This is a genomic window from Pseudomonas sp. SA233, assembly GCF_054792385.1.
The window spans coordinates 628,756-686,426 of sequence record NZ_CP096449.1 but is presented as its reverse complement, the minus strand read 5'-3'; the positions used below and the strand labels follow the sequence as shown (position 1 = coordinate 686,426).

Sequence of the window (57,671 nt, the reverse complement as noted above, 5' to 3'; positions counted from 1 at the left end):
GCCGGGAACAGGCAGAACTGCTTGATCAGTTCGCGCGCCAACGGGGTCACTTCCAGTACCCGGCATTGCTCCGGGGCCCACGGGCAGGCATCCCGGCGCACGTAAAGGCTGCGCATTTCGGCCTGCATCGAGGTGACCACTTCGTGTTCGGCATCGGCTGGTATCCACACGCCCCACTGGGGCGGGGCGAAGTAGCTGCCTTCCTGGGTATACACCCCGAGGACGCCGCTGATGGCATAGGAAAACTGCACCCAGTCGTGCTGGTGGCGGGTGGTCCAGGAGCCGGCGCCAAGACTTTCGGCTCGTGCATAGAGCGGCCTGGGCAGGTGGTCCAGCGCCGGAATGGGGCGGGGGTGTCCGATGATGGGCATGGTGGTTTCTTTTAGTTCTGACCAGACAAGCCTAACAGCTCAGCGCTCGACGATGACGGTCACCCCCTGCCCACCCGCAGCGCAGATCGATATCAACCCCCGCCCCTTCCCCGACCTCGCCAGCAGCTTGGCCAGGTTGGCCAATATCCGCCCCCCGGTCGCGGCAAACGGGTGCCCGGCCGCCAGCGAACTGCCCTTGACGTTGAGCTTGCTGCGGTCAATCGTCCCGAGCGGCGCATCCAGCCCCAGCCGTTCGCGGCAATAATCGGCATCTTCCCAGGCCTTGAGCGTGCACAGCACCTGGGCAGCAAAGGCTTCGTGAATCTCGTAATAGTCAAAGTCCTGCAGCGTCAGGCCATTGCGCGCCAGCAGCCGCGGCACCGCATACACCGGCGCCATCAACAGCCCTTCGCGACCAGTAACGAAATCCACCGCAGCGGTTTCACCATCGACCAGATAGGCCAGCACCGACAGCCCCTGCTGCTCGGCCCATTCCTCGCTGCCCAGCAACACCAGCGAAGCACCATCGGTCAGCGGTGTGGAGTTGCCCGCCGTCAGCGTGCCCTGCCCGCTGCGGTCGAAGGCTGGCTTGAGCTTGGCCAATTGTTCCAGGGTCAGGTCGGGGCGCAGGTTGTTATCACGGGTCAACGACAGAAACGGCGTCAGCAGGTCATCCTGCCACCCTTCGGCGTACGCGGCAGCCAGCGCCTGGTGGCTCAGCAGCGCCAGCTCGTCCTGCTCGGCACGGCCAATGCGCCAGGCCTGGGCCATGCGTTCGCAATGCTCGCCCATAGACAAACCGGTACGCGGCTCACCGTTGCGCGGTAATTCGGGTTTCAGGTGGTGAGGACGCAGCTTGAGAAATGGCTTGAGCCGTTCGCCCAGGCTCTTGCCACGGTTGGCCTGCAACAGGACGTGTCGCAGGCCTTCGTTGACCGCAATCGGCGCATCGGAGGTGGTGTCCACGCCGCCGGCTATGCCGCAGTCGATCTGCCCCAGGGCAATCTTGTTGGCCACCAGCAGTGCCGCCTCTAGCCCCGTCCCGCAGGCTTGCTGGATGTCATAGGCTGGCGTCAGCGGCGACAGGCGCGAACCCAGCACGCACTCACGTGTCAGGTTCATGTCTCGCGAGTGCTTGAGCACAGCGCCAGCCACCACCTCCCCCATGCGCAACCCGTGCAGGCGGTAGCGTTCGATCAGCCCTTCGAGGGCGACGGTTAGCATCGCCTGGTTGCTGGCCGTGGCGTAGGCGCCATTGGAACGGGCGAAGGGAATTCGGTTGCCGCCCAGGATCGCGACCCGGCGAAGTGAACGCATGCGCTTGTTCCTCCTGAAACAATTTGATCCGTACAGCCTAGGTGTTTTTACCGCATTCGAACGACCTTGCCACAAAGTTGGTCCACACTTTCAAGCTTGCCTTCCGGGAGACCCACTCATGAGCGATCGCTACCTCGGCTTTGCCAACTCCAACCTCGGCCGCCGCCTGGTGGATGCCCTTGGCCTGCCACGTCCAGCGCCGCTGGAGCGTTGGCAGGCAGGCCGCCTGCGCCCGGTCGAAGGTGCCCTAGTACTGGGTGGCGGGCCACTGGCGAGCCAGGTCGAAGCCATTGCCCCGCGCCTGACCGACACGCTTTACAGCTTCAATACCGACAACCTCCAGGCCGAGGCATGGGTGGCTGGTCTGGGGCCGAAGATCAAGGCCGTGGTATTCGATGCCAGTCACCTGTCCGACAGCGACGCGTTGAAGCAGTTGCGCGAATTTTTCCAGCCACTGCTGCGCAGCCTGGCATCGTGCGCCCATGTGGTGCTGCTGGGCCGCGCGCCAGAAAGCCTCGACGACCCGTTGGCCAGCATTGCCCAACGAGCCCTGGAAGGCTTCAGCCGCTCGCTGGCCAAGGAACTGCGCAACGGTGCGACCGCGCAGTTGCTGTATGTCAGCCCCGGCGCGGAGGACCAGCTGGAAGGCGCCCTGCGCTTCTTCCTCTCGCCCAAGAGCGCCTTCATTTCCGGCCAGGTGCTGCGCCTGCATGCCTGCGCCAGCCAGGTCGAGGACTGGACATGGCCGCTGGCTGGGCGCCGCGCCCTGGTGACCGGTGCCGCGCGCGGCATCGGTGCCGCCATTGCCGAAACCCTGGCCCGGGACGGTGCCGACGTACTGCTGCTGGACGTGCCCCAAGCCAGCCAGGACCTAGACGCCCTGGCCGCGCGCCTGGGCGGCAAAGCGCTGCCCTTGGACATCTGCGCCGGCGACGCGGCAACGCAACTGCTTGCGGCCCTGCCCGACGGCGTCGACATCGTGGTGCACAATGCCGGTATCACCCGCGACAAGACCCTGGCCAACATGACCCCGGAATACTGGGACGCGGTGCTGGCGGTAAACCTCAAGGCACCGCAGGTGCTGACAAAGGCGCTGTACGACAACGGCGCCCTGGGTGAGAACGCGCGCATCACCCTGCTGGCCTCGGTCAGCGGTATCGCCGGCAACCGCGGGCAGGCCAACTATGCCGCGAGCAAGGCCGGGCTGATCGGCCTGGCCCAGGCGTGGGCCCCCCGGCTCGCCGAGCGCGGCGGCAGCATCAATGCCGTGGCCCCCGGTTTCATCGAAACACACATGACCGCCGCCATGCCCATGGGCCTGCGCGAGGCCGGGCGACGCTTGAGTTCGCTTGGCCAGGGCGGCCGCCCGCAGGATGTCGCCGAAGCCATCGCCTGGCTCAGCCAGCCAGGCTCCGGTGCAGTCAACGGCCAGGTGCTGCGGGTATGCGGCCAGGCCTTGATGGGGGCCTGAACATGAGCCGACACTGGCACGACCTGCACAGCCCGGCTTCGCGCGCCAGCCTGTACCTGCGCGCGGCCAGCAAGCGCACCATCAGCGGCGACAAGCTGCCGGACGACGGCCTACGCTGTTTCATTTGCGTCCAGTCGGGCAACCTGGCCGCCTATCGTCGGCTGTGCCACTTCACCGACGATGGCCGCCTGCCGGGTACTTATCCACATGTCATGGCGTTCAGGCTGCAGCTGCAGTTGATGACCGCGCCCAACTTCCCCTTCCCGCTGCTTGGCCTGGTGCACCTGCACAACCGCATCGAAGTGATGCGCCCGCTGGGCGGTATCGAAGGGCTGCGCTTTGCGGTGCATGCAGGCAATCTGCAAGCGCATGCCAAGGGCGGCACCTTCGACCTGGTCACCGAAGCCGAAGACGGCATCGGCCTGCTCTGGCGCGAGACCAGTCGCATGCTGGTGCGCGGGTTGAAGCTGGAAAGCCAGGCAGGTGAGCCTGCCGAGGACGAACCGCAAGCGTTGCCAGAGGCGACCCGCTGGTACGCCGACAGCGATATCGGCCGGCGTTATGCCAAGGTCTGCGGGGACTACAACCCGATCCACCTCAGCGCGGCCAGTGCCCGGCTGTTCGGCTTCCCCACGGCCATTGCCCATGGCATGTGGAGCAAGGCCATGGCCCTGGCGGCACTGCGCGGGCACCTGCCGCACAGTGGCTTTGCCTTCGAGGTGGATTTCCGCAAGCCGGTGCGGTTGCCATCGGAGGTGGTGCTCGGTGCCAGTGAGGCGGGGGCTACGGGAGAGCTGCGGCTGGATGGCCATGGAGGGGTACTGCATATGGTCGGGCGCTGGGCACCTTTGTAGGAGCGGCCTTGTGTCGCGATGGGCCGCAAAGCGGCCCCGGCGATGTCAGCGGCGAAGCTGATAATTTGGGGCCGCTTCGCGCCCCATCGCGACACAAGGCCGCTCCTACAGGGACCATGCCTGTCTTGGCGGTATACGCTTGCTTTGCATCGGGCCTGCGCAGAAGCTATGCAGCATTAGGAGACCCCCGATGAACCTGCAAGAACTCACCCAACGCCTGCACCAGATCCGCGACAACAACGACTGGCGCGGCTTTCACAGCCCGAAGAACCTCGCCATGGCCGCCAGTGTCGAAATGGCCGAGCTGGTGGAAATCTTCCAGTGGCTGAGCGAAGACCAATCGCGCCAGCTGCCAGCCGATAAGCTGGCCCATGCCGGCCAGGAAATCGGCGATGTGGTGCTCTACCTGTTGCTGCTGTGCAGCGAACTTGGCCTGGACATGGACCAGGTAGTGCGAGCCAAGCTGGCCGACAGCGAGAGGCGCTTCGCCCGATGAACGACCGTCACTTCGATGAGCTGGCTACCCGCTTTGCCGAAAAGATCTACGGCGGCGCCAAGGGCGCGATCCGCCTGGCCGTGCTGCAGGCCGACCTGGCCGAAGCCCTGCCTGACCGCCCGCTGCGCATCCTCGACATCGGTGCCGGGTTGGGTCACATGGCTTTGTGGCTGGCCCAGCGCGGCCACCAGCTGACCCTGGCCGAACCCGCCGCGCCGATGCTCGACGGCGCACGGGCGCGCTTTGCCGAAGCCGGCCAACCGGCCACCTTCATACAGGCCCCCTGGCAAGACCTGCTTGGCCAGCTGACCGAACCCTACGATCTGGTGCTATGCCACGCAGTACTCGAGTGGCTGGCCGAGCCCGAAAGCATCCTGCCGGTGCTGCACCAGCTCACGGCCCCTTCCGGGTGGCTGTCGCTGGCCTTCTACAACCGAGACGCCCTGGTCTATCGCAACCTGCTCAAGGGCCATTTCCGCAAGTTGCGCAGCAACCGGCTGGAAGGTGAAAAGCAGAGCCTGACCCCGCAAAAACCGCTTGATCCACGGGAACTCAGGGCGCAACTTGATCCTATGTGGCAGGTTGAAAGCGAAAGTGGCGTGCGGGTGTTCCACGACTACATGCCCAAGGAATTCCAAGGCAAGGCCGAGCTGCTCGACCTGCTGGAAATGGAACTGGCCTACCGTCGCCACCCCAGCTTCGCCGGGCTCGGCCGCTACCTGCACTGGGTCTGCCGCCCCCGTTGACCTGCCCGCCGGGAGGAATACATGCCGTACCGTCTGTTGTGCCTGGCCGTGCTGCTGCTTGCCCTGGCTGGCTGTCAGGGCAGCAACCCCTACGTGGCCAGCAGCCGCCCGTTACCACCGGCACCGGCTCAGGCGGCCAGCACCTTCGATGCCAGTGCCTACCCGACACCGGCCCGTGATTACGGGCACTACCGTAGCTGGAGCTGGCTCAACGGCCAGTTGCCCAGTGGCTCGGTCGATACCGACCCGGCGCAACTGGCCGATGCCGTCAGCGGCGCACTGGACCAGCATGGCCTGCGTCCCGCCCGGGGCGGCCCCGGCGACTTGCTGGTCAGCGCCGACATACGCCTGGAAAAGCGCTTGCGCCAGGTACGTGACTACGATGCCTACGACCCTTACTACGGCCCGTATCCCTATGGCGGTGTCGGCTATGGCGGCTACCGCCATGGCTATGGGGGCTATGCCAGCGTGCCCATCGTGCGCACCTACGAAGTGCAGGTGATGGTGGTGCGTATCGACCTGTACGACGCCCGCAGCGGCCAGCCGGTATGGAGTGCCAGTGCCGAAAGCGGCAGCGACAAGGACTCGCCGCGTGAACGCGAAAGCGCCCTGCGCGATTCTGTGCACAAGGCGCTCAACGGCTATCCTCCCAGTTGATATCCAACGGAGAACCATCATGTTGCGCCGTCTCGTTCTACTGTCATTCGCGTTATTGCTCGCCGCCTGCTCCAGCAATAACGTCCAGCAGGATTTCGATGCCAGCCGTGACTTTGCCGCCTACCGCAGCTGGGCATGGCAGGAACCGGGCCTGCAGTACCGCCCGGATGACCCACGAATCAAGAGCGACCTGACCGAGCAGCGCATTCGCCAGGCAGTTGCAAGCCAACTCGACCAGCGTGGCCTGCGCCCGGTACAAGGCGGCGCCCGGCCGGACGTGACAGTGCGCGCATACCTGATCGTCGAGCAGCGCCAGCAACAGATCACCACCAACTACGGCGGTGGCTGGGGAGGCTACTGGGGCGGCTACTGGGGTGGCCCGATGTACAACGAAACTCGCAGCGTCGACTACAAGGTCGCCACTATCCAGATCGACCTGTTCGATGGGCGTGACGGCAAGCTGGTGTGGCGCGGCAGTGCCGAGCAGATCATGAACAACTACCCGCCAAGCCCCGAGGAACGCAACAGCGCGATCCAGAACACCGTGACCAAGGTGTTGGCCAACTACCCGCCGGGGAGCAAGAAGTAACACCGAACGCGGTTATGCAGGCGCCGCAGCCCCTGTGGGAGCGGGTTTACCCGCGAAGAAAACAACGCGGTGCATGGCACCGGCTTTGCCGGTGTTCGCGGGTGAACCCGCTCCCACAAGGGTCGCCTGCGAGGCCTGTTTCAACAGCGACGAAATCCATCCCGACCACGCCTTTTTGCCTTTCCCGCCCCACTCGCCCGCAGGTTCCCGTCTATCTTCAGTTAAGGAAACCTGACTGACCGGGTAGATGTGTTCAACATTTGGGAAGGGCGACCTGCCAATGCAAAGCATTGTTCTCCTGCTGTGGCTTGCCTTGTGCTCCGAACAGGACGTGCGTCAACGCCAGATATCCAACATGCTCACCCTGGGTGTGGCTGCCTGTGCCCTGGCCTGGCTTTTCGCCACTGGCCGCAGCTGGATCGGCGCCGATGCCAGCGATGCAGGCTGGGCGCTGGCCATCGTCATGCTGCTGACCCTGCCCGGCTACATGCTCGGCCGTTTCGGTGCCGATGACGTCAAGCTGATGGGCGCCCTGGCCCTGGCCACCAGCCCGCAATACGTACTTGGCACCTTCATCGGCGCCGGTGTCAGCGTGCTGCTGTGGCTGCTCACCCGCCGGCGCCTGTGGACGTTGCTCAACCCCAAGGTAAAAAAGCGCTTGCAGGCCTTGACCGAGGAGATGGGTGACAAGCAGGCGTTCGTCCCCTATGTGCTCACCGGTTTTCTTTTGACTGCTGTATGGATCCAGTGAGCAATCTCGTGGTCCGATGGCTGTACAGAATTTGTAATTTGTACAAATCCACTACCCCCGACTATTTTTAGTTTGCAGAGCGCTTGGCCCGGGAGCAGGACCGCGTAACGACAGGGAGTTGATCGTGTCCAGAGCATTCAGTGATGTGAAGATATTGGTGGTCGATGACCAACCAGTGATAGTCGAACAATTGTGTGAGTTTCTCGAAACCAAGGGTTACCGCTGCCTGCCGGCCCACTCCACTGACGAAGCCCTGGAACGTTACCTGGCAGACGAGGCCATTGGCGTGGTCATCTGTGACCTGCACATGCCTGGTCGTGATGGTATTGAACTGGTCCGCGAACTGAAGATACAAGGCGGGCAGCGCGCGTTCGAGGCCATCATGGTGACCGGTCGAGCGGAGAAGCAGGATGTGATCCGAGCGTTGCGCGAGGGCTTTGCCGATTACTACCAGAAACCCATGGACCTCGATGAACTGCTGGAGGGCGTACGCCGCCAGGAACAGGCCGTGCAGGAGCGCCAGCGCAGCTTCCGCGAGCTGGGCGGGTTGAGCCAGCGTCTGCAAGACCTGGCAGAGTCGATGGACGAGCTTTACCAGGACCTGCAAAAAGCCCGGGGCCAGGGCATGCACCGGCGTGCCAGCGATGTGGACGAGAGTGAAAGCGAACTGCCAGCGGCGTTCGAGAAGCTGTCGCCACGCCAGCTGGAAGTAGCCCGCCTGGTGGGCAAGGGCCAGACCAACTACCAGATCGCCTGTGAGCTGGGAATTACCGAGAATACCGTGAAGCTGTATGTGTCGCAGGTGCTGCGCCTGACCCACATGCACAACCGCACCCAGCTGGCACTGGCACTGACACCCAGTTCGTCGCCGGTGCATCAGCGGTTTACTACCCATTGAGTGACCGGTAGGCACACCGCTTTTTTGTAGGAGCAGCCTTGCGCTGCGAAAGGGCCCTCATGGCATACAAAAGATTGCGCCTGAAATGGCCTCTTTGCAGCACAAGGCTGCTCCTACAGATCCTCGGTTCACCTGTTACAACTGGATAGCCAGTTTTAACGTCACGCGCGGCGCGCGGTCCAGGCTGTCCAATGCCACATCGGCCAAAGGCTTGGCCACCTCCAGCGCCACATTGAACAAGCGCCCATCGCCCAATCGCACCCCAAGCGCCGCCGAAGCCAGGTGGGCATCCTCCACAGGCCCCCGGTTATGCCATGCCTGCGCCGTGTCCACCACCACATAGGGCTGCACCAACGCCAGCCAGCTGCCGTGCATGCTGTAGTTCACCTCGTAAGCCAAACCCCAGCCCTTGTCGCCGTCCGCCTGGTCGCGCGGGTAGCCACGGCCGAAATTTTGCCCGCCAAATCCCGCACGCTCGCTGTCAGGCAGCTGGTCATCGCTCCAGTACAACGCCCCGGACACCACCCCCTGCCAGTTACCTAGCAACGTGTTGCTCTGCAAGCCGGAAAGCCGCAACCGCAGAAAATCCAGATCGTAGTCGGCATCGCTACGCGCCCCCAGGTAATCCAGGCCCTGATAGACCCCGGCGCTGACGATGCGCAAACGGCCCTCTTCCACCTTGCGCCAGTCGCCCTCGAATGACAGCGCACGCACGTAGGTGTCGTAGTCCCGTGCCGATGGCAACCCATCTACCCGGTCCTCGAAGTGCTCACTGACCGAATATACCTGCCCCTGCACCACCATCCATTCATCCGGCCTGACGATCACCGGCTGGCGCAGGCCGATCGCATAGCGATCGCTGTCGCGCTTGCGGGTGATATCACGGCCATCATCCAGCCGAATCCGCGTGCCCGGTTCGCTGCGATAACGCGAGGCCGACACCAGCAGCTGGCTGCCGCCCGCATCCAGGTATTGGCTGTAAGCCAGGCGCTGATAATGCACCTGGTCATCCCCCGGCGGCAGCAACAGGCTGGCCTGGATCTGTTCGGCAAAGCGGGTCTGGGCGTGGCTGGTTGCCGTCAGCAGCGCCTGCGCATCGTCGCGGTTACCATCAGCAACGATAACAGCAGCGCTGAATGGCTTGCGCTGCGCATGCACGGTCAACCGCGCAGCACCATCAGCGGTTTGCGCCACGGCCAGCTGCGGTTCTATCGTTACCCCCGGCAGGCGCTCGGCCAGGCCCAGGTAGCGCTCCAGCGTTTCCCGGGTCAGCGGGCGCTCGGTTGCAAGCCGCTCCAGCAGCTGGTGCAGATAGGCGCTTGCCGGGCCGATATCGCCGACCACGCGGTAATCCCGAATATAGCCTTCGACCAGCACCACATTGACCAGGCCATCAGCCACCTCCTGCGGCGGCAGGTAGGCGTAAGACAACAGGTAGCCTTCCTGTCGATAGCGCTGGGTCAGGCGCGCGGTGTACTGCTGCAGCTCGCCCAAGGTAGTCTGGCGCCCGATCAGCGGTTGGTAGTGTTCGCGCAGGTCGCTCAGGGGGAACACCGTGCCACCTTCGAAGCGCACTTTATGCAGCACCAGCCGGGTATTCGCAGGCGCCCACGCGGGGCTGTCGCCATCCTCCCCGGCCAGCTGCAGGTGAGCACTGACCGGGTGGTAGGCGTCTATCGGCAGGTTGGCGCCGGGCAGGCGACGTTCGTACTCATGGCTGTCGAGAAAACCTGGCAAAGGCTCGGCATGGGCCGCAAGTGCCCAAGGCAGCAACAACAGGGGCACGGCCAGAGGACGCATAGGGCGCTCCATGTTCCCTGGGGCTGCGTTGCAGCCCTTCGCGGGCGTGCCCGCGAAGGGCCGCAAAGCGGCCCCAAATTGCTTGACTGACAGGCATCAGGGGCGCCAGCCGGTCACACCCGTTACCTGCAAGCGTAGGTGCTGCCTCGGCCCTCGTCGAACGGCTACTCGCTGACTTGGAACGCCACGCGCGCCGTCTCGCCGCTTTCATCCAGCGCGCTGATTTCGGCCTGGCCTACCTGTTGGAAGCGCACCAGCAGGCTGTCCTGGCCCTGGGTTTCGCCCAATGGCTGGCCGTTGAGGAACCACCAGCGCCGACCGCCGCCGCCCAGTGCCGACACATGCAGTTGCAACGGCTCGCTGCTGGTGGCCGGGCGGCGCAGGTTGTCGCCCGGGCGCACGCCCACAATCGAAAGCGGTGGCGCGCTGGCCGGCACCTGCGGCGGGCAGACCGGGTCGATGGCCGGCAGGCGCGTCGCACGCCGCTCCACACGTGGCAGCCAAGGCTCCAGCGGGGCGGGCCATAGGGCGATATCGCGGGCCTTGGCGCCCGGGCAACTGCCATCGACGCGCAGCCCCTGGTCGTTGACCCATACGCTTTCACGCAAGCCCAGGCCGAGTGGCTGGTCGGCGGCCTGCAGGGTTGGCGGCGTAGTGCCGTCCAAAGTCCAGGCGAAACGCTGACGCCGGCAGTTGGGGTCCTTTTTGCTCATCGGCTGGCCCAGTGGCCAACAGATCGCAGCCACGCCGACGTTCGCCGGCACCCGCTCCACCGGCACGCTGATGCCACGCTGGCTGTCACGGTTGCTCAGCAGGTCGTGCACCTGCAGCATCAGCGGCGCTGCCGAAGCCAGCCCGAACTGGCCGGGGACCGGTGTGCCATCGGGGCGGCCAATCCATACGCCGATCAGGTAGCGCGGGCCCACGCCGATCGACCAGGCATCGCGAAAGCCGTAGCTTGTGCCCGTCTTCCACGCCAGTTGCGGGCGTTGCACCAGCTCGGCATGCGGGTCGCGGTCGGGGCGCGCCTGGCCGCTGAGGATGCGCCGGATGATCCACGCCGCCCCTGGCGACAGCAGGCGCCGTTCCAGCAACGGATCCTGTGGTTGCAGGCGCACCCTCGCACTGTTGCCACCCCGCGCCAAAGCCGCGTAGCCACCCACCAGGTCCTCCAGGCGGCTGCCCGCTCCACCCAGGATCAACGACAGGTTGGGCTCGGCCAAGGGCGGCAGTATCAGCGGCATGCCCGCCATGCGCAGTTGCGCGGCAAAGCGTTTCGGGCCATAGGCCTCCAGCAGCTGCACCGCCGGCAGGTTGAGCGACAGCGCCAGCGCCGAACTGGCCGACACCGGCCCGCTGAAACCCATGGAGAAGTTGCCGGGGCGATAGTCGCCATAGCGTCGCGGCACATCCTGCAGCAAAGACTCGGAATGGATCAGGCCGTCATCCAGCGCCATGCCGTAGAGGAACGGCTTGAGGGTGGAGCCCGGCGAGCGCAACGAACGCACCATGTCGACATGCCCGAAGCGGCGCTCGTCGGCCAGGTCGATCGAGCCCAGGTAGGCACGCACCGCCATGGTTTGCGCATCGACCACCAGGATGGCAGCGGAGGTGCGCTCTGGAAGCCGTGCGCGCCAGCCCAGCAGCAGGTCTTCGAGGCGCCGCTGCAGTGCGGCGTCGAGCGTGGTGCGGATCAGCGGCGGGCTGTCGGCGCTGTTCAGGCGCCGGGCCAGCAGCGGCGCCAGGGCCGGTTCCTGACGTGGCGCCAGCACCAGCGGTTCTTCGGCAGCCTCACGGATTTGCTGGGCCGGCCACACCTGGTATTCGGCCAGGCGTTGCAGCACCTTGTCCCGGGCGCGCTGGGCACGCTCGGGGTGGCGGTCCGGGCGCAGGCGGCTGGGCGCCTGGGGCAGCACGGCCAGCAGCGCCGCTTCGGCCGGGGTCAGGTGCATGGGTGACTTGCCCAGGTAGGCCCAACTGGCGGCCGCCACGCCCTGCAGGGTGCCGCCGAAAGGTGCGCGGTCCAGGTAGATCTGCAGGATTTCGCGCTTGGACAAGTGCCATTCCAGCTGCGCCGTGCGCCATAGTTGGCGCAGCTTGCCGGCCAGGGTGCGTTCATGCGGGTCGAGCAGGCGTGCGACCTGCATCGACAGCGTGCTGCCGCCCGACACCACACGCCCGCCACGCAGGTTCAGCCAGGCAGCGCGAGCCAGGGCCAGCGGGTTTATCCCGGGGTGGCTGTAGAACCAGCGGTCTTCGTAGGTGAGCAGCGCCTGCAGATACAGCGGCGAGACCTCGTCGGAGCTGACCGGGTAGCGCCATACACCATCGGCATCGGCAAAGCGCCACAACGGCGTGCCGTCCTCGGCCAGCACCACGCGGGCCAAGTCGTCTCCGGGCATGGGCAGCGGCCATAGGCGGTCGGCCAGCCACAACAGGCCGAACAGTACCAGCATGCCGATCGCCGTGGCGCGCAACAGCCTGCCCGCACGGGTATGCGGCCGCGTTAAGCTTGGCATCGGGAACCGACCTGGCCAGGTGATGGCCAAAGGCTTGGGAACGGCAACATCGCCGATTCGTTCATCAGGAAGCAACTATGCATGTAGAAGGTTTTTTCGAGTGGCTGGGCCAGGCGCTGGGGTCGTTGATCCGCTTCATCGTCGACGCATTGAGCGGGCTGTTCAACCTGCTGGCCAATGCCGGTGGCAATTTCATCGATGGCCTGGCGCGCACCTTGGGCATGGAGACCTCGCTGCTCAGCATCCTCGCCCTGATCATCGGGCTGGTGCTGCTGTACTCGGCAATCCGCGCGTTCATGCGCGCCTCGATCATCCTCGGGATCATCTGGCTGCTGTTGGGGTTGTGGGTGATGAGCTGGGTGATTCACTGACATCGAACTGCCCGGCGCAGACCTGTGGGAGCGGCCTTGTGTCGCGAAAGGGCTGCGCAGCAGCCCCAGGATCTCAGCTCCGCCGCTTGAAATGCCGGGGCCGCTTTGCGGCCCTTTCGCGACACAAGGCCGCTCCCACATAGTACGCGCAAGGCAGGTGCTTAGCGGGCTTTTACGGTCATCTCCCCTTGCCCATCCCCCACGGCCTGCAGGTTTGGCCGGTACATCGATTCAACCTGCGGCGGCGGCACGCGGTAGGTGCCCGGGGTCACCGCCCGAGCCAGATACAGCAGGTGGGTGGTGCCGTAGCTGTCCAGCTTGAGCGCGGCGACGTAACGATCATCGCGATACTCCTGGTGCACCACGCTGGCGTTCTGCATCGATTCGCGCCATTCCTTCACCGCACTGCTGGCGTTTTCCAGGCTGGCGGCACTTTGCGCCAGGTTCTGGTTTTCCAGCTCCAGGCCCGCCGGTAACAAGTCCACCACCAGCGCATCCGGCACCCGGTCTTCAGCCTTGAGCGCCAGGTGCACCAGCACCAGGTCTCCACTGCGCAGGTTATGCAGGTCCAACGGCTGACCATTCATGCCCAGGTACTCACGGCGGATCTGCATGCCGTTGCCACCGGCCGCAGGCGCCTGGCGTGGGTAACCCGACAAGGTCAGTTGCTGGTACAGCGTCTCGCTGCCTTGGTTCTGCACACTAAGCGGCGAAGCCAGCAACGGGCCTTCGAGCTTCATGCCAGACTCGGCATTGTTGAACTCGCGCACTTCACCCGCGCTGTCCAGGCGCGCCTGCCACTGGCCTTCCGGTTTGCCCAGCAGGCCACGGCCGGCCAGGAACAGTGCATTGCGCTCCTGGGTCGACAGCCAGCGGTTGGCCGCCAGTTCATCCGACAGGGCGAACAGGCGCTGGTCGACCTGGCGGCTGGCCAGGTTGCTTTCCTGCAGCAGCGCCAGGATCAGTGCCTGGTCGCGCAGGGCGCTACCATAGTCGGCCATCCAGCCTTTACCGCGGCTGATGCCCAGGCCTGCCTGCAGGGCCTGCTCGGCACGCGGCTTGTCGCCCATCTTGTCCAGCGCCACCGCCAGTTGCACCAGTGGCAGGCCAGAGCGGGCGTCGGCGCGGCGTTCGAACAAGCCGCGCAGTGCCCCCAGAGGCGCCTGCTGGCTGCGCGACAGCACCAATGCCGCATAGGCCTGCACGGCGAAGCGGGTGTGTTCGGCGTTCTCGCTGTAGTCGACTTCGATCAGGTTGCGCTCCTGCAGGTAGCGCAGCAGGCGCTCGCTGGCCTTCTTCAGCGCTTCGGCCGGCACACCATAGCCTTGGTCACGGGCGCGCAGCAGGAAGTCGGTGACATAGGCGGTCAGCCAGTATTCTTCTTCGCTGTCCGAGCTCCACAGGCCGAAGCTGCCGTTGTAGCGCTGCATGCCCAGCAGATGCTCGATACCCATCTCGATCTTGCGCTTGCGCACATCGGCTGGCTCGCCCTTGATGCCCAGGCGCTTGAGGCTGTCGGCATCGGCGTACAGCGACGGGTACAGGCCGCTGGTGGTCTGCTCCAGGCAACCGTAGGGGTAGGCTTCGAGGGCACGGATCTGCTCGGCCAGGTTCAGCGGTGGCCGGCTCGACAAGGCCAGGCTGGCTTCAAGCCCGGCGGGTTCGAAGGCGGCCAGGTCTGCTTCAGGCAGGGTCCATGGCTGATCCTTCAAGGCCACGCGGTAGTGCTTGAGCATCGCCGGGTAGGCCGGGCGCACGCCCAGCGTCCACTCGCGTTCGAACGCGCCGGTCGGCTCGTTCGGCAGTTGCAGGCCAGTGACCCGCACATGCACCTTGCCCTGGCCCAGGCCACCCTGGGCCTGTACCGGGATCATCAGCGTCGAGCGCTGGCCTTCAGCCAGGGCAACGTTCTGCACGGCGTTGGCCGCCAGGCTCAGCTGCCCTTCGGTGCTGATTTCAACATTCAGCTGCTGGGCACGGCCCGACAGGTTGGCCAGGTCCAGCGCCAGGCTGGTGCGGTCGCCACCGGCCAGGAAACGCGGCGCCGAGAGCTCGGCGATCAGCGGCGCGGCGACCACGGTCTTGCCTTCGGCCATGCCGAACTGTTCCTCGGTCCAGGCCTGGGCCATCAGCCGCAGTTCGCCATTGAAGTCGGGGATATCGACCGTGGCCTGGCCCTCGCCCTTGTCGTCCAGGGTCACCGGCAGGCTCTGCTGGGCGACGATGGTCACCGTGGTGTTGGGGCGCTTGCCACCCTTGGCCATCGCTGCGTCACCACCAAATGCCAGGCTGGCCAGGCGACCCTGTCCGGCTTCGATCAACTGGCCGTAGATATCCAGCTGGTCAGCACCGTAAGCCTTGCGCCCGAACAGGCTGGCGAACGGGTCGGGGGTCTTGAAGTCGGTGATGTTGAGGATGCCCACGTCCACCGCCGACAACAGCACATGCACCTGTTTCGGCACGCTGCCATCGGCATTTGCAGCCTTGACCTTCACGGTCAGCGGCTGTTTCGGGCGCATTTTCTCCGGCGCCTGCAGGCTCACCGCCAGCTTGCGTTCGGCGCGGTTCAGCGGCAGGTGCAGCACGCCCACCGCGCGTTTCGGCGTGGCGTTGGCCTTGCGCTCACCCGGGCGGATCACCAGCGCGCTGATGTACAGATCGTGGCGGGCCCACTGCTTGTCCAGCTGCACGTCGAACGTCTTGCCCTCGGCGGGCACGTCGATCTCCTGCCACCACAGCGGGCCATCGCTGGACTCGATCATCAGGTAGCCACTGCCGGCTGCGGGCGGGGTGACGGTGACCTTGGCGGTAGCGCCGTCGGCGTAGGCCGGTTTGTCCAGCGCCAGCTTGACCTGGTCCGGCCGCACCGCGCCGCCTTCGGCGTTGTCCTGGGCGCGGTAGCCAGCCCAGAAGCGCGCGCTGGACACAAGGCCCGTCTCCGGATCCTCCACCTCGACACGGTACGGGCCCCATTCCACCTGGAAGCTCAGCTTGGCGGTGGAGCCGGCCTTGACGCTGACGGTCTCTTCGCTCTGGGTAAGGAATTTCTCGTTGTAGGCGTAGCTCCAGCCATCGCTCTGCGAGTAGTTCCAGTAGTAGTCGCGGCGCTCGCGTACCAGCCGCACCTTGAGGTCGTTGGCCGCCAGCTTCTTGCCGTTGCGGTCGGCCACCAGGAACTCGAACTCCACCGGCCCGTCACTGTCGGTTTCCTCGCCGTCGAACAGGCCACGCAGGCCTGGCAGGCGCTCGGCCGGCCAGATGGGTTGCTCCAGGCGGCGGGTAATCGGCCGGCCACCGGACTCCTGCAGGCTGGCCTGCACGGTCAGTTGCAGCGGCGAGCGGGCTTCGGCCCAGCGGCTTTCGATATCGACCACGGCCTTGCCGGCCTGGTCGAGGGTGACTTCGTCCAGCTCCAGGTCCTGGTTCAGCTCGGTTTCGGTGACCGAGCCGAACTGGTAGCCAGGCAGCGCCGGTACCGCCTCGCGCAGCGGGCGAACATAGGCCTGGCCGCTCAGGCGGTTGCCGGCAGCCGGGGCGCCGTATAGGTAACGGCCATTGACCTGGATGCGCGCATCCTGATCCGGAGACAACGGTTTGCTGCTGCCCTTAAGTTCCAGCGCCAGGCGCTCGGGCAAGAAGTCTTCGACGAGAAATTCATACACCTGCTTGCGCCCGCCGCCCAGGTCGAGCAGCAGTTGCCAGCGGCCGGTCGGGGCCTCGCTGGCCAGCTGCAGCTGGTACTGGTACAGGCCGTTGCCGTCGGCTTCCCAGACGAACTTGCGGCTGACCTGCTCATCCGGGCGACGCACTTCCACGCTCACTGGCTGCGCCTTGACCGGCTTGCCGTCCTGGTCGCGCAGCAGGCCGTTGAGCAACACCGTTTCACCGGGGCGATACAGGTCACGCGGGCCGAAGATGAAGAACTGCAGCGGGTTGGCCTGCGGGCCGGTGATGTCGAACTCGGCCAGGTCCAGCGCCGCGCTGCTCAGGCGCAGCAGGGTGGTGTGCACGCCCTGGGTGGCGATCAGGGTGTCGGCCTTGGGCGTGATCGGCAGCTGGGCGTGGCCATCGCTATCGGTGCTGGCCTGGGCCAGCAGCTTGCCCTTGTCGTCATGGATTTCCAGGTTCACGCCGTTCATCGCCTTGCCACCTTCCAGGGCCTGGGCGAACACATCGAGGCGGTCACGGTAGCGATGCGCGGACACACCGATGTCGCTGAGAGTGAACAGGGTCGCTGGTTGCGAGTAGTCGTAAGTGCCCGAGGCTCGCATCACCGCCAGGTACACGCCTGGCTCCTGCAGCGGCTTGATGCCGGCGATCGGCAGCAGCACGGTCTCGCGGGTGTTGCGTGCGGGGTTGAGGTCGAAGCGGCCGCTGTAGACCAGATCGGCCATGTCCAGGGTTTCCTTGGACTGGTAGTAGTACAGGCTGCTGTTGCGCCCCCAGTTGACCAGGAAGGTCGAGAGCATGTCCGGCTTCACGCGGAAGAACTCGACATCGACCTTGTCGACGTTGAGCGCGATCACCGGCAGCCCCTCGGCCAGGCGCGTGGGCAGCAGCGAACCGCGGCTGGCGAAGCCGATGGTCGGCTGCATGTCGCGGGTTTCCAGGCGGCTGATCGACTCGCTGTCCAGTTGCTTGCCATTGACCGCCAGCAGGCCCTTGTCGACGGTCAGCACCAGTTTGCGCTGCGGCTCCAGATGGCGCAGGCGCAGCTCCATCTGGTTGTCGGAGAGCTCCCAGGCGCCGTCGAGCTTGCCTTTGACGGTGTCGACCAGGTGCACTTTGCTGGCGAAGTCCTGTTTGGCATCCAGCGGCGCGGAGAAGCTGATCGACAGCGTCGCGGCGCCATCGAGCTGCACTTCGGAAACATCCAGCACCGTCAGCTCGCGGCCCTCGTAGCGTTTTCCGAGTTCGGCCTGGTCTTCGCGTTGGGGTGCCGGGGTGGCGACGGGCGCTGTGGCCGCCGGCTTTTCGGATGGCGCCGGCTTGTCCGGCGTCGAAGAGTCACAGGCACTGAGCAAAGCCAGCGCGCAGGCCAGCAACAATCCTTTGTTGAACATGGAGTAGAACTCTTTGGCAGCGTGTACGTGAGGGCAGCAACTATAGCGCAATGGCGGGTGCAGTACCTGGCGTTGCGCGCATTGGTTGCCAGGCCGTTACACTGTGCCATTCGTTAAAAGGAGGGCCGCTTCGCGCCCCTTCGCGGGCTTGCCCGCTCCCACAGGTTCGGCGCCGGCCGCAAGATCAACACTATCCTGTGGGAGCGGGCGTGCCCGCGAAGGGGCGCGCTGCGGCCCCAGGGTCCCATGGAATGCTAATGTCCCAACTCTCCACCGACTGGCAGCACCGCCCCACCCACTACAAGGTCTGGGCCCTGGCCGCGCCGATGATCCTGTCCAACATCTCCGTGCCGCTGGTAGCCCTGGTCGACAGCACGGTCATCGGCCACCTCCCCCACGCCCACCAGTTGGGTGCCGTAGCCGTGGGCGCCACGCTGTTCACCTTCATGGTCGGCCTGATGGGTTTCCTGCGCATGGGCTCTACCGGCTTCGCCGCCCAGGCCGCCGGCCGAGGCGACGGTGCAGCGTTGCGCCAGGTACTGGTACAAGGGCTGCTGCTGGCGGTGGGCTTCGCTCTGCTGATCGGCCTGCTGGCCCTGCCCTTCAGTCAGCTGGCGCTGCACGCGATGGAACCCAGCGCGGCCCTGCAGCAAGCCACCGAAGACTTCTTCCATACCCGCTTGCTTGGCCTGCCCGCGGCACTGGCCAGCTACGCCCTGGTCGGCTGGTTCCTAGGCACCCAGAACGCCAGGGCGCCACTGGCCATCCTGCTGACCACCAACCTGCTGAACATCGCCTTGAACCTGTGGTTCGTGCTTGGCCTGGACTGGGGCGTGCTGGGTTCGGCGCGGGCGTCGGTGATCGCCGAATGGAGCGCCGCCCTGCTCGGCCTGGCCCTGACCCGCCCGGCCCTGCGCGCCTACCCGGGGCAGATCGTGTGGGCGGCGCTCAAGCGCTGGCAGGCCTGGCGGCCGCTGCTGGCGGTGAACCGCGACATCTTCCTGCGCAGCCTGGCGCTGCAACTGGTGTTCCTGCTGATCACCGTGCAAGGCGCTCGTCTGGGCGAAGCCACCGTGGCGGCCAATGCCCTGCTGCTCAACGGCCTGCTGCTGACTGCCTATGCGCTTGACGGGTTGGCGCACGCGGTAGAGGCCCTGTGCGGCCATGCCATTGGCGCCCGCGACCGCGACACATTGCGCCGCTCGCTGGTGGTGGCCTGTGGCTGGTCGCTGATCACCAGCCTGGGGTTTGCCGGGTTGTTCCTGCTGGGCGGGCACCTGTTCATCGATTTGCAGACCGACATCGAGAGTGTGCGGGCAGCGGCTTATCCGTACCTGCCGTACCTGGCATTGCTGCCATTGATTGCGGTGTGGAGCTATTTGCTGGATGGCTTGTTCATAGGCGCGACCCGGGCGCGGGAGATGCGTAATGCGATGTTGGTGTCGGTGGTGATTGCGCTGCCCTTGGGAGTGCTCATGAGTGGGTTTGGCAACCATGGGTTGTGGTTGGCGTTTCTCGGGTTCATGGGGTTGCGGGCGGTGACATTGGGGTGGGTGGGGTGGCGGTTGCAGGAAAAAGGTGAGTGGATTCAGTAATGCCGGGGCCGCTTTGCGGCCCATCGCGACGCAAGGCCGCTCCTACATGGAGACGGCCTGGTATCGCGATCACCTGCGGATTCACAGCCACACACAATCCCAATGTGGATAATCACCAGCCCGCCGCACCAGCCCAGCCCGAATGGGATTGGCGATGATGTAGCGGGCAGCGGCCTTTACATCCTCCTCCTTGCGCAGCGCCCGGTCGTAAAAGCCGGGTTGCCAGATGTGCTGTCGCTCGGCACCTGTACGGTAGAGCGCGCAACTGCTTCGCGACTTGAAGGCACACATGAGTTTGCCCAGGCTGGTCGGGCCGAGCTCGATCAGCCAATGCAAATGGTCCGGCATCAAGACCCAGGCCAGCGAACGGCAACTCCCCTCTCGATCACTCAGCCGCAATTGCTGAATGGCCGAACGCGCAAACCAGAGGTTCTCGAATAACGGGAGGCGATGGCGTGTGATGGTGGTTAGCAGGTAGAGCCGTCCTGGCTCTGAAAAGCGCCCTTGGCGCAAGCGATGGTTGCCGTGACGATCCATGTCGACTTCCTTTGAACATTGCATTCACAGGATAGGCGTGGCGATGAAATGCACCGCCGGTGGATCATTACCGAGTATGACGCGGTGAGGGCTGCGCCCTCAGATCGCGACACAAGGCCGCTCCTACAACAGCTCGCGCCGCGATTTCCCGCGAAACCGCAATTCCATGTGGTTTCGCGGCCCCCTGTAGGAGCGGCCTTGTGTCGCGATGGGCCGCAAAGCGGCCCCCGAGGATCACGACGACAAGTACGAAGACCGCGTCAACCCAAGGCGCAACGCATCCAGGTACTGGGTCCGCTCCCGCGCAGTGATCTTGGCGCTGGCCACCTTGTCACGGTAATGCGTCATCAACTCCTCCGGCGACAGGTGCACATAGCGCAGCATGTCTTCGATGGTGTCGTGGGTCTCGATACCGGCGTGGTACACGCTACCGTCGGCGTTCTGGTAGATGTTCACCGAGTCGGTGTCACCGAACAGGTTGTGCATGTCACCGAGGATTTCCTGGTAGGCACCAACCAGGAACACACCCAGCAAGTAGTCCTCGCCCTCCTTCACCGCATGCACCGGCATGCTGGTCTCGATGCTCTGCTCGTCGACGTACTGGTTGATCTTGCCGTCGGAGTCGCAGGTCAGGTCCTGCAGCACGGCACGACGCATCGGCTCTTCGTCCAGGCGGTGCAGCGGGATGATCGGCAGTACCTGGCCGATGGCCCAGGTGTCCGGCAGGCTCTGGAACACCGAGAAGTTGCAGATGTACTTGTCGGCCAGCTTGTCGTTCAGCTCGTCCAGCACTTGGCGGTGCGAGCGCTGGCGGGCTTTCAGCGAGTTGTGCAGGCGGCGGCACACAGCAAAGTAGCACTGCTCGGCCAGGGCCTTCTCGGCCAGGCTGATCTTGCCATCGGCATACTGCGCAGCCACGTCACCCATGTAGTGGGTGGCGCGCCAGTAGGTCTCGGTCACCATCTCGATGTCGGTCGGGCCGAGCAGGTCGACCAGCCACTGCACGGTCTCGGGCAGGGCTTCCTTGTTCTCGATGGTCGGCACGTCGTCGTTGTGCTTCTCGACGTCGGTCACCTGGATCACCAGCATGGCGTGGTGGGCGGTCAGCGAACGGCCGCTCTCGGAGAAGATGTGCGGGTGCGGCAGGCCCTGCGCGTCGCAAAATTCCTTGAGCATGCCCACAACAACGCCCGCGTAGTCGTCCATGTCGTAGTTGATCGAGCTGGCATTGCGCGAATGGGTACCGTCGTAGTCCACGCCCAGACCACCGCCAACGTCGATATGGTCGACCGGCAGGCCCAGCGCACGCAGCTCACCGTAGTAACGGATGGCTTCCTTGAAGCCGTGTTGGTAGTCCGCCAGGTTGGCGATCTGCGAGCCCATGTGGAAGTGCAGCAGGCGGATACCTTGGTCCAGGCCGGCATCGCGGAAGCGCTGTACCACCGAAATCAGCTGGGCGGCGGACAAGCCGAACTTGGACTTCTCGCCACCGGTGTCGGCCCACTTGCTCGAGGCCAGCGACGACAGGCGCACGCGCAGGCCGACTTGCGGCTTGACCTTGAGCTCGGCGGCCTCGTCGATCACCAGGGCCACTTCCGACTCTTTCTCGATGACGATGAACACGTTGTGGCCGAGCTTCTGGCCCATCAGCGCCAGGCGGATGAACTCGCGGTCCTTGTAGCCGTTGCAGACGATGGTGCCACCCTTCGGCGCCAGCGCCAGCACTGCCAGCAGCTCAGGCTTGGAGCCGGCTTCCAGGCCAATGGAGACGTTCTGCGTGGCGATGATGTTTTCCACCACCGCTTCCTGCTGGTTGACCTTGATCGGGTACAGCGCGGTGTACTTGCTCTGGTATTCCAGGCGCGCGATGTTGGCATCGAAGGCGCCGGTCAGCTGGCGCACGCGGTCTTGCAGAATGTCGGGGAAGCGCACCAGCAATGGCAGCGACAGGCCGCTCTGGCGCAATTCGTCGACCTGTTCGAACAGGTCGATCGGTGCGCTTTTCGGGCCGTTGGGGCGTACTTCGACGCGCCCGGCTTCATTGATGGCGAAATAACCAGCGCCCCAATGGCGGATGCCATAAACACTGCGGCTGTCGGCCACGGTCCATTGGCTACCATCGTCTTTGCGTGTGCGTCGTACGGACATTCAAGTCCCCTATAGATAAGTCGAAGACACTGCCCCGCAAGGAGGCGGGCGCAGTGTAAAAGCCAAAAATGACGATTCGTCCGTGCCCTGGATAGACCCTGGTCACGGCAACGAGTTTAGAAAGCACTGGGCAAAAAATCGCGTGGCCGCATCAGCCGCCGGATTTTTTCGCCTTGAAGCCCTGCTTGGTCAGCTCACCGATCAGCAGTTCGACATGGTCGCCCTGGATTTCGATGACCCCATCCTTCAGGGCGCCACCGGTACCGCAGCGGCGCTTGAGGGTAGAGGCCAGCTCCTTGAGCTGATCGAGCGGCAGCGGCACGCCGGTGACGGTGGTCACGGTCTTGCCGCCGCGGCCCTTGCTTTCGCGGCGCACACGGGCAATGCCATCGCCTTCGGGGATGACCTGCTGCTTGCAGGTACAGGCATCCACCGGCTGGCTACAGTCGGGGCAGTGCCGACCGGTGTCGGTGGAGTAAACGAGACCGCCAAGGGCGGCGAAGGAAGAAGCTTTCTTGGCCACTTTTGTTCCTCTGTGCTGAGGACAAAAACTGGTCGGCCCCAGGGGGTTGAGCCCGACCGCGAAGCCCCACTCTGGCAGGGGCGGCGCTACCACCGCAAGACCTGCGGCAGCCCGAAAAGGGCGCGCAGTGTAACGATAAATCCCGCTGTTGCTAAGTACCGGAATGCGGCATTTTGCGAATGTTTTGCGACCCCTTCGCGGGTAAACCCGCTCCCACAGGTACTGCGCAGGTTTCACGACCTGTGAAATCCCTGTGGGAGCGGGTTTACCCGCGAAGGGGTCGGCATGGGCCACGCATCTATTTGAGGCTGGTTTTATAGCGCTGCAACGCCGCCAACGAGTCCGGGCAATACGGCTTCGTCAGGCTTTCTTGCTCAGCCTGCTCCAGGCCAATGAACCGCGCCTCGATCACCTCTTCCGGCTGTAACCGCAATGGCGCATCCGACACCGCCGAATACACCGCACACCACAAGTGGTTATCCGGCTGGTCAAAGTAGAACCGCTCATGAAAACGCAGCTCCACACCGTCGATCCCCAGCTCCTCGGCCAGCTCCCGCGCCGCCGAATCGGCATACGACTCCCCGGCCGTCACCATGCCGCCTGCCGCCACATCCCAGTAACCCGGGTACAGCGCCTTGCTCAGGGTACGCCGGTGCACGCACAGCTCACCGGCACTGTTGAACAGCAGAATGAACGTGCAACGCCCTATCAGGCCGCGCTCACGCAGTTCGGCCCGGGGCAAGGCACCCAGCACCCGGTCGGCTTCGTCCACCCAGGTGACCAGTTCTCGGTCGGAAGCCGCCCGGTGGGCGGCCTCGTTCGGGCTGATCGCCATCTTCAACCCTGCGACAGCAGCTGACGCAGGTCGATGACCGCCGCGTTGGCCCGGGAAATGTAGTTGGCCATGACCAGTGAGTGGTTGGCCCACATGCCGAAGCCGCTGCCGTTGAGCACCATCGGGCTCCACAGGGCCTCCTGCGAGGCTTCCAGCTCACGGATGATCTGGCGCACGCTGACCGTGGCGTTCTTCTTCGCCAGCACGTCGGCAAAGTCCACCTCGATGGCGCGCAGCAGGTGCGACAGCGCCCAGGCCTGGCCACGGGCTTCGTAGAACACGTTGTCGATCTGCAGCCATGGGGTTTCCACCAGTTCCTCGTCCACCTGCGGCGCCTGGCCGGCGACCAGCGACTCAGTCTTCAGCGTGGTGTTGAGCTTGACCCGGCCAACGCTGGCCGACAGGCGCTGCGACAGCGAGCCCAGGCGGGTGGCCACGTCACCCAGCCAGTTGTTCAGGTTGTCGGCACGGGTATAGAAGATTGCGCCCTTGTCGCCGGCAGCCAGACGGGTCTGGTAGCGGGTCAGCGACTTGATGCCCTCTTCGAACTCCGACTCGCTCGACGGCAGGATCCAACTCTTGTTGTCGAAGTTGAAACGCGGCTCGGCCTTGGCCAGGTCGGCGTCTTCGGTCGACTGCGACTGCGAACGGGCGAAGTCCTTGCGCAAGGCACGGGACAGGTCGCGCACCTGGACCAGCACGCCATATTCCCAGCTCGGCATGTTGTCCATCCACAGCCCTGGCGGGAAGCGGTCGTTGGAAATGTAGCCACCCGGCTTGTTCAGCAAGGTGCCGGCCACGGTCTTGAGGGTTTCGATAGTGGTGTAGCCCACCACCATCTGCTGGCCGGTACGCTCGGCTGCGGCCTGGGCGTTCTGCTGCACCGGGAACAGCTCCGGCTCCTGGCTCCAGTACCAGCCCAGGCCGATGCACACCAGCAGGTACAACCCGATCAGGGTCCCCAGGGCACGGCTCCAGAGGCCGCCAAGATAGCTACGGGCGGCGGCGCCACGGCCGTCGACACGCTCGCGGGGCTCGGCTTTGGCCTCGCGGTTTTTCCAGTCCAGCATGGCTTTGTCCTTAATCAGTCACGACGGTTCAGGGGCTTGGACCACAGGCCTGCGCCAGGGTGCCACGGCAAGCCCGCGTGGCAGCACTATAAAGCAGACACCGCCTTACGCATAAGCGACCAATCGGTCAGCAACTGAATATTCGTTCTGGCCGCTTTGTTGACGCAGGGCACTCACGCACCTGAAAAGAACTGCTAGCATAGAGCCATCATTGCCCCTGCATACCCCAACCTACAAGTAGCCAGGACATGAGCCAAGCAGCCGAGCCGAGCCCGCTGTGCCCCGCCCAACAGCTGACGCGTAGCGGCCTGCGCAAGGACGACCCGCTCGATCAGGTGCTGCTGCCGTCCCTGCGCAAGCCGGTGTACATCCTGCTGCAGGACCACGAGCGCGCCCAGCGCCTGGCCCAGCAACTGGAATTCTTTGGCCTGGTGGTGCAGGCGCTTGCCAGCGCTGCGGCGTTTCAGGCCTCGATCAGCGAATACCCGCCCTCGGCCATCATCATGGATGTCGACTTCAACGGTGCCGGCCAAGGCCTGCTGTTGGCTGCCCAGATGCAGCAGGGGCTGGCCCGACATATACCACTGCTGTTCTTCAGCCATCACGAAACCGACACCCCGACCCGCCTGGCCGCCGTGCGCGCCGGTGGCCAGGACTTCCTCACCGGCACCCTGGAAGCCTCCAGCCTGTTGGAAAAGGTCGAACTGCTGACCAATGCAACCCAGCACGACCCGTTGCGCGTACTGGTCATCGACGACTCACGCACCCAGGCGCTGTACACCGAGCGCGTGCTGGCCAGCGCCGGCATGATCACCCGCAGTCTGACCGACCCGATCCGCACCATGGCCGAGCTGGCTGACTTCCAGCCCGACCTGATCATCCTCGACCTGTACATGCCGGCCTGCACCGGCCCCGAACTGGCCAAGGTGATCCGCCACAGCGACCGTTATGTGAGCGTGCCGATCATCTATCTGTCTGCCGAAGACGACCTGGACAAGCAGCTGGATGCCATGAGCGAAGGCGGTGATGACTTCCTGACCAAACCGTTTCGCTCTCGCCACCTGATCACCACCGTGCGCAACCGCGCCGCCCGCGCCCGGCACCTGAAGGCGCGCATGGTGCGCGACAGCCTGACCGGGTTGTACAACCACACCCACATCCTGCAATTGCTGGAAGACTGCAGCTTCCGCGCCCGTCGCGAGCAGCTGCCGTTGTGCTTTGCCATGCTCGACATCGACCATTTCAAGAAGATCAACGACCGCCACGGTCACCCCATGGGCGACCGGGTGATCAAGAGCCTGGCGCTGTTTCTCAAGCAGCGCTTGCGCAAGACCGATTTCATTGGCCGTTACGGCGGTGAAGAGTTCGCCATTGTGATGCCCAATACCGCGCTGGACGCGGCGCACAAGGTGCTGGACGAAATCCGCAGGCGCTTTGCCGAGATTCTCTACCCGGCGCAGCCGCGGGACTTGCAGTGCACCTTCAGTGCAGGGGTGGTGCAGTTGGATGAGGGGCTGGATGCGCTGACCATGGCCAGTGCGGCGGACGAGGCGCTGTATCGGGCCAAGCATGCCGGGCGTAATTGTGTGGTGCGTGTAGAGCCCTGAATCAGGCTTTGCCTGTGCCGGCCTCTTCGCGGCTAAAGCCGCTCCCACAGGTACTCCACCGGACTGAAGGATTGCGCAGTCCCTGTGGGAGCGGCTTTAGCCGCGAAGAGGCCGGCACAGATTAAAATAGAGGCACTGTGCCACTTTTTTATGGCGCCACCCCCCTGTCGTCATCACCCCGTCACAAAATCGCAATAACTTCAGCCACCGACCTCCCCCTCCCCCGCAGGAAGCTCGCGGCTATGCGCCTGAAGTGGCTGACCAATTTCAACACCCTGTTGCTGGTAACCGTGTGTATCGCTCTGGGCGCCACCCTTTGGTGGTCGCAGCGGGCCCTTGAGCGCCCCTACCAGTTGATGGAGCGCTACCTGGGCCTGTCCCAGCAGTTCCAGAACCAGGCGGCCCGCAACATCCAGGCGTACCTGGGCAGCGGCGATGCCCTGCGCCATGCCGCGGCGATGGAGGCCAACCAGCAGTTGCAGGCCGCGCTGGCCGAGTGGCCCAGCGAACTGGCCGACAAACTGCGCCCCAGCCTGGACAGCCTGCAGGCCTTTACCGCCGAGGAGCTACTGGCCGCCGGCAAGCTGGCCGGCGACCCGCAAGCCCTGCTGCTGCAAGCCGAGCGGGAACTGGGTGCCAACTTCGAACAGCTGGCCGGCTACGCCCGCGACAGCGGCAGCGCCGACGCAAACCGCTACCTGGTGCCACTGCTCGACGCCACCGTGCACCTCGGTCGCCTGTCGCTGGCCCGGGACAAGCTGGTCAGCAGCGGCCGCCCGGAGCTGGCCGACGAAGTGGAGCGTGAGCTGCAGCTGATCCGTGCCCAGGCCCAGGCGATCGATGCCTTGCCCTTGCTCGGCGTAACCCGTAGCGCCGAATCCGGTGCCGACGACTTCGCCGCGATGATGGGCCTGGAAACCCAGGCCAGCGCCCAGCAGGAAGACATTGCCGTCGGCCTCAAGCGCGAACTGCAGAGCCTGCTCGGCCGCTACCCGGCCGAGCTGCAGCGCACCCGCGAACAGATCGAGCGCCGCGTCGCCCTGGCTGCCAGCACCGGCCAACGCCTGGAGGCCGTGCAACAGGCCATTGCGGCACTGGAGCCCGAGGTACGCGGCCAGCATGCGAAAATTGCCGGCGAAGTGCGCATCATCCAGGGTCTGATGATCGGCCTGATCCTGCTTATCGCCCTGCTGATCGACACCTTGCAACGCCGCCTGGCGCGCACCCTGACCGACCTGGCCCCGGCCCTGTCGCGCTGGGCCGAGGGTGACTTCGCCGAGGCCATCGCCCTGGGCAGGACCAACCGCGAACTGCGCGACATCCAGGAATCGCTCAACCGCCTGCGCCAGTATCTGGTAGAGCTGGTCGGCACCATCCGCCACAACGCCGAGCAGGTGGCTGGCAGCAGCCACGCCCTGGCCGGCATGAGCGCCGCCCTTCATGACGGCGCCGAACGCCAGGCCGGCGACACCGGGCAGATCCGCGATGCCTTGGGTGAACTGGAAGCGACCATCCAGCAAGTGGCCGGCGACGCCAGCGCCGCAGCCGACGCCAGCCGCGATGCCGGGCGTGCAGTGGAGCAGGGCCAGGCGGTGATCGGCCAGAGCCTGTCGGGCTTGCGTGAGTTGGTCGACGAGGTGCAGGGCAACGCCCGCATGATCGAGCAACTGGCGGAGGAGTCGGCCACCATCGGCGGCGTCCTGACGGTGATCCGCTCGATTGCCGAGCAGACCAACCTGCTGGCGCTGAATGCCGCGATCGAAGCGGCCCGCGCCGGTGAGATGGGCCGTGGTTTTGCCGTGGTGGCCGATGAGGTGCGTTCGCTGGCACAGCGCACCACCGGGGCGACCGGCGAGATTCAGGCACTGATCGACCGCTTGCAGCAGGCAGCCAGAAGTTCGGTGGCCGGGATGCGTGCGCAGCTTGAGCATGCCGAGGCCACGGCCAACCAGGCCCAGGCGGCGGACGGGGCGCTGGACGAGATCGTCTGTGCCATTCGCACCATTTCGGACACTGCGGTGCGGATTGCCGATGTCACGGCGCAGCAGAGTGGTGCCGTGAGTGAGATTCGCGACCACAGCGAGCGAATTCATGAGCTGGGTGAGGACAACCTGCAGCGCATTGGCGAGGGGCGTGAGCAAGGCGAGCAGTTGCTGAGTTTGGGGGGTGAACTGAACCGGGCGGTGCGGGCCTTCAGAGTCTAGGTTGGCCTGTGCTGGCCTCTTCGCGGGTAAACCCGCTCCCACAGGGATAGCCTATGCGGACGAGGTGGGAGCGGGTTTAACCGCGAAGAGGCCGACACAGGCAGCACATGAGCCAGCGGCCATGTGTCGCCCCCGCCACCAGCATGGCCCCAACCCGCACCAACTCCGCTATCATGCCCAGCACGTTCCACCTCGCGAGTCCGCCATGCGCCGCCTGTTTTTCCTGCTGTTCCTGCTGCTGGCCAGCCCTGCCTTCGCCACGGGCCTGCTCGACAACCGCCCCAGCGCCACCCTCGGCGCAGCTTCGCTGGCCAACAACGCCGACTTCCTGCCGGTACACGAAGCGTTCAAGCTCAGCCTGGTCCAGGCCGATGCGCAAACCATCAAGCTGCGCTTCGTCGCAACCGACGGCTACTACCTCTATCGCCACCGTTTCCAGTTCCGCACCGAACCGGCCGACATTGCCCTGGGCACACCAAGCATCCCCAAGGGCGAGGCCAAGCACGATGAGTTCTTCGGCGATGTCGAGGTGTACCACGGCGTGCTCGATATCGAGCTCCCGCGCAATGACCCGCGCGCCTTCACCCTGCTGGTGGGCTACCAGGGCTGCGCCGACAAAGGCCTGTGCTACCCGCCAGAAACCGCACGCCTGAGCATCGATGGCGAAGGCGGCGCAAGCACCCCGGCCAGCGGTGAACACGCCTGGACCTGGAAGTCGCTGCTGCTGTTCTTCCTCGCCGGGGTCGGCCTGACGTTCACCCCCTGCGTGCTGCCGATGCTGCCGATCCTTTCCGGCGTGGTGCTGCGCGGCCAGGCTGGCGGCCTGCGCGGTTTGGCGTTGTCGCTGGCCTATGTGCTGCCGATGGCGGCCAGCTTCGCGGTACTCGGTGCGTTGATGGGGTTGTTCGGCGCCGGCCTGAACCTGCAGGCGCGCCTGCAGTCGGCCTGGGTACTGGTGCCCTTCGCGCTGTTCTTCGTGGTGTTCGCCCTGGCCATGTTCGGCCTGTTCGAACTGAAACTGCCGCAAGCCCTGAGCAACCGCCTGAACAATGTGGCCAGCCACACCCGGGGCGGCTCGCTGCTGGGCGCGGCAATACTGGGCGTACTCTCCAGCCTGCTGGTTTCGCCCTGTGTGTCGGCGCCGCTGGCCGGTGCGTTGCTGTACATCAGCGCCAGCGGCGATGCCCTGGGCGGTGCATTCAAGCTGTTCGCCCTGGGCCTGGGCATGGGCGCACCATTGCTGCTGGTGGCCACCGGTGGCGCGGCCTGGCTGCCGAAAAGCGGCCCCTGGCTGAACACGGTGAAGAATGCCATCGGCGTCCTGCTACTGGGCTTGGCCATCGGCTTGCTCAGCCGAGTGCTGCCAGGCCCGCTGACTTTGCTGCTGGTCGGCTTCCTCGCCGCTGGCGTGGCGCTGTTCCTCGGTGCCCTCGAGTTCGTCGTCAAGACCGCACGCCAGCGCCTGGCCCAACTGCTCGGCCTGGCCCTGCTGGTGTACGCCCTGGCCTGCTGGTACGGCGCCCTCAGCGGCCAGGGCGACCCACTGCGCCCGTTGCCGCCGGCAACCCTTGTGGCCACCGGCAACGGGCCGGCGGTGCAGGCGGATAGCTGGCAGACCATCACTACCCCCGCCGCACTGGACGCTGCCCTGGCCCAGGCCAAGGCAGCCGGCCAGCCGGTGCTCTTGGACTGGTACGCCGATTGGTGCATCAGCTGCAAAGTGATCGAACGCGAGGTGCTCACCGCTCCGCAGGTGCAAGCGCAACTGGCCGGCTTCAAGCTGCTGCGTTTTGACATCACCGAAAGCAATGCCGAACAACGCAGCCTGCTCGATCGCTACCAGCTGTTCGGCCCGCCCGCCCTGCTGTTCTTTGCCGCGAACGGTAGCGAAATAACCGCTGATCGGGTCATTGGCGAGATAAATGCCGGTGAATTTGCGCAAATTCTCACACGCGTGCGCGGTAAAGTCGGTCTATAACTTCCCGCGAGCTGTGAAAAATCCAGAAATCAGTGACCAAATCTAATTATTTGGTCACATACTTCGCGCGAACCTCGGACATCGTGCTGGCTATTGCCGGGAACTGGACACTTGCCGTCGCTTTACGGCACACTCGCCGCGCTGTGTCGAATTGCCCTACAAATCCAAGGAATCCGCAGATGGCAACGCTACTGGTGCTCCACGGCCCCAACCTCAACCTGCTCGGTACCCGCGAGCCTGGCCACTACGGCGCCGTGACCCTGGCCCAGATCAACCAGGACCTGGAGCAACGTGCCCGCGCCGCAGGCCACCATCTGCAGTACCTGCAGAGCAACGCCGAATACGAACTGATCGACCGCATTCACGCCGCACGCAATGAGGGTGTGGACTTCATCCTGATCAATCCGGCTGCTTTCACCCACACAAGTGTCGCATTACGTGACGCATTGCTTGCGGTGAGCATCCCATTCATCGAAGTGCACCTGTCCAACGTGCACAAACGCGAACCGTTCCGCCACCACTCCTACTTTTCCGATGTTGCCGTAGGGGTGATCTGCGGCCTGGGCGCCAGCGGTTATCGCCTGGCCCTGGAGTCCGCGCTGGAACAACTGGCTGCCAACGCACAGCCCAAATGATGAAAACCCTGGCCTCAGTGGGCCAGGGTTCGAGAGAAACGTTTCAGATACGTTTTTTTGTATTTCGCCCCCTGACCGAACCTTTGGGAGTTGATGATTAATGGATATCCGTAAAGTCAAGAAACTGATCGAGCTGCTGGAAGAGTCTGGCATCGACGAACTGGAGATCAAGGAAGGCGAAGAGTCGGTCCGTATCAGCCGTCACAGCAAGACCCCGGCTGCCCAGCAGTACTTCGCACCGGCTCCGGTAGCCGCCGCTCCTGTTGCTGCCCCGGTCGCCGCTGCCGCTCCGGCCACTGAAGCCGCTGCCGCCGCCCCGACCCTGAAAGGCACCGTGATCCGCTCGCCGATGGTAGGTACCTTCTACCGCAAGCCTTCGCCGACCTCGCCGAACTTCGCTGAAGTTGGCCAGACCGTGAAGAAAGGCGACACCCTGTGCATCGTCGAAGCCATGAAGATGATGAACCACATCGAAGCCGATGTTGGCGGTGTCATCGACGCCATCCTGGTAGAAGACGGCCAGCCGGTTGAGTTCGACCAGCCGCTGTTCACCATCGTTTGAATCGCGGAGAGCCAACGATGTCTGGGAAGCTCGAAAAAGTCCTGATCGCCAACCGCGGGGAAATTGCCCTGCGGATCCTGCGTGCCTGCAAAGAGCTGGGTATCAAGACAGTCGCCGTGCACTCCACCGCCGACCGTGAACTGATGCACCTGGGCCTGGCAGACGAGTCGGTCTGCATCGGCCCTGCATCGTCCAAGGATTCCTACCTGCATATCCCGGCAATCATCGCTGCCGCCGAAGTGACCGGCGCCACCGCGATTCACCCGGGCTACGGCTTCCTGGCGGAAAACGCCGACTTCGCCGAGCAGGTGGAAAAATCCGGTTTCGCCTTCATCGGCCCGAAAGCCGACACCATTCGCCTGATGGGCGACAAGGTTTCGGCCAAGGACGCGATGATCAAGTCGGGCGTACCGACCGTACCGGGCTCCGATGGCCCGCTGCCGGAAGATGAAGAAGTCGCCCTGGCGATTGCTCGTGACGTCGGCTACCCGGTGATCATCAAGGCCGCCGGTGGCGGTGGTGGTCGCGGCATGCGTGTGGTGCACAAGGAAGAGGACCTGATTTCCTCGGCCAAGCTCACCCGTACCGAAGCCGGTGCAGCCTTCGGCAACCCGATGGTCTACCTGGAGAAGTTCCTGACCAACCCACGCCACGTGGAAGTACAGGTACTGTCCGACGGCCAAGGCAACGCCATTCACCTGGGTGACCGTGACTGCTCGCTGCAGCGCCGTCACCAGAAGGTACTGGAAGAAGCGCCAGCCCCGGGCATCGACGAGAAAGCCCGTCAGGAAGTGTTCAAGCGCTGCGTCGATGCGTGCATCGAGATCGGCTACCGTGGTGCGGGTACTTTCGAGTTCCTGTACGAGAACGGCCGCTTCTACTTCATCGAGATGAACACCCGCGTGCAGGTTGAGCACCCGGTGTCGGAGATGGTGACTGGTATCGACATCGTCAAGGAGATGCTGAGCATCGCCGCTGGCAACAAGCTGTCGTTCCGCCAGGAAGACGTGGTCATCCGTGGCCATGCGCTGGAATGCCGTATCAACGCCGAAGACCCGAAGAAGTTCATCCCGAGCCCAGGCAAGGTGAAGCACTTCCACGCCCCGGGCGGCAACGGCGTGCGTGTTGATTCGCACCTGTACAGCGGTTACTCGGTTCCGCCGAACTACGACTCGCTGATCGGCAAGCTGATCACCTACGGCAAGGACCGCGACGAAGCCATGGCGCGCATGCGCAATGCCCTGGACGAGATCGTCGTCGACGGCATCAAGACCAACATCCCGCTGCACCGCGACCTGGTGCGTGATGAAGGTTTCTGCAAAGGCGGCGTCAACATTCACTACCTCGAGCACAAACTGGCTAGCCAGGAGTGATCGCGTAGTGTGATGTACTGAAAACCCCGGACTTGTTCCGGGGTTTTTTATGGATCACTGGTTTGGCAGAAGCCCTGTAGGAGCAGCCTTGTGCTGCGAAGAGGGCATTACTTCCCAAACAAATTTGTTGCTCATGCCGGCCCTTTCGCAGCACAAGGCTGCTCCTACAGGTCCGCGTGACTCAGCCCTTCATCCGCGGCATCTCGATGTGGTGCTCATGCACCCGCCGGTACAAGGTTGCCCGCGATATTCCCAGAGCCCGCGCCGCATCGGCCGGCTTCCAGCGATGGCGGATCAGCGCATCCAGCAGCAACTGCCGGGCCGGACAAGACATGCTGCTTTCAGCCGAAGCGACCACCTCGCCGCGTACTTCCTGCGGCAGGTCCTGCACCTGCACCTTCCCGCCCTCACTCACCGCACAGGCATAGCGCAACACCTGCCGCAGCTGGCGCAAGTTCCCCGGCCAGCGATAGACCAGCAGCGCCTGCAGCGCATCATCCGCCAACACCACCTCGACTCCGCAGGCCTCGGCTTCCTCGGCCAGCAACTGGTGAATCAACCCCAAGCGGTCCTCACGCTCGCGCAGCGGCGGCAACTCGAAGCGGGCATTGGCCAGGCGGAAGTACAGGTCCTCACGAAAACGCCCATGCTCCACCATCGCCGCCAAATCGCGGTGGGTCGCGCAAATCACCTGAATATCCACCCGCTCCCGCCGCGCCGCGCCCAGCGGCGCCACTTCACCCTCCGCCAGCACGCGCAGCAACCGGGTTTGCAGGTTCAGCGGCATGTCACCGATTTCGTCGAGGAACAGCGTGCCGCCATCGGCCTGCTGCAACAGCCCCTGCATACCTTTGCTGGAAGCCCCGGTGAAGGCCCCGGCCACATAGCCGAACAGCTCGCTCTCGATCAGGCTTTCCGGGATGGCCGCACAGTTCAAGGTGACGAACGGGCCATCGCGACGCAGGCTTTGCTGATGCAACTGGCGGGCGAACACCTCTTTGCCAGCCCCCGTCTCGCCTTGCACAAGCACCGCCAGGTTGCAGTCCTTGACCCGCGTGGCCAGGCGCAGATGCTGCTCGATACGGTCGTCCTGGGCCTGGCGCAACGGCTGCGCACGCTGGCGCTGGCGGGGTGCGCTGACCCGGCCGTACAGCCCACCCAGGCCCGGCAGGCGTTGAGCGGACGATGCGTTCACGCGGCGCAACTGATCCATGTCGAACAGCTCGCCAATGTGCTCGGGCAAACGCCCCAGATGCTCCACCAGGCGCTGGCGCGCCAGGCTGTTGATCGCCTGCAGGCGGCCATCGCCATCCCAGGCCAGCAGGTAGTCGGGCTGGCTTTCCACATATCCCGGCGTGCCATGGGCACGCATCACCCAATGGCCCTGGGCACTATGCATGAAAAAGGCATTTTCGATCTCGCGGGCAGTCTGCTCGACCAGTTGGCGGATCAGGTGCTGGCTGCGGCGGTCGTCCGGCGACTGCAAGGCCGAGACATCCACCACGCCCAGCAACTCGCCCAGCGGGTCGAACACCGGTGCCGCCGTACAGGTCAGGCCAATGAACGCGGCGCGGAAGTGGTCGCGCTTGTGCACCGTGACCGGCGCCTTGCTGGTCAACACCGCCGCCACGCCGCAGGTGCCCTCCTCGCCCTCCGACCAGCAGGTGCCCAGGTACAGCCCGGCCTTGCGGCAATCGTTGCGGATGGCCGACTCGACCCGGTAATCGATGGTGCGCCCCAAGGCGTCGGTGAGCAGCACGCAGTAGTCGGCACCGCGCACCCGCTCATGCAGGCGGGCCACGGCATCGCTGGCGATGCGCAGGAACAGTTCGGCGCGCTCGCGGCATTCGTTGAGCAGGCTTTGGGACAGGATGCGCGGCCCCTGCTGGGATCCGGGGTCGAGGCGGTACAGCTCCATGGAACGGCGCCATGAATCGAGGATCAGCGGTGGCACCGGCGCCTGCGGCAGACGGTCGGCATTCTTCAGCACCCTGCTGACGCAGTCGACATGGGCTCGGGAGTTCGCGGCAAGCATTCAGGCCCTCCGGTTCTCGTTGCTGTTTTTATCGTTGTCCGGTCATTAAGCGCTTCCGGGCATGCCCCGACAAGCACTGCGTGATTACCGGCCGGCTTGAGACGCAGCGTCTCAGCGTCTCGGCCATGCCATACCTCGGCTGGCACCCGGCGTCTCGCCAGCCCGGCCATACGTTCCGGCCAGAGCGCAACGAAACCGCTCTGCCCCGGTGATTTCAGCCTACCCAAGGAAAACTGGCACCACGCTTGCTCCAGCACTGGCAAACAAGAAACGAGGTGCGCCATGCCGCTACCCGCCCCAACTGTCGGCATCATTGCCAACCCTGCCTCTGGCCGCGACCTGCGCCGCCTGACTGCCAATGCCGGGCTCTATTCGAGTACCGACAAGGCATCGGCGATCCAGCGCCTGCTCGCTGCCTTCGGTGCTACCGGCATCGGCCAGGTGCTGCTGCCCAGCGACATGACCGGCATCGCCGCTGCCGTGCTCAAGGCCAGCCAGGGCCCGGTCGCCCAGGACCAGCACTGGCCGGCCATCGAGATCCTCGACCTGCCGCTGACCCAGACCGTTGCCGATACCCGCCTGGCCACCCGGCGCATGGTCGAACGCGGCGTGGCGATGATTGCAGTGCTCGGCGGCGACGGCACCCACAAGGCAGTTGCTGCCGAGGCCGGTGACGTACCGCTGCTGACCTTGTCCACCGGCACCAACAATGCCTTCCCCGAACTGCGCGAGGCCACCAGCGCCGGCCTGGCCGGCGGCCTGCTTGCCAGCGGCCGGGTACCAGCCAGCATCGGCCTGCGCCGCAACAAGCGCCTGCTGGTGAAGGTGCCCGAACAACAGCTTGCCGAATGGGCACTGGTGGAGGTGGCGGTATCGCCCCAGCGCTTCATCGGCGCTCGGGCACTGAGCCGCAGCGAAGACCTTTGCGAAGTATTCGCCTGTTTCGCCGAACCCCATGCCATCGGCCTCTCGGCCCTGTGCGGCCTGTGGTGCCCGGTCTCGCGCCAGGACCCGCACGGTGCCTGGGTACGCCTGAACCCCGGTGCCGAACAAGCGCTGCTCGCACCACTGGCACCCGGCCTGCTGCAAGGCTGCGGCATCACCGCCAGCGGCGCCCTGACGCCCGGCGTAGCCCATCGCCTGAGCCTGGCCAGCGGCACCCTGGCGCTGGACGGCGAGCGCGAAATCGAATTCGCCGAGCATGACAGCCCCACCATCACCCTCGACCACCAAGGCCCATTGAGCGTGGACGTCGAGGCCGTACTGGCGCACGCCGCCCGCCATCACTTGCTGGCCGTGCCCCGTGGCCATCGGCTGCACCCTGCAACCCCGTGTTGAGACAACCCCGGAGAACAACAAGATGTCCAATCAACTCAGTACCGAACAACTGCTGCATGCCTATGAAGTGATGCGCACCATCCGCGCCTTCGAAGAACGCCTGCACGTCGAGTTCGCCACCGGCGAGATCCCTGGCTTCGTGCACCTGTATGCCGGCGAAGAGGCTTCCGCCGCTGGAGTCATGGCCCACCTGCGCGATAGCGACTGTATCGCCTCGACCCACCGCGGCCACGGCCACTGCATCGCCAAGGGTGTGGACGTGTACGGCATGATGGCCGAGATCTACGGCAAGAAGACCGGCGTGTGCGGCGGCAAGGGCGGTTCGATGCACATCGCCGACCTGGAAAAAGGCATGCTCGGCGCCAACGGCATCGTCGGTGCCGGCGCTCCGCTGGTGGCCGGGGCGGCGCTGGCGGCCAAGATCAAAGGCCGCGACGATGTATCGGTGGCCTTCTTCGGCGATGGCGCTTCCAACGAAGGCGCCGTGTTCGAAGCCATGAACATGGCCTCGATCATGAACCTGCCGTGCATCTTCGTGGCCGAGAACAACGGCTACGCCGAAGCCACCGCCTCGACCTGGTCGGTTGCCTGCGACCATATCGCCGACCGCGCGGCCGGGTTCGGCATGCCCGGTGTCACCATCGACGGTTTCGACTTCTTTGCCGTGTACGAAGCCGCCGGCGCTGCCATCGAACGTGCACGTTCCGGGCAAGGCCCGTCGCTGATCGAGGTCAAGCTCAGCCGCTACTACGGCCATTTCGAAGGCGATGCACAAACCTACCGCGCCCCGGACGAAGTGAAGAACCTGCGCGAATCCCGCGACTGCCTCATGCAGTTCCGCAACAAGACCACCCGCGCCGGCCTGCTCACGGCTGCGCAACTGGACGCCATCGACGCCCGCGTCGAGGACCTGATCGAAGACGCCGTGCGCCGCGCCAAGTCCGATCCCAAGCCACAGCCCGCCGACCTGCTCACCGACGTCTACGTCGCCTACCCCTGAGCCGCGGATTACAAGAACAACAGGAGAATCACCATGGCAAGAAAGATCAGCTACCAGCAGGCCATCAACGAAGCCCTGGCCCAGGAAATGCGCCGCGACAACACGGTGTTCATCATTGGCGAAGACGTTGCCGGCGGCGCCGGTGCCCCCGGCGAGGATGACGCCTGGGGGGGCGTGCTGGGCGTGACCAAGGGCCTTTACCATCAGTTCCCGGGGCGCGTGCTCGACGCGCCACTATCCGAAATCGGCTACGTCGGCGCCGCCGTCGGTGCTGCCACCCAGGGCCTGCGCCCAGTGTGCGAGCTGATGTTCGTCGACTTCGCCGGCTGCTGCCTGGACCAGATCCTCAACCAGGCCGCCAAGTTCCGCTACATGTTCGGCGGCAAGGCGGTCACCCCGCTGGTGATGCGCACCATGTACGGCGCCGGCCTGCGCGCGGCGGCCCAGCACTCGCAGATGCTCACCTCGCTGTGGACGCACATTCCCGGCCTGAAGGTGGTCTGCCCGTCCTCGCCGTACGATGCCAAGGGCCTGTTGATACAGGCGATCCGCGACAACGACCCGGTGATCTTCTGCGAGCACAAGCTGCTCTACAGCATGCAGGGAGAGGTGCCGGAAGAGGTGTACACCGTACCGTTCGGTGAGGCCAACTTCCTGCGTGATGGCGACGACGTGACCCTGGTCACCTATGGCCGCATGGTGCATGTGGCGCTGGAGGCCGCCAACAACCTGGCCCGCCAGGGTATCGACTGCGAGGTGCTGGACCTGCGCACCACCAGCCCGCTGGATGAGGACAGCATCCTGGAAAGCGTGGAAAAGACCGGCCGCATGGTGGTGATCGACGAAGCCAACCCGCGTTGCTCCATGGCCACCGACATCAGCGCGCTGGTGGCACAGAAGGCCTTCGGCGCGCTCAAGGGCCCGATCGAAATGGTCACCGCCCCGCATACTCCCGTGCCGTTCTCCGATGCCCTGGAAGACCTGTACATCCCCGACGCGGCGAAGATCGAGGCTGCGGTACGCAAAGTGATCGAAGCCGCAAGGAGTGCCGCATGAGCCAGATCCATACCCTGACCATGCCCAAGTGGGGCCTGTCGATGACCGAAGGCCGGGTGGATACCTGGCTGAAGCAGGAAGGTGACGAAATCAACAAGGGCGACGAGGTGCTGGACGTCGAGACCGACAAGATCAGCAGCAGCGTCGAAGCCCCGTTCAGCGGTGTGTTGCGCCGTCAGGTGGCCAGGCCTGATGAAACCCTGCCGGTCGGTGCCCTGCTGGCGGTGGTGGTGGAAGGCGAAGCCGAAGAGGCTGAAATCGATGCCGTGGTGCAGCGCTTCCAGGCCGAGTTCGTCGCCGAGGGTGGCGCCGACCAGGCCCAAGGGCCGGCGCCACAGAAGGCTGAAGTGGCTGGCCGGCAGTTGCGCTGGTTCGAGCTGGGTGAAGGCGGCACGCCGCTGGTGCTGGTGCACGGTTTTGGTGGCGACCTCAACAACTGGCTGTTCAACCACCCGGCGCTGGCTGCCGAGCGACGGGTAATCGCCCTCGACCTGCCGGGCCATGGCGAGTCGGCCAAGGCCCTGCAACGGGGCGACCTGGATGAGTTGAGCGAAACCGTACTGGCCCTGCTCGACCACCTGGACATCGCCAAGGCCCACCTGGCCGGCCACTCCATGGGCGGCGCGGTCAGCCTGAACGTGGCGCGCCTGGCGCCGCAACGGGTGGCCAGCCTGAGCCTGGTGGCCAGTGCCGGGCTGGGCGAGGAGATCAACGGACAGTACCTGCAAGGCTTCGTCGCTGCCGCCAACCGCAATGCCCTCAAACCGCAGATGGTACAGCTGTTTGCCGACCCCGCACTGGTAACGCGGCAGATGCTGGAGGACATGCTCAAGTTCAAGCGACTGGAAGGCGTGGACGACGCGTTGCGCCTGTTGGCATCGGCCATCGCCGACGGCGACCGGCAGCGCCACGACCTGCGCGGGGTGCTGGGACAACACCCGGCCCTGGTGGTGTGGGGCGGCAAGGACGCGATCATCCCGGCCAGCCATGCCGAAGGGCTGGAGGCTGAAGTGCTGGTGCTGCCCGAGGCTGGCCATATGGTGCAAATGGAGGCGGCCGAACAGGTCAACCAGCAACTGCTCGCGTTCCTGCGCAAGCACTAAGCCCTTTCCGTGAGCGTGGAGAACAACAATGAACGACCTGAGCCACACCCACATGCGCGCCGCCGTCTGGCATGGCCGCAATGATATTCGCGTCGAACAGGTGCCCCTGCCGGCCGACCCTGCGCCCGGCTGGGTGCAGATCAAGGTTGACTGGTGCGGCATCTGCGGCTCCGACCTGCACGAATACGTCGCTGGCCCGGTATTCATCCCGGTGGAGGCACCGCACCCGCTGACCGGCATCCAGGGCCAGTGCATCCTCGGCCACGAGTTCTGCGGCCAGATCGCCAAGCTGGGTGAAGGCGTGGAAGGTTTTGCCGTCGGTGACCCGGTGGCTGCGGACGCCTGCCAGCATTGCGGCACCTGCTACTACTGCACCCACGGCCTGTACAACATCTGCGAGCGCCTGGCCTTCACCGGCCTGATGAACAACGGCGCCTTTGCCGAACTGGTCAACGTGCCCGCCAACCTGCTGTACCGGCTGCCGCAGGGTTTCCCGGCAGAGGCCGGGGCGCTGATCGAACCGCTGGCGGTGGGCATGCATGCGGTAAAGAAGGCCGGCAGCCTGCTTGGCCAGACGGTGGTGGTGGTCGGCGCCGGCACCATCGGCCTGTGCACCATCATGTGTGCCAAGGCGGCTGGCGCGGCGCAGGTGATCGCCCTGGAAATGTCCTCGGCACGCAAGGCCAAGGCCAAGGAGGTTGGCGCCAGCGTGGTGCTGGACCCCAGCCAGTGCGACGCCCTGGTGGAAATCCGCAAGCTCACTGCCGGGCTGGGCGCGGATGTGAGTTTTGAATGCATCGGCAACAAGCACACGGCCAAGCTGGCCATCGACACCATCCGCAAGGCGGGCAAGTGCGTGTTGGTGGGGATATTCGAGGAGCCTAGCGAGTTCAACTTCTTCGAACTGGTGTCCACCGAAAAGCAGGTGCTGGGCGCGTTGGCGTACAACGGCGAGTTTGCCGATGTGATTGCCTTCATCGCTGACGGCAGGCTGGACATTCGCCCGCTGGTGACCGGGCGGATCGGGCTGGAGCAGATTGTCGAGCTGGGCTTCGAGGAGTTGGTCAACAACAAGGAGGAGAACGTGAAGATCATCGTTTCGCCGGGCGTGCGCTGATTGCACCTCAAAGGCAACACGGAAACTGTGGGAGCCGGCGTGCCCGCGAAGCAGGCGACGCGGTGCCTGGCACCGGCTTCGCCGGTGTTCGCGGCTAAAGCTGCTCCCACAGGGATTGCGCAAAGCTGAAATTCACCGCAATACCTGTGGGAGCGGGTTCACCCGCGAAGAAGACCACACGGTGCCTGGCACCGGCTTCGCCGGTGTTCGCGGCTAAAGCCGCTCCCACAGGGATTGCGCAAAGCTGAAATTCACCGCAATACCTGTGGGAGCGGGTTCACCCGCGAAGAAGACCACACGGTGCCTGGCACCGGCTTCGCCGGTGTTCGCGGCTAAAGCCGCTCCCACAGGTATTGCGCAAAGCTGAAATTCACCGCAATACCTGTGGGAGCGGGTTCACCCGCGAAGAAGACCACACGGTACCTGGCACCGGCTTCGCCGGTGTTCGCGGGCACGCCCGCTCCCACAGGTTCCGTGCCAGCTTTTCAATGCAGTGCAGGCTCGAGAGCTGCGCCAGCACATGCGTTCGCTGTTTCAGGATCCCATTCTGCGTCATACTCGGCAGACCTATTGCCCGGTTCTCGCCATGCGTTCACTGCTCCCCGTCACCCTGGTCCTGCTGCTCGCCGCCTGCGGCGATGGCGAATCGCTGCTCCCGCCGGACGCGCGCCTGCCTGACGGTGGGCGGTACCGGGGGCAGGTGGTCGATGGCCTGTTGCAAGGCGAGGGCCGGATCGACTACCCCAACGGCAGCTGGTACGCCGGTACCTTCAAGGACGGCCAATGGCACGGCCAGGGCGAATGGCACGGCCGCAACGGCGAGGTGTATCGCGGCCAGTTCGCCGCAGGGCTGTTCCAGGGGCTGGGCGAGCTGACTACCCCGGGCAGCCACTATGCCGGCACTTTCAGCCACGGCCGCCGCGACGGCGAAGGCACCCTCAAGCAAGCCGACCAGACCTACCGCGGCCAGTTCAAGGACGACCTGTACGAAGGCGCCGGCGAGCTGGAACTGGCCGACGGCAGCCGCTACCAGGGCCTGTTCGCCAAGGGCAAGCCCAACGGCGCCGGGGTGCGCAGCGATGCCAGCGGCAACCAGTTCAGCGGCCACTTCATCAATGGCCAGCTGGAAGGCAGCGGCACCTACGACAGCGTTGACGGCGAGCAGTACATCGGCGAGTTCAAGGACAACCGCCTGGAAGGCCGTGGCCGCTACGAAAATGCCGATGGTGATGTGTGGATCGGCGAATTCAAGGACGGCTCGCTGGTTGGCGAAGGCGAATTGCTGGGCAGCGATGGCAGCCACTACAAAGGCACCTTCGCCGACTGGCGACTGTCGGGCCAGGGCAGCCTGCAGCTGGCCGACGGCAGCAAGTATATCGGTGGCTTTCTCAACGATGCCTACCACGGCCAGGGCCGGCTGATCCTGGCCAACGGCAAGGTCGAAAGTGGCACCTGGAGCAACGGCGTGCGCGTACGGGACCAGAACGGCAAGCTGTTGCCTGACCCGCTGGACCTGGCGCTGCTCAACCAGGGCCGTTTGCTGGATGAAGCGTTGGCCCGGGTACCGCGCTCGGCGCCACCAGTTCAGCTATACAGCCTGGTGGTGGCCGGCGATGGCCAGCAGAGCGTGTTCATGCGCGAAGCCGACTATGTCAGCAACATGCTCAAGGTGCGCTTTGGCGCCAGTGGCCAGGTGACCCTGGTCAACCACCGCGACCACATGACCACCCGAGCCATGGCCACACGCGAAAACCTGACCCGCGCCGCCCGCACCCTGGCCGAGCGCAGCGGCCCCGAAGACCTGGTGTTCATCTATCTCACCAGTCATGGCAGCCAGGACCATCAGCTGGTACTCGACCAACCGCGCCTGCAGCTGGCCGATCTGTCTGCCGACGAGCTGGCGAGCGCGCTGGCACCGCTGAAGAACCGCGACAAGGTGATTGTCATATCCGCCTGCTATTCAGGGGGCTACATCACGCCGCTCAAAGATGAGCGCACGCTGATCATGACCGCCGCCCGGGCCGACCGCGTGTCTTTCGGTTGTTCGGAAGAAGCCGATTTCACCTATTTCGGCGATGCCCTGTTCGCCGAAGCGCTGAACCAGACCGACGACCTGAAACAGGCGTTTGAACTGGCGCGCGCCAGCGTTGCCGAAAGAGAACAAAGGGAAGGTTTCGAGGCCTCCGAACCTCAGCTGTGGGCGCCGCCGAAGGTGCTTGAGCACTGGCAGCACCTGCGCCGGCAACAGGCCGAAGAAGCATTGCGTAACGCCGCACAGGCCAACGTGGGGGAACAGGCGCAAACGCCCGGCAGCCACTAAGCTTGTGTGTAACAAGGGAGAGACATCATGTATTTGACGCCTCAGCATGTCCTGCTTGCCGGTGCCACGGGTCTGACAGGTGAACACCTGCTCGACCGTCTGCTCAACGAGCCCACCATCACTCGCGTACTGGCGCCTACCCGCCGGCCATTGGCCGAGCACCCGCACCTGGAAAACCCGGTAGGCGACCCGGCTGTGTTCCTTCCACAACTGGGTGGGCGGGTCGATATCGCCTATTGCTGCCTGGGTACCACACTTAAGCAAGCCGGTTCCGAATCGGCCTTCCGCGCTGTGGACCTGGACATGGTGGTGGCTTTCAGCAAGCGTGCCCGGGAGTTGGGCGCGCGGCATCTGCTGGTGGTCAGTGCATTGGGCGCCGACCCGAAATCGTCGATTTTCTACAACCGGGTCAAGGGTGAGATGGAGGAGGCTCTCAAGGCTCAGGATTGGCCGCAGCTGACCATCGTGCGGCCGTCGTTGCTGCTGGGTGAGCGGGTCGAGCCGCGGCTCGGCGAACAGTTGGCTTCGCCGTTTGCCAGGCTGATACCCGGGAAGTATCGGGGGATCGAGGCTTGTACCTTGGCCCGGGCGCTGTGGCGGCTGGCGCTGGAGGAAGAGGACGGGGTGCGGATTGTGGAGTCGGATGAGTTGCGCAGGTTGGGCAAGAAGTAGGCTTTACCTGGCAGGGCCTCTTCGCGGGTAAACCCGCTCCCACAGGATTTGCACCGATTTCAGACCTGGTGCAGTACCTGTGGGAGCGGGTTTACCCGCGAAAGGGCCCTTACAGGCCACCAGTGGCCTGGAAGCCTACACCGGCCGCTGTCAGCAACGACAACGGCAGCAACAAGGTATCGAGCAACATGCTCCCCGGCAGGTCCAGCCCCGGATACGCTGGCGCCTCAGCCCCGTAACGATCCCGCGGGCAGCACCCGCCATTGATCACATACAAGTCCAACCGGGTACCGGCATACACCACCGGTGCCCCGGGCTTGTTGGCATCCAGCGTGCGCACCGTGGCGCAGCCACCGAGCAGCACCAGCACCAGCAAGCCCACCAGCGCTCGCTTCAATCATCCACCCCGAAGTGGTGCTCACCCCAGCGCGGCAACATGTCCTGGGGAATGTTCAGCAGGTTGAGAATGCGCGCGACCACGAAGTCGACCAGGTCGTCGATGGTCTGCGGCTGGTGATAAAAGCCCGGCGCCGCCGGCAGGATCACCGCGCCCATCTGCGACAGCTTGAGCATGTTCTCCAGGTGGATGGTGGAGAACGGCGCCTCGCGCGGCACCAGGATCAGTTGGCGGCGCTCCTTGAGGGTAACGTCGGCAGCACGTTCGATCAGGTTGTTGCAGGCACCGGTGGCAATCGCCGACAACGTGCCGGTGGAACAGGGCACCACGACCATTGCCGCCGGGGCGCCTGAGCCCGAGGCCACCGGCGACATCCAGTCTTCCTTGCCATACACGCGGATCTGCCCGTCGGCAGCGCCGGTATATTCGGTGAGGAAGGCCTGCATCGCCTGTGGCTTGGCCGGCAGCACCACGTCCGTCTCGGTGGCCATCACCAGTTGCGCGGCCTTGGAGATCAGGAAATGCACCTCGCGGTCCTCACGCACCAGGCAGTCGAGCAGGCGCAGGCCATACTGGGCACCAGAGGCGCCCGTCATGGCCAGGGTGATGCGTTCCGGCCCGCTCACTTCAGTGCCTCGGCCAGCTTGCCGTGCAGGCCGCCGAAGCCGCCGTTGCTCATGATTACCACATGGGTACCTGGGCGGGCCTGGCCCTTGACCCGCTCGATGATCGCTTCGAGGCTGTCGGCCACCACGCTGGGCACTTTGCATTGCGCGGCGGTGGCAGCCAGGTCCCAGCCAAGGTTGGCCGGGGCGTACCAGATCACCTGGTCGGCGTCGTTGACGCTTTCCGGCAGGCCGTCACGGTGGGCACCGAGCTTCATCGAGTTGGAGCGCGGCTCGATCACGGCGATCACCGGGGCTTCGCCAACGCGCTTGCGCAGGCCGTCCAGGGTGGTGGCGATGGCGGTCGGGTGGTGGGCGAAGTCATCGTAGATGGTCACGCCCTGCACTTCGGCAACCTTCTCCATACGCCGCTTGACGCTCTTGAAGGCGCTCAGGCCTTCGATGCCCATGGCTGGCACCACGCCTACATGGCGCGCCGCTGCCAGGGTAGCCAGGGCGTTGGCGACGTTGTGCTGGCCAGTCAGCGCCCAGTCCACCACGCCCTGCGCTTCGCCGTCGAACAGCACTTCGAAGCGCGAGCCGTCGGGGCTGAGCAGACGGGCTTGCCACTGGCCACCTTCGCCGGTGGTCTGCACCGGGGTCCAGCAACCCATGCCGATCACCCGCTCCAGCGCCTGCTCGGTGGTGGGGTGGATGACCAGGCCTTCGCTAGGAATGGTGCGTACCAGGTGGTGGAACTGCCGCTCGATCGAGGCCAGGTCGGGGAAGATGTCCGCATGGTCGAACTCGAGGTTGTTGAGGATCGCCGTGCGCGGGTGGTAGTGGACGAACTTCGAACGCTTGTCGAAGAAGGCGCTGTCGTACTCGTCGGCTTCGACCACGAAGAACGGCGTATCGCCCAGGCGCGCCGACACCGAGAAGTTCTGCGGCACACCGCCAATCAGGAAGCCCGGGCTCATGCCGGCATGTTCCAGCACCCAGGCCAGCATGCTGCTGGTCGTGGTCTTGCCGTGGGTACCGGCAACGGCCAGCACCCAGCGGCCCTGCAACACGTGGTCGGCCAGCCACTGCGGGCCGGAAACATAGGGCAGGCCCTTGTTCAGCACGTACTCCACCGCCGGGTTGCCACGCGACATGGCGTTGCCGATGACCACCAGGTCTGGCGCCGGGTCCAGCTGGGCCGGGTCATATCCTTGGGTCAGTTCGATGCCCTGGGCTTCAAGCTGGGTGCTCATCGGGGGATAGACGTTGGCGTCCGAGCCGGTGACGCGGTGGCCAAGTTCCTTGGCCAGCACCGCCAGCGAGCCCATGAAAGTGCCGCAAATACCGAGAATGTGAATATGCATGGTCGACCTCGCAAAACATCGAGGCAGGGTAGCCCAGGGCGCGACAAATCGCACCAGATGTTTCGCTCAGTCGGCTCTGGTGATGCCGTGTTTGCGCAGTTTTCGATACAAGGTATTGCGGCTGATGCCCAAGTGCTCGGCGACACGGGTGAGGTGCCAGTGTTTTGCATCTAGCGTCTCCAACAATGCTTGCCGCTCCGCATCCTGTAGGAGCGGCCTTGTGTCGCGATCGGGCTGCGACGCAGCCCCTGCAGATTGGTCGGCGCTGCTGAGACCCTGGGGCCGCTCTGCGGCCCTTTCGCGACACAAGGCCGCTCCTACAGGGACGGTGCTGTTGCGGAGAATGGTGGGCAGATCCGGGAACGCGATGCGGGAGTCTTCGCAAAGTGCCACCAGGGTACGCAGCACGTTGCGCATCTGCCGCACGTTGCCCGGCCAGGCGAAGTCGAGCAGTGCCTGCCGCGCCCTGGGCTCGATATCGATCGGTTCTCCCTGCGCCTCCTGACGCAGCAGAAAGTCCAGCAACTGCGCCTTGTCACTGCGCTCGCGCACCGCAGGCAATGCCACCTCCAGGCCATTCAGGCGGTAATACAGGTCCTCGCGGAAGCTGCCCTGCTCCACCCGCTCCAGCAGGTCACGGTGGGTCGCGCTGACGATGCGCACGTCTACCGCCTGCGGCTCGCCACCGATCGGCACCACCTGGCGCTCCTCCAGCACGCGCAGCAGGCGGGTTTGCAGAGCCAGTGGCATGTCGCCAATCTCGTCCAGCAGCAAGGTGCCACCATCGGCCTGCAGCAGCTTGCCGCGCATGCCTTCCTTGCGTGCACCGGTAAAGCTGCCGCCGCGGTAGCCGAACAGTTCGCTCTCGATCAGGCTTTCCGGGATCGAGGCGCAGTTGATGGCGACGAACGGCTTGCCGCGCCGCTCGCTGGCCTGGTGCACGGCCTGGGCAAAAGCCTCCTTGCCACAGCCGGTCTCGCCGCGCAGCAACAGCGGCACATCGCGCTCGAACACCCGCACGCTGCGGCGGAAGTCGTTTTGCAAGGCGGGGTCGAGCAGGCAGATAAGCGGCTCCACTTCCCGCGTGGGCCGCGGCTGGGCGGCTGGCACCGACCACACCGGTGCGCGAGCCTGGCCACGCAGGCTGGCGAACACCTGGCGCCCGTCCAGGGTATGCAGCGGCCACGCCGTGCTGCCGCCAGGCGTGGCGCGGCTGAACAGTTCGTCGTGGCTGCAAGCGAAAAAGCGTTCCAGCGGTTTGCCCAGCACGCCACCACGCACCGTGCCCAGCAGGTTCAGCGCGCTCTGGTTGGCGGCGCAGATGCGCCCGTCACCGTCGAACGCCAGCAGGCCTTCGCTGAACAGGCCGACCGACTCGGCCTGCAGGTGAAAACGCAGCAGCCATTGCTGTTCGAAATGGCGCAGGAAGTAGCAGCTTTCGATCATCTTCGCCGACAGGTTGACCAAAGCCATGGTGTGGAACTGGCTCTGCCGGGAAACGTCGGGCCGCGCCGAAGACACATCCAGCACTGCCAGCAGCTCGCCATGCGGGTCGAACACCGGGCTGGCCGAGCAGGTCAGGCCGGTGTGGCGACCGCGGAAGTGCTCGTTCTGGTGAATGGTCAGCGCCTGGCGCTCGACCAGGCAGGTGCCGATGCCGTTGGTGCCCTCGCGCGCCTCGCTCCAGTCAGCGCCCAGCCACAGCCCGGCACGCTCGAAGCTGCGCCGCTCGGTCGGCGCGCTGACGCAATTGAGGATCACCCCGCGGGCATCGGTCAGCAGCACCGCATGGCCGGCCCCGGAAAGCTGCTGGTGCAGGCTGTTCATTTCATGGTCGGCAATCTGCAGCACCTGGCGCAGGCGCTCGCGGCTTTCCAGCAGGCGCCCATGCTCGAGCACCACCGGGGCCTCGATCACCGACGGGTCGAGGTGGTAGTCCTCCAGGCAGCGTAGCCAGGAGCGGGCGATGGACGGGTCACTGCCACCCTCCCCGGCCCCACCATGGGCGACGGTATGGACTTGCTGGGCATGGCGACTGAAATGATTGCTCTGCATTGTTGTAGTTCTCCGCAGATAGAGAGTCTCGCCAGCATCCTCCACCCGGGAAGGCTTTGCAATGCACCCTCCGGTTACGTGTCGCAAATGGCACAAAGTGTCACCCCCGCGCGTACCGGCGCTGGCACAGAGATCGTGGGCCAGGCCCAAAGAACCGAGCCAAGTCATTGATTTGCCTTGCGCTCGAAACGCTGGCCCAACCTTTGCTCTACGCTTTCCAACTCCCTAACAAACACAATAGCCAGGAGACACACCATGCGTTACGCACATCCCGGTACCGAAGGCGCGAAGGTTTCCTTCAAGAGCCGCTACGGCAACTACATCGGTGGTGAGTTCGTTCCTCCGGTAAAGGGGCAGTACTTCGAAAATACCTCCCCGGTGAATGGCAAGCTGATCGCTGAATTCCCTCGCTCCACTGCCGAAGACATCGACAAAGCCCTGGATGCCGCCCACGCTGCGGCGGATGCCTGGGGCCGCACTTCAGTGCAGGACCGCTCCAACGTTCTGCTGAAGATCGCCGACCGTATCGAGCAGAACCTCGAACTGCTGGCCATTACCGAAACCTGGGACAACGGCAAGCCGATCCGCGAAACCCTCAATGCCGACATTCCGCTGGCGGTCGACCACTTCCGCTACTTCGCTGGCTGCATCCGCGCCCAGGAAGGCGGCGCTGCGGAAATCAACGAAGGCACCGTGGCCTATCACATCCATGAGCCACTGGGCGTGGTCGGGCAGATCATCCCGTGGAACTTCCCGATCCTGATGGCCGCCTGGAAGCTCGCCCCGGCCCTGGCCGCCGGCAACTGCGTGGTGCTCAAGCCTGCCGAACAGACCCCGCTGGGCATCACCGTGCTGCTGGAAGTGATCGGTGACCTGCTGCCAAAAGGCGTGCTCAACGTGGTGCAAGGCTTTGGCCGCGAAGCCGGTGAAGCACTGGCCACCAGCAAGCGCATCGCCAAGATCGCCTTCACCGGCTCGACCCCGGTTGGCTCGCACATCATGAAATGCGCCGCCGAGAACATCATCCCGTCCACCGTCGAACTGGGCGGCAAGTCGCCGAACGTGTATTTCGAAGACATCATGCAAGCCGAGCCAAGCTTCATCGAGAAGGCGGCCGAAGGCATGGTGCTGGCGTTCTTCAACCAGGGCGAGGTATGCACCTGCCCGTCACGGGCACTGGTACAGGAGTCGATCTACCCGCAGTTCATGGAAGTGGTGATGAAGAAGGTGCTGCAGATCAAGCGCGGCGACCCGCTGGACACCGACACCATGGTCGGAGCGCAGGCCTCGCAACAGCAGTTCGAGAAGATCCTGTCGTATCTGGACATCGCCCAGAAGGAAGGCGCCGAGTTGCTGACCGGTGGCAAGGTCGAAAAACTGGAAGGCTCGCTGGCCACCGGTTACTACATCCAGCCGACCCTGCTCAAGGGCAACAACAAGATGCGCGTGTTCCAGGAAGAAATCTTCGGCCCGGTGGTCAGCGTCACCACCTTCAAGGACGAAGCCGAAGCCTTGGCAATCGCCAACGACACCGAGTTCGGCCTGGGTGCCGGCGTGTGGACCCGCGACATCAACCGTGCCTACCGCATGGGCCGTGGGATCAAGGCTGGCCGCGTGTGGACCAACTGCTACCACCTGTACCCGGCGCATGCCGCGTTCGGTGGCTACAAGAAGTCGGGGGTCGGGCGTGAGACGCACAAGATGATGCTCGACCACTATCAGCAGACCAAGAACCTGCTGGTGAGCTACGACATCAATCCGTTGGGCTTCTTCTAAACCGCGTCGCCTTCTTCGCGGGTAAACCCGCTCCCACAGGTACTGCGCTTGCTTAAGGCGCTGTACACCCCCTGTAGGAGCGGGTTCACCCGCGAAGAGGCCAGGCCTGCATATACAAAACCCAGAGCGGTAACCGTGCACCAACGCTCTGGCTCGCTTCCTGCAGTACCCATCACCATCGGCCCGGAACCCGTCCGGCCACCAAGAAAAACAACAGGTGAATCTATGCCAAGCGATCATTCCGCCGGCTCGCCGGCAGCCTCTTCCGTCGACTTCGAAAAAGTCGGCTCGGACTATTTCCAGCAACGTGAACTGAAAAAAGGTGCCGCCGGCTGGGTCCTGCTGGTCGGCCTGGGCGTGGCCTACGTCATCTCCGGCGACTATGCCGGCTGGAACTTCGGCCTGGCCCAGGGCGGCTGGGGCGGCATGTTCCTCGCCACCCTGCTGATGGCCACCATGTACCTGTGCATGTGCTTCTCGCTGGCCGAACTGTCGTCGATGATCCCCACCGCAGGCGGCGGCTACGGCTTTGCCCGCAGCGCCTTCGGCCCCTGGGGCGGCTTCCTCACCGGCACGGCGATCCTCATCGAGTACGCTATCGCCCCCGCCGCCATCGCCGTGTTCATCGGCGCCTACTGCCAGTCACTGTTCGGCATCGGTGGCTGGATGATCTACCTGGCGTTCTACATCGTGTTCATCGGCATCCACATCTTTGGCGTGGGTGAGGCGTTGAAGCTGATGTTCATCATCACCGCCATCGCAGCCATCGCCTTGGCCGTGTTCCTGGTGAGCATGGTGCCCCATTTTGATGCAGCCAACCTGTTCGACATCGCCAAAACGGACGCTGTGGGCGCCAGCAGCTTCCTGCCGTTCGGCTATGTCGGCGTGTGGGCGGCCATCCCCTATGCCATCTGGTTCTTCCTTGCCGTAGAGGGCGTGCCGCTGGCTGCCGAAGAAACCAAGAACCCCAAGCGCGACCTGCCACGCGGACTGATCGGCGCCATGCTGGTGCTGCTGGCCTTCGCCCTGCTGATCCTGGTGGTCGGCCCCGGCGGCGCAGGCTCCGAAGCACTGAAAGCGTCCGGCAACCCGCTGGTGGAAGCCTTGTCCAAAGCCTACGGCGGTAGCACCTGGATGGGCGGCTTCGTCAACCTGGTCGGCCTGGCCGGGCTGATCGCCAGCTTCTTCTCGATCATCTACGCCTATTCCCGGCAGATCTTCGCCCTGTCCCGCGCCGGTTACCTGCCGCGCAAGCTGTCGGAAACCAACAAGAGCAAGGCCCCGGTACTGGCCTTGATCATCCCCGGGATCATCGGCTTTGCCCTGTCGCTGACCGGCCAGGGTGACCTGCTGATCCTGGTGGCGGTGTTCGGCGCTACCCTGTCGTACGTGCTGATGATGGCCGCGCACATCACCCTGCGCATCCGTCGACCGAAGATGGAGCGCCCATACCGCACCCCTGGTGGCATCTTCACCTCGGGCCTGGCACTGGTACTGGCATGCATCGCCGTGGTCGCCGGTTTCCTGGTCGACCCACGGGTAGTGATTGGCGCCGCAGTGATCTATGCGGTATTAATTGCCTACTTTGCTTTCTACAGCCGCCACCACCTGGTAGCGGGTACACCGGAAGAGGAATTCGCCGCGATCCAGAAGGCCGAAGAGGCCCTGCACTGATCGCCGCCACCCGCCGTGGGGCAACCCACGGCTCTGGAGACTCTGTATGGCAAGTTTCGTACACACGGTCGGCCACCTGGTCTACCGCTTCGACAGCCTCAAGGAAGTGATGGCCAAGGCCAGCCCCGCCCGCTCGGGGGACTACCTGGCGGGCGTGGCGGCCAGCAATGATGGCGAACGGGTCGCCGCGCAGATGGCCCTGGCCAATATCCCGCTGACGCATTTCCTCAACGAAGCGCTGATCCCTTACGAAGATGATGAAGTCACGCGCCTGATCATCGACACTCACGACGCCCAGGCCTTCGCCCCGGTCAGCCACCTGACCGTGGGTGGCCTGCGCGACTGGCTGCTGAGCGAAGAGGCCAACGAGGACAGCCTGCGCAGCCTGGCACCCGGGCTGACGCCGGAAATGGCCGCAGCGGTGTCGAAGATCATGCGCGTGCAGGACCTGGTGCTGGTGGCACAGAAGATCCGCGTGGTCACCCGGTTCCGTGGCACCATGGGCCTGCGCGGGCGCCTGTCGACCCGGCTGCAGCCCAACCACCCGACCGACGAGCCAGCCGGCATCGCCGCCAGCATTCTCGACGGCCTGCTGTACGGCAACGGCGACGCCATGATCGGCATCAACCCGGCCACCGACAGCATCGCCTCGATCTGCGCCCTGCTGGAGATGCTCGACGCCATCATCCAGCGCTACGACATCCCCACCCAGGCCTGCGTGCTGACCCACGTCACCACCTCGATCGAGGCGATCAACCGTGGCGTGCCACTGGACCTGGTATTCCAGTCCATCGCCGGTACCGAAGCGGCCAACGCCGGGTTCGGCATCAACCTGAACGTGCTGCAGGAAGGCTACGAAGCGGGCCTTTCGCTGAAACGCGGCACCCTCGGGCAGAACCTGATGTACTTCGAAACAGGCCAGGGCAGCGCGCTGTCGGCCAACGCCCACCACGGCGTCGACCAGCAGACCTGTGAGACCCGCGCCTATGCCGTGGCCCGCCACTTCAAACCGTTCCTGGTCAACACGGTGGTCGGTTTCATCGGCCCCGAATACCTGTACAACGGCAAGCAGATCATCCGCGCCGGCCTCGAAGACCACTTCTGCGGCAAGCTGCTGGGAGTGCCGATGGGTTGCGACATCTGCTACACCAACCACGCCGAAGCCGACCAGGACGACATGGACACCCTGCTGACCCTGCTGGGCGTGGCCGGGATCAACTTCATCATGGGTATCCCAGGCTCCGACGACATCATGCTCAACTACCAGACCACCTCGTTCCACGACGCGCTGTATGCACGCCAGACCCTGGGCCTGAAGCCTGGGCCGGAATTCGAGGCATGGCTGGCCCGCACCGGCATCTTCACCCAGGCCGATGGCCGGGTGCGCTTTGGTGACAACCTGCCGCCGGCCTTCCGCCAGGCCTTGGCACAGCTTGCATAGGGATGACCATGGACCACCGCACGCCTACCCCCGAAAACCCCTGGCTGGCCCTGCGCAACCTGACCCCGGCGCGCATTGCCCTGGGCCGTACCGGCACCAGCCTGCCTACCGGTGCGCAACTGGACTTCCAGTTCGCCCACGCCCAGGCACGCGATGCCGTGCATCTGGCCTTCGACCATGCCGGCCTGGCTACCCAGCTGAGTGACCGCGGGCGCGAAAGCCTGGTGCTGCACAGCGCCGCCAGCGACCGCAACCAGTACCTGCAACGCCCGGACCTGGGGCGACGGCTGAGCGAAGATTCGGTTGCCGTGCTGCGCCAGCATGCCCAGGCCAACCCCGGCGGGGTCGACCTGGCCATCGTCGTCGCTGACGGCCTATCGGCGCTGGCCGTGCACCGCCACACGCTGCCGTTCCTGGCGCGCTTCGAGGAACAGGCCGCCGCCGACGGCTGGACCAGCGCCCCGGTGGTGCTGGTGCAGCAGGGTCGGGTGGCAGTGGCCGACGAGGTCGGTGAACTGCTGGGCGCACGGATGACGGTGATGCTGATCGGCGAACGCCCGGGGCTCAGCTCGCCCGACAGCCTTGGCCTGTACTTCACCTATGCGCCAAAGGTCGGCCTGACCGATGCCTACCGCAACTGCATTTCCAACATCCGCCTGGAGGGGCTGAGCTATGGCATGGCGGCGCACCGCTTGCTGTACTTGATGCGCGAAGCCTGCCGACGTCAGCTTTCCGGGGTGAATCTGAAGGACGAAGCCGAGGTCCATAGCCTGGAGAGTGAACACAACACCGGCCAGAAAGGTAACTTTCTGCTCGGCAAAGGATAAAAAACATGTCACGGAAGGCGGATTGCACTTGCGCCAAGCATTGGGCAGCATGCCTTTGAAAGCTGCTGGCAATCCGCTGTTTCCCCTAATGGACTCTGAGGGCCGCACATGCGCATCATCAAGGCAACCCTGGAACACCTCGATCTGCTTACGCCGATGTTCGTCAAATACCGCGAGTTCTATGGGCAGCTACCCTACCCCGACAGTTCGCGCAGCTTCTTGGAAAAGCGCCTGAAGCGGGATGAGTCGGTGATCTACCTGGCGCTACCCGATGATGATGACGGCAAGCTGCTGGGCTTCTGCCAGCTGTACCCGAGCTACTCATCGCTGTCGCTGAAGCGGGTATGGATTCTCAACGATATCTACGTGGCCGAGGACTCGCGGCGCATGCTGGTGGCCGACCACCTGATGCGCGAGGCGAAGAAAATGGCCAAGGAAACCAACGCCGTGCGCATGCGGGTGTCGACCAGCGCGGACAATGAGGTAGCGCACAAGACTTACGAATCCATCGGGTTTCGTGAGGATAACGAGTTCAAGAGCTATATCCTGCCGATCAGCCAGGATTGACCTGTACCGGCCTCTTCGCGGGTAAACCCGCTCCCACAGGCATAGCGGCACATATGAAGTCGGTGCTGTACCTGTGGGAGCGGGTTTACCCGCGAAGAGGCTGGTACAGGAGTACCCCCTGCCGTAACCCCCCGCTACAAACTCCCCGGGCATGATCCTGACTTAGCCGTATAATGGCCCACCTGTCGTGTGTGAAAATTTACCCATCCGCAGGTAACCGAGCCTACGCCCAAGAACACAGGTGCTGTACATGGATTTCAACCCGCTGGACCTTATCCTGCATCTCGATGCCTACCTCGATCTGCTGGTCACCAACTACGGCCCCTGGATCTACGCCATCCTCTTCACCGTGATCTTCTGTGAAACCGGGCTGGTGGTCATGCCCTTCCTGCCTGGCGATTCGCTGCTGTTCATTGCCGGCGCCGTGGCCGCCGGTGGCGGCATGGACCCGTTGCTGCTGGCCGGCCTGCTAATGGCCGCCGCGATCCTCGGCGACAGCACCAACTACGTGATCGGCCGCACAGCCGGCGAGCGGTTGTTCAACAACCCCAACTCGAAGATCTTCCGTCGCGACTACCTGCAGCGTACCCACGACTTCTATGAACGCCACGGCGGCAAGACCGTGACCATGGCGCGCTTCCTGCCCATCCTGCGCACCTTTGCGCCGTTCGTCGCCGGCATCGCCCACATGCACTACCCGCGCTTCCTCGGTTTCAGCGTCGCCGGTTCGCTACTGTGGGTCGGCGGCCTGGTGACCCTGGGCTACTTCTTCGGCAACGTGCCATTCATCAAACAGCACCTGTCGCTGATGGTGGTGGGCATCATCATCCTGTCGCTGGTACCGATGATCCTCGGCCTGCTGCGTGGCCGCCTGGGCCGCACGGCCAAAGCGCACTGAAACTTGCCGATGTGGTCGTTCAGCGCCTGGCGGCGCAAGCGCACCCTGGCGCGCTATCCCATCCCCCCCCAGCAATGGCAGGCCGTGCGCGAGCGCCTGCCAATGCTGGACGGCATCACTGACGAAGAGGATCGCTGGCTGCGTGAAGCCTGCATCCTGTTCCTGCTCGACAAGCACCTCACCTGCCTGCCCGGCGTCGAGCCGGATGACGAGCAGCGCCTGTTGCTGGCCGCCCAGGCGCAGTTGCCGCTGCTGCACCTGGGCGAGCTGAACTGGTACCAGGGTTTCCACGAAATCATCCTCTACCCCGACGACTTCAAGAGCCCACAGCGCCACCGCGATGCCAGTGGCGTGGAGCACGTGTGGGACGGTGAGCACAGCGGCGAAGCCTGGCAGCAGGGCCCGATCATCCTCGCCTGGAGCGGCGTGCTAGCCAGTGGTGGCTGGGAGGCCTACAACCTGGTCATCCATGAACTGGCGCACAAGCTCGACATGCTCAATGGTGATGCCAACGGCCTGCCGCCGCTGCACAGCGGCATGCCCGTGGATGAATGGGCAACCGCCATGCAACAGGCCTATGACGACCTCAACCGCCAGCTGGACGCCAACCCCGACGCCGAAACCGCCATCGATCCATATGCCGCAGAGAACCCCGCAGAGTTCTTTGCCGTAACCAGCGAGTACTTCTTTAGTGCTCCCGACCTGCTGCAACAGGCTTATCCACAGGTCTACCGCCAGTTGTCGCTGTTCTACCGCCAAGACCCGCTGGCGCGCCTGTGCCGGCTGCAGGCCGAACACCCGGAATACCGCGAAAGCCACGCCTGACGGGGCCGCACATCAGGCCAGGCGTGGCATGCCCATGCAGAATGTGCCTATAATCGCCGCCACTTTTTTGGTCAAACACGGGGGCACTGCCCAATGAGCTACAGCAAGATTCCGGCGGGCAAAGACCTGCCGAACGACATCTACGTCGCCATCGAGATCCCGGCCAACCACGCGCCGATCAAATACGAGATCGACAAGGACAGCGATACCCTGTTCGTCGACCGTTTCATGGCTACCCCGATGTTCTACCCAGCCAACTACGGCTTCATCCCGAACACCCTGGCCGATGACGGTGATCCGCTGGACGTGCTGGTCGTTACCCCTTACCCGGTAGCCCCAGGTTCGGTTATCCGCGCCCGTCCGGTCGGCGTGCTGAACATGACCGACGACGGCGGCGGCGACGCCAAGGTCATCGCTGTTCCTCACGACAAGCTGTCGCAGCTGTACGTCGACGTGAAGGAATACACCGACCTGCCAGCCCTGCTGATCCAGCAGATCGAGCACTTCTTTGCCAATTACAAAGATCTCGAGAAGGGCAAGTGGGTCAAGATCGAAGGCTGGGAAGGCGCTGACGCCGCCCGCGCCGCGATCACCAAATCGGTTGCTGCCTACAAGGGCTGATGCCGGTTGCATGAAGAACCCCGCCTCGGCGGGGTTTTTTTATGCCTGATGGGTGGCTGGTCGCCTTGGCACTGGATGACCTGCCTGCGCAGCACTTTTGTGGGAGCAACTGTCTTGCTCAAATTCTAGATGCCGGCCCGCTCCCACAGGAACCGCGCACTTGCCTGGGAGAGTAAAAAATCCTACGCAGTCCTACTCCAACGCCCTACAAACAGGCGCTTTTCACACAAGCCCCATCAACATCCGGTTCATATCCTTGCTGGCATCCCGCCGCTACACTCGCCGCCATGAACACATCCGGTGACAGACTCAAAGCCCTCCTCCACGAATGTGGCCTGACCCCTTCCGATTTCGCCGCCCAGCGCAGCGTCACGCCCCAGCACGTCAACAACTGGCTCAAGCGCGGCGTGCCCCTGGCCCGGCTGGACGAAATGGCGGACCTGTTCTGCGTGCATCGTCGCTGGTTGCGCACGGGCGAAGGCCCCAAACACCACAACCCGATCCTGCGCACCTGCCCACCGGAGCCGGCGCCCGCCAACCCGCGCACGCCGCTATCGGCGCAAGGCGGCCGTACATTGAAGGTGCCCTTTTACGAGTTGCACAACGGCCTGCTGTCGCCCGTGGCCGGCAAACACCTGTGCCTGCCCGCAAAAGCCCTGAAAGGGTTGGGAGTGCATGCCGACGACGCCATCTGCCTGGCCATGCCCGCCAGCAACATGACCCCGCTGATTCCGCTGCAAGCTACCCTGGCCATCGACCTGGGCATGACCCAGGTGGTCGAGGGCGAAACCTATGCCCTGCTGCACAACGGCGTGCTCAGGGTTAACAACCTCAGCCTCGGCCAGCACGGCACGCTGTACCTGCACAGCCATGATCGGCGCAACTATGCGGTCGAACGCTACACCGCCGCCCAGCGCCAGACACAAGGGCTGAAGATCCTGGGCTGGGTGTTCCACTGGTCGCATTTCCGCCAGCAACGGCCCGACTGAAACAAACCTGTGCCATTT

47 protein-coding genes (1 of these 47 running past the window's edge) are annotated in these 57,671 nt (G+C 64.6%); 32 read left to right on the top strand and 15 right to left on the bottom strand.

Features of this window, described 5'->3' with window-relative positions:
- Together M1D87_RS03160 and M1D87_RS03155 are read right to left on the bottom strand one after the other, a co-directional pair.
- Window positions 1–371, bottom strand: partial view of an AraC family transcriptional regulator gene (locus M1D87_RS03160; RefSeq protein WP_013970732.1) — the 5' end (the start) only. The gene continues 409 nt to the left of window position 1, outside the view; only the first 371 of its 780 coding nucleotides appear in the window; its start codon is at window positions 369–371; its stop codon lies off the left edge, out of view.
- A gap of 39 nt (window positions 372–410) precedes the next feature.
- Window positions 411–1,688 carry an acetyl-CoA C-acetyltransferase gene (locus M1D87_RS03155; protein ID WP_123085248.1) on the bottom strand — a complete coding sequence of 426 codons (1,278 nt, stop codon included), beginning with the start codon at window positions 1,686–1,688 and terminating at the stop codon, window positions 411–413.
- A gap of 118 nt (window positions 1,689–1,806) precedes the next feature.
- Between M1D87_RS03155 and M1D87_RS03150 the strand changes: the two genes are divergently transcribed.
- The 8 genes from M1D87_RS03150 (at window position 1,807) to M1D87_RS03115 (ending at window position 8,150) form a co-directional block, all read left to right on the top strand.
- The gene (locus M1D87_RS03150) at window positions 1,807–3,159 is read left to right on the top strand and encodes a 3-oxoacyl-ACP reductase (RefSeq protein WP_123085249.1); all 1,353 of its coding nucleotides are present in this window, start codon (window positions 1,807–1,809) and stop codon (window positions 3,157–3,159) included.
- Between the two features lie 2 nt (window positions 3,160–3,161).
- Entirely contained in the window at window positions 3,162–4,013 is an 852-nt protein-coding gene (locus M1D87_RS03145; protein WP_123085250.1) for a MaoC family dehydratase, read from the top strand.
- 190 nt (window positions 4,014–4,203) lie between these two features.
- Window positions 4,204–4,509 (top strand): MazG-like family protein, encoded by a 306-nt coding sequence (locus M1D87_RS03140; RefSeq protein ID WP_013970728.1) that lies wholly within the window; start codon window positions 4,204–4,206, stop codon window positions 4,507–4,509.
- Entirely contained in the window at window positions 4,506–5,255 is a 750-nt protein-coding gene (locus M1D87_RS03135; RefSeq protein WP_015268825.1) for a methyltransferase domain-containing protein, read from the top strand. The genes M1D87_RS03140 and M1D87_RS03135 overlap by 4 nt, the downstream gene beginning before the upstream one ends.
- A gap of 21 nt (window positions 5,256–5,276) precedes the next feature.
- On the top strand, window positions 5,277–5,912 hold the full coding sequence (locus M1D87_RS03130; RefSeq protein WP_123085252.1) for a DUF4136 domain-containing protein: 636 nt from the start codon (window positions 5,277–5,279) through the stop codon (window positions 5,910–5,912).
- Between the two features lie 19 nt (window positions 5,913–5,931).
- The gene (locus M1D87_RS03125; protein WP_039614657.1) at window positions 5,932–6,501 is read left to right on the top strand and encodes a DUF4136 domain-containing protein; all 570 of its coding nucleotides are present in this window, start codon (window positions 5,932–5,934) and stop codon (window positions 6,499–6,501) included.
- Between the two features lie 280 nt (window positions 6,502–6,781).
- Window positions 6,782–7,252 carry a prepilin peptidase gene (locus M1D87_RS03120; protein ID WP_013970724.1) on the top strand — a complete coding sequence of 157 codons (471 nt, stop codon included), beginning with the start codon at window positions 6,782–6,784 and terminating at the stop codon, window positions 7,250–7,252.
- A gap of 124 nt (window positions 7,253–7,376) precedes the next feature.
- Window positions 7,377–8,150 (top strand): response regulator transcription factor, encoded by a 774-nt coding sequence (locus tag M1D87_RS03115; RefSeq protein ID WP_061551873.1) that lies wholly within the window; start codon window positions 7,377–7,379, stop codon window positions 8,148–8,150.
- 135 nt (window positions 8,151–8,285) lie between these two features.
- Here M1D87_RS03115 and M1D87_RS03110 read toward each other — a convergent pair whose 3' ends face one another.
- Window positions 8,286–9,950: a ShlB/FhaC/HecB family hemolysin secretion/activation protein gene (locus tag M1D87_RS03110; RefSeq protein ID WP_123085253.1), complete on the bottom strand. Its 1,665-nt coding sequence runs from the start codon at window positions 9,948–9,950 to the stop codon at window positions 8,286–8,288.
- A gap of 164 nt (window positions 9,951–10,114) precedes the next feature.
- A complete protein-coding gene (gene pbpC / locus M1D87_RS03105; protein ID WP_123085254.1) occupies window positions 10,115–12,469 on the bottom strand; it encodes a peptidoglycan glycosyltransferase PbpC in 2,355 nt (784 codons plus the stop codon).
- A 77-nt stretch (window positions 12,470–12,546) separates the two neighbouring features.
- On the opposite strand from pbpC, the gene M1D87_RS03100 reads away from it, so the two are divergent.
- A complete protein-coding gene (locus M1D87_RS03100; RefSeq protein WP_013970720.1) occupies window positions 12,547–12,840 on the top strand; it encodes a hypothetical protein in 294 nt (97 codons plus the stop codon).
- A 161-nt stretch (window positions 12,841–13,001) separates the two neighbouring features.
- Here M1D87_RS03100 and M1D87_RS03095 read toward each other — a convergent pair whose 3' ends face one another.
- Window positions 13,002–17,903, bottom strand: a complete 4,902-nt coding sequence (locus tag M1D87_RS03095) for an alpha-2-macroglobulin family protein (RefSeq protein ID WP_123085255.1) — start codon at window positions 17,901–17,903, stop codon at window positions 13,002–13,004.
- Between the two features lie 257 nt (window positions 17,904–18,160).
- Here M1D87_RS03095 and M1D87_RS03090 point away from each other — a divergent pair, with 257 nt between their 5' ends.
- Window positions 18,161–19,498: an MATE family efflux transporter gene (locus tag M1D87_RS03090; protein WP_123085256.1), complete on the top strand. Its 1,338-nt coding sequence runs from the start codon at window positions 18,161–18,163 to the stop codon at window positions 19,496–19,498.
- Window positions 19,499–19,579: 81 nt separating this feature from the next.
- On the opposite strand, the gene M1D87_RS03085 is transcribed toward M1D87_RS03090, so the two are convergent.
- From M1D87_RS03085 to M1D87_RS03065, 5 genes are all read right to left on the bottom strand, one after another.
- The gene (locus M1D87_RS03085) at window positions 19,580–20,035 is read right to left on the bottom strand and encodes an REP-associated tyrosine transposase (RefSeq protein WP_015268818.1); all 456 of its coding nucleotides are present in this window, start codon (window positions 20,033–20,035) and stop codon (window positions 19,580–19,582) included.
- 234 nt (window positions 20,036–20,269) lie between these two features.
- Window positions 20,270–22,183, bottom strand: coding sequence for an arginine decarboxylase (gene speA, locus M1D87_RS03080; RefSeq protein WP_013970716.1), 1,914 nt, complete (start codon window positions 22,181–22,183; stop codon window positions 20,270–20,272).
- A 151-nt stretch (window positions 22,184–22,334) separates the two neighbouring features.
- Window positions 22,335–22,706: a translation initiation factor Sui1 gene (locus tag M1D87_RS03075; protein WP_003257057.1), complete on the bottom strand. Its 372-nt coding sequence runs from the start codon at window positions 22,704–22,706 to the stop codon at window positions 22,335–22,337.
- 298 nt (window positions 22,707–23,004) lie between these two features.
- Window positions 23,005–23,541, bottom strand: a complete 537-nt coding sequence (locus tag M1D87_RS03070; RefSeq protein ID WP_123085257.1) for an NUDIX hydrolase — start codon at window positions 23,539–23,541, stop codon at window positions 23,005–23,007.
- A gap of 2 nt (window positions 23,542–23,543) precedes the next feature.
- Complete coding sequence (locus M1D87_RS03065) at window positions 23,544–24,611, bottom strand: DUF2333 family protein (protein ID WP_013970713.1); 1,068 nt, start codon at window positions 24,609–24,611, stop codon at window positions 23,544–23,546.
- Window positions 24,612–24,859: 248 nt separating this feature from the next.
- Between M1D87_RS03065 and M1D87_RS03060 the strand changes: the two genes are divergently transcribed.
- The 6 genes from M1D87_RS03060 (at window position 24,860) to accC (ending at window position 32,970) form a co-directional block, all read left to right on the top strand.
- A complete protein-coding gene (locus M1D87_RS03060; RefSeq protein WP_123085258.1) occupies window positions 24,860–26,218 on the top strand; it encodes a diguanylate cyclase in 1,359 nt (452 codons plus the stop codon).
- 242 nt (window positions 26,219–26,460) lie between these two features.
- Window positions 26,461–28,422: a methyl-accepting chemotaxis protein gene (locus M1D87_RS03055; protein WP_102083469.1), complete on the top strand. Its 1,962-nt coding sequence runs from the start codon at window positions 26,461–26,463 to the stop codon at window positions 28,420–28,422.
- Between the two features lie 205 nt (window positions 28,423–28,627).
- Window positions 28,628–30,400, top strand: coding sequence for a protein-disulfide reductase DsbD (locus tag M1D87_RS03050; RefSeq protein WP_061551872.1), 1,773 nt, complete (start codon window positions 28,628–28,630; stop codon window positions 30,398–30,400).
- Between the two features lie 179 nt (window positions 30,401–30,579).
- Window positions 30,580–31,035 (top strand): type II 3-dehydroquinate dehydratase, encoded by a 456-nt coding sequence (gene aroQ / locus M1D87_RS03045; RefSeq protein WP_003255330.1) that lies wholly within the window; start codon window positions 30,580–30,582, stop codon window positions 31,033–31,035.
- Between the two features lie 100 nt (window positions 31,036–31,135).
- Window positions 31,136–31,597: an acetyl-CoA carboxylase biotin carboxyl carrier protein gene (gene accB / locus M1D87_RS03040; RefSeq protein WP_123085259.1), complete on the top strand. Its 462-nt coding sequence runs from the start codon at window positions 31,136–31,138 to the stop codon at window positions 31,595–31,597.
- Window positions 31,598–31,614: 17 nt separating this feature from the next.
- On the top strand, window positions 31,615–32,970 hold the full coding sequence (gene accC / locus M1D87_RS03035) for an acetyl-CoA carboxylase biotin carboxylase subunit (protein ID WP_003257054.1): 1,356 nt from the start codon (window positions 31,615–31,617) through the stop codon (window positions 32,968–32,970).
- 181 nt (window positions 32,971–33,151) lie between these two features.
- On the opposite strand, the gene M1D87_RS03030 is transcribed toward accC, so the two are convergent.
- Window positions 33,152–35,005: a sigma-54-dependent Fis family transcriptional regulator gene (locus M1D87_RS03030; RefSeq protein ID WP_421091689.1), complete on the bottom strand. Its 1,854-nt coding sequence runs from the start codon at window positions 35,003–35,005 to the stop codon at window positions 33,152–33,154.
- Window positions 35,006–35,287: 282 nt separating this feature from the next.
- Here M1D87_RS03030 and M1D87_RS03025 point away from each other — a divergent pair, with 282 nt between their 5' ends.
- From M1D87_RS03025 to M1D87_RS02995, 7 genes are all read left to right on the top strand, one after another.
- Complete coding sequence (locus M1D87_RS03025) at window positions 35,288–36,343, top strand: ATP-NAD kinase family protein (protein ID WP_039614649.1); 1,056 nt, start codon at window positions 35,288–35,290, stop codon at window positions 36,341–36,343.
- A gap of 22 nt (window positions 36,344–36,365) precedes the next feature.
- Window positions 36,366–37,343 carry a thiamine pyrophosphate-dependent dehydrogenase E1 component subunit alpha gene (locus tag M1D87_RS03020; RefSeq protein WP_015268810.1) on the top strand — a complete coding sequence of 326 codons (978 nt, stop codon included), beginning with the start codon at window positions 36,366–36,368 and terminating at the stop codon, window positions 37,341–37,343.
- A 33-nt stretch (window positions 37,344–37,376) separates the two neighbouring features.
- The gene (locus M1D87_RS03015) at window positions 37,377–38,399 is read left to right on the top strand and encodes an alpha-ketoacid dehydrogenase subunit beta (protein WP_039614648.1); all 1,023 of its coding nucleotides are present in this window, start codon (window positions 37,377–37,379) and stop codon (window positions 38,397–38,399) included.
- On the top strand, window positions 38,396–39,502 hold the full coding sequence (locus M1D87_RS03010; RefSeq protein WP_039614647.1) for an acetoin dehydrogenase dihydrolipoyllysine-residue acetyltransferase subunit: 1,107 nt from the start codon (window positions 38,396–38,398) through the stop codon (window positions 39,500–39,502). The genes M1D87_RS03015 and M1D87_RS03010 overlap by 4 nt, the downstream gene beginning before the upstream one ends.
- A 52-nt stretch (window positions 39,503–39,554) precedes the next feature.
- A complete protein-coding gene (locus M1D87_RS03005) occupies window positions 39,555–40,619 on the top strand; it encodes a 2,3-butanediol dehydrogenase (RefSeq protein ID WP_232881192.1) in 1,065 nt (354 codons plus the stop codon).
- Between the two features lie 586 nt (window positions 40,620–41,205).
- Entirely contained in the window at window positions 41,206–42,939 is a 1,734-nt protein-coding gene (locus tag M1D87_RS03000; RefSeq protein WP_061551858.1) for a C13 family peptidase, read from the top strand.
- A 27-nt stretch (window positions 42,940–42,966) separates the two neighbouring features.
- Window positions 42,967–43,611: an oxidoreductase gene (locus M1D87_RS02995; RefSeq protein ID WP_013970700.1), complete on the top strand. Its 645-nt coding sequence runs from the start codon at window positions 42,967–42,969 to the stop codon at window positions 43,609–43,611.
- A 109-nt stretch (window positions 43,612–43,720) separates the two neighbouring features.
- Here the strand turns inward: M1D87_RS02995 and M1D87_RS02990 are convergent, their stop codons facing one another.
- From M1D87_RS02990 to M1D87_RS02975, 4 genes are all read right to left on the bottom strand, one after another.
- Window positions 43,721–44,008, bottom strand: a complete 288-nt coding sequence (locus M1D87_RS02990) for a YceK/YidQ family lipoprotein (RefSeq protein WP_123085264.1) — start codon at window positions 44,006–44,008, stop codon at window positions 43,721–43,723.
- Window positions 44,005–44,634 (bottom strand): flavin prenyltransferase UbiX, encoded by a 630-nt coding sequence (gene ubiX, locus M1D87_RS02985; protein WP_013970698.1) that lies wholly within the window; start codon window positions 44,632–44,634, stop codon window positions 44,005–44,007. The genes M1D87_RS02990 and ubiX overlap by 4 nt, the downstream gene beginning before the upstream one ends.
- Window positions 44,631–45,980, bottom strand: coding sequence for a UDP-N-acetylmuramate:L-alanyl-gamma-D-glutamyl-meso-diaminopimelate ligase (gene mpl / locus M1D87_RS02980; protein ID WP_015268803.1), 1,350 nt, complete (start codon window positions 45,978–45,980; stop codon window positions 44,631–44,633). Before mpl ends, ubiX begins: the two co-directional genes overlap by 4 nt.
- Window positions 45,981–46,046: 66 nt before the next feature.
- Window positions 46,047–48,035 carry a sigma-54-dependent Fis family transcriptional regulator gene (locus M1D87_RS02975; RefSeq protein ID WP_013970696.1) on the bottom strand — a complete coding sequence of 663 codons (1,989 nt, stop codon included), beginning with the start codon at window positions 48,033–48,035 and terminating at the stop codon, window positions 46,047–46,049.
- A 255-nt stretch (window positions 48,036–48,290) separates the two neighbouring features.
- Here M1D87_RS02975 and exaC point away from each other — a divergent pair, with 255 nt between their 5' ends.
- From exaC to M1D87_RS02930, 9 genes are all read left to right on the top strand, one after another.
- Window positions 48,291–49,811 (top strand): acetaldehyde dehydrogenase ExaC, encoded by a 1,521-nt coding sequence (gene exaC, locus M1D87_RS02970; protein ID WP_025337551.1) that lies wholly within the window; start codon window positions 48,291–48,293, stop codon window positions 49,809–49,811.
- A 225-nt stretch (window positions 49,812–50,036) separates the two neighbouring features.
- On the top strand, window positions 50,037–51,485 hold the full coding sequence (eat, locus tag M1D87_RS02965) for an ethanolamine permease (protein WP_061551857.1): 1,449 nt from the start codon (window positions 50,037–50,039) through the stop codon (window positions 51,483–51,485).
- 46 nt (window positions 51,486–51,531) lie between these two features.
- Window positions 51,532–52,926, top strand: coding sequence for an ethanolamine ammonia-lyase subunit EutB (locus tag M1D87_RS02960; protein ID WP_013970694.1), 1,395 nt, complete (start codon window positions 51,532–51,534; stop codon window positions 52,924–52,926).
- An 8-nt stretch (window positions 52,927–52,934) separates the two neighbouring features.
- The gene (gene eutC, locus M1D87_RS02955; protein ID WP_061551871.1) at window positions 52,935–53,753 is read left to right on the top strand and encodes an ethanolamine ammonia-lyase subunit EutC; all 819 of its coding nucleotides are present in this window, start codon (window positions 52,935–52,937) and stop codon (window positions 53,751–53,753) included.
- 108 nt (window positions 53,754–53,861) lie between these two features.
- Window positions 53,862–54,320 (top strand): GNAT family N-acetyltransferase, encoded by a 459-nt coding sequence (locus tag M1D87_RS02950; protein WP_003257044.1) that lies wholly within the window; start codon window positions 53,862–53,864, stop codon window positions 54,318–54,320.
- Between the two features lie 250 nt (window positions 54,321–54,570).
- Complete coding sequence (locus M1D87_RS02945) at window positions 54,571–55,218, top strand: DedA family protein (protein WP_025337547.1); 648 nt, start codon at window positions 54,571–54,573, stop codon at window positions 55,216–55,218.
- Between the two features lie 9 nt (window positions 55,219–55,227).
- Window positions 55,228–56,043, top strand: a complete 816-nt coding sequence (locus M1D87_RS02940) for a M90 family metallopeptidase (protein ID WP_023660929.1) — start codon at window positions 55,228–55,230, stop codon at window positions 56,041–56,043.
- Between the two features lie 93 nt (window positions 56,044–56,136).
- Window positions 56,137–56,664 (top strand): inorganic diphosphatase, encoded by a 528-nt coding sequence (ppa, locus tag M1D87_RS02935; RefSeq protein WP_003255365.1) that lies wholly within the window; start codon window positions 56,137–56,139, stop codon window positions 56,662–56,664.
- Window positions 56,665–56,951: 287 nt separating this feature from the next.
- Window positions 56,952–57,653 carry an XRE family transcriptional regulator gene (locus M1D87_RS02930; RefSeq protein WP_123085265.1) on the top strand — a complete coding sequence of 234 codons (702 nt, stop codon included), beginning with the start codon at window positions 56,952–56,954 and terminating at the stop codon, window positions 57,651–57,653.
- Window positions 57,654–57,671 lie beyond the last annotated feature (18 nt).

Coding starts and splice junctions, on each gene's coding strand:
- M1D87_RS03155 (WP_123085248.1), bottom strand. CDS start 1,688: ATGCGTTCACTTCGCCGGGTCGCGATCCTGGGCGGCAACCGAATTCCC.
- M1D87_RS03150 (WP_123085249.1), top strand. CDS start 1,807: ATGAGCGATCGCTACCTCGGCTTTGCCAACTCCAACCTCGGCCGCCGC.
- M1D87_RS03145 (WP_123085250.1), top strand. CDS start 3,162: ATGAGCCGACACTGGCACGACCTGCACAGCCCGGCTTCGCGCGCCAGC.
- M1D87_RS03140 (WP_013970728.1), top strand. CDS start 4,204: ATGAACCTGCAAGAACTCACCCAACGCCTGCACCAGATCCGCGACAAC.
- M1D87_RS03135 (WP_015268825.1), top strand. CDS start 4,506: ATGAACGACCGTCACTTCGATGAGCTGGCTACCCGCTTTGCCGAAAAG.
- M1D87_RS03130 (WP_123085252.1), top strand. CDS start 5,277: ATGCCGTACCGTCTGTTGTGCCTGGCCGTGCTGCTGCTTGCCCTGGCT.
- M1D87_RS03125 (WP_039614657.1), top strand. CDS start 5,932: ATGTTGCGCCGTCTCGTTCTACTGTCATTCGCGTTATTGCTCGCCGCC.
- M1D87_RS03120 (WP_013970724.1), top strand. CDS start 6,782: ATGCAAAGCATTGTTCTCCTGCTGTGGCTTGCCTTGTGCTCCGAACAG.
- M1D87_RS03110 (WP_123085253.1), bottom strand. CDS start 9,950: ATGCGTCCTCTGGCCGTGCCCCTGTTGTTGCTGCCTTGGGCACTTGCG.
- pbpC (WP_123085254.1), bottom strand. CDS start 12,469: ATGCCAAGCTTAACGCGGCCGCATACCCGTGCGGGCAGGCTGTTGCGC.
- M1D87_RS03100 (WP_013970720.1), top strand. CDS start 12,547: ATGCATGTAGAAGGTTTTTTCGAGTGGCTGGGCCAGGCGCTGGGGTCG.
- M1D87_RS03095 (WP_123085255.1), bottom strand. CDS start 17,903: ATGTTCAACAAAGGATTGTTGCTGGCCTGCGCGCTGGCTTTGCTCAGT.
- M1D87_RS03090 (WP_123085256.1), top strand. CDS start 18,161: ATGTCCCAACTCTCCACCGACTGGCAGCACCGCCCCACCCACTACAAG.
- M1D87_RS03085 (WP_015268818.1), bottom strand. CDS start 20,035: ATGGATCGTCACGGCAACCATCGCTTGCGCCAAGGGCGCTTTTCAGAG.
- speA (WP_013970716.1), bottom strand. CDS start 22,183: ATGTCCGTACGACGCACACGCAAAGACGATGGTAGCCAATGGACCGTG.
- M1D87_RS03070 (WP_123085257.1), bottom strand. CDS start 23,541: ATGGCGATCAGCCCGAACGAGGCCGCCCACCGGGCGGCTTCCGACCGA.
- M1D87_RS03065 (WP_013970713.1), bottom strand. CDS start 24,611: ATGCTGGACTGGAAAAACCGCGAGGCCAAAGCCGAGCCCCGCGAGCGT.
- M1D87_RS03060 (WP_123085258.1), top strand. CDS start 24,860: ATGAGCCAAGCAGCCGAGCCGAGCCCGCTGTGCCCCGCCCAACAGCTG.
- M1D87_RS03055 (WP_102083469.1), top strand. CDS start 26,461: ATGCGCCTGAAGTGGCTGACCAATTTCAACACCCTGTTGCTGGTAACC.
- M1D87_RS03050 (WP_061551872.1), top strand. CDS start 28,628: ATGCGCCGCCTGTTTTTCCTGCTGTTCCTGCTGCTGGCCAGCCCTGCC.
- aroQ (WP_003255330.1), top strand. CDS start 30,580: ATGGCAACGCTACTGGTGCTCCACGGCCCCAACCTCAACCTGCTCGGT.
- accB (WP_123085259.1), top strand. CDS start 31,136: ATGGATATCCGTAAAGTCAAGAAACTGATCGAGCTGCTGGAAGAGTCT.
- accC (WP_003257054.1), top strand. CDS start 31,615: ATGTCTGGGAAGCTCGAAAAAGTCCTGATCGCCAACCGCGGGGAAATT.
- M1D87_RS03030 (WP_421091689.1), bottom strand. CDS start 35,005: ATGCTTGCCGCGAACTCCCGAGCCCATGTCGACTGCGTCAGCAGGGTG.
- M1D87_RS03025 (WP_039614649.1), top strand. CDS start 35,288: ATGCCGCTACCCGCCCCAACTGTCGGCATCATTGCCAACCCTGCCTCT.
- M1D87_RS03020 (WP_015268810.1), top strand. CDS start 36,366: ATGTCCAATCAACTCAGTACCGAACAACTGCTGCATGCCTATGAAGTG.
- M1D87_RS03015 (WP_039614648.1), top strand. CDS start 37,377: ATGGCAAGAAAGATCAGCTACCAGCAGGCCATCAACGAAGCCCTGGCC.
- M1D87_RS03010 (WP_039614647.1), top strand. CDS start 38,396: ATGAGCCAGATCCATACCCTGACCATGCCCAAGTGGGGCCTGTCGATG.
- M1D87_RS03005 (WP_232881192.1), top strand. CDS start 39,555: ATGCGCGCCGCCGTCTGGCATGGCCGCAATGATATTCGCGTCGAACAG.
- M1D87_RS03000 (WP_061551858.1), top strand. CDS start 41,206: ATGCGTTCACTGCTCCCCGTCACCCTGGTCCTGCTGCTCGCCGCCTGC.
- M1D87_RS02995 (WP_013970700.1), top strand. CDS start 42,967: ATGTATTTGACGCCTCAGCATGTCCTGCTTGCCGGTGCCACGGGTCTG.
- mpl (WP_015268803.1), bottom strand. CDS start 45,980: ATGCATATTCACATTCTCGGTATTTGCGGCACTTTCATGGGCTCGCTG.
- M1D87_RS02975 (WP_013970696.1), bottom strand. CDS start 48,035: ATGCAGAGCAATCATTTCAGTCGCCATGCCCAGCAAGTCCATACCGTC.
- exaC (WP_025337551.1), top strand. CDS start 48,291: ATGCGTTACGCACATCCCGGTACCGAAGGCGCGAAGGTTTCCTTCAAG.
- eat (WP_061551857.1), top strand. CDS start 50,037: ATGCCAAGCGATCATTCCGCCGGCTCGCCGGCAGCCTCTTCCGTCGAC.
- M1D87_RS02960 (WP_013970694.1), top strand. CDS start 51,532: ATGGCAAGTTTCGTACACACGGTCGGCCACCTGGTCTACCGCTTCGAC.
- eutC (WP_061551871.1), top strand. CDS start 52,935: ATGGACCACCGCACGCCTACCCCCGAAAACCCCTGGCTGGCCCTGCGC.
- M1D87_RS02950 (WP_003257044.1), top strand. CDS start 53,862: ATGCGCATCATCAAGGCAACCCTGGAACACCTCGATCTGCTTACGCCG.
- M1D87_RS02945 (WP_025337547.1), top strand. CDS start 54,571: ATGGATTTCAACCCGCTGGACCTTATCCTGCATCTCGATGCCTACCTC.
- M1D87_RS02940 (WP_023660929.1), top strand. CDS start 55,228: ATGTGGTCGTTCAGCGCCTGGCGGCGCAAGCGCACCCTGGCGCGCTAT.
- ppa (WP_003255365.1), top strand. CDS start 56,137: ATGAGCTACAGCAAGATTCCGGCGGGCAAAGACCTGCCGAACGACATC.
- M1D87_RS02930 (WP_123085265.1), top strand. CDS start 56,952: ATGAACACATCCGGTGACAGACTCAAAGCCCTCCTCCACGAATGTGGC.